Source organism: Streptomyces violaceusniger Tu 4113 (assembly GCF_000147815.2).
GTDB classification, from domain to species: Bacteria; Actinomycetota; Actinomycetes; order Streptomycetales; family Streptomycetaceae; genus Streptomyces; species Streptomyces violaceusniger_A.
The window spans coordinates 3,316,653-3,374,323 of record NC_015957.1 but is presented as its reverse complement, the minus strand read 5'-3'; the positions used below and the strand labels follow the sequence as shown (position 1 = coordinate 3,374,323).

The 57,671-nt window shown below is 70.8% G+C and carries 51 protein-coding genes and 1 pseudogene (2 of these 52 cut by a window edge); 27 read left to right on the top strand and 25 right to left on the bottom strand.

Going from position 1 to position 57,671, the window contains the following annotated elements; genetic code table 11:
- Both STRVI_RS14515 and STRVI_RS14510 read left to right on the top strand, forming a co-directional pair.
- A protein-coding gene (locus tag STRVI_RS14515) for a daunorubicin resistance protein DrrA family ABC transporter ATP-binding protein (RefSeq protein WP_014056405.1) crosses the window boundary here: on the top strand, window positions 1–462 show its 3' portion. Its footprint begins 507 nt before the window's first position; the window shows 462 of its 969 coding nt (coding positions 508–969); its start codon lies beyond the left edge, outside the window; the stop codon is at window positions 460–462.
- 3 nt (window positions 463–465) lie between these two features.
- Window positions 466–1,326: an ABC transporter permease gene (locus STRVI_RS14510; protein WP_014056404.1), complete on the top strand. Its 861-nt coding sequence runs from the start codon at window positions 466–468 to the stop codon at window positions 1,324–1,326.
- 229 nt (window positions 1,327–1,555) lie between these two features.
- Here the strand turns inward: STRVI_RS14510 and STRVI_RS14505 are convergent, their stop codons facing one another.
- A complete protein-coding gene (locus STRVI_RS14505) occupies window positions 1,556–3,346 on the bottom strand; it encodes a hypothetical protein (protein ID WP_014056403.1) in 1,791 nt (596 codons plus the stop codon).
- Window positions 3,347–3,562: 216 nt separating this feature from the next.
- Here STRVI_RS14505 and STRVI_RS14500 point away from each other — a divergent pair, with 216 nt between their 5' ends.
- Complete coding sequence (locus STRVI_RS14500) at window positions 3,563–4,330, top strand: transposase (RefSeq protein ID WP_251982621.1); 768 nt, start codon at window positions 3,563–3,565, stop codon at window positions 4,328–4,330.
- A 155-nt stretch (window positions 4,331–4,485) separates the two neighbouring features.
- A complete protein-coding gene (locus tag STRVI_RS14495) occupies window positions 4,486–5,610 on the top strand; it encodes an alpha/beta fold hydrolase (protein WP_014056401.1) in 1,125 nt (374 codons plus the stop codon).
- 19 nt (window positions 5,611–5,629) lie between these two features.
- Here STRVI_RS14495 and STRVI_RS14490 read toward each other — a convergent pair whose 3' ends face one another.
- The 3 genes from STRVI_RS14490 to STRVI_RS14480 form a co-directional block, all read right to left on the bottom strand.
- On the bottom strand, window positions 5,630–6,262 hold the full coding sequence (locus tag STRVI_RS14490) for a class I SAM-dependent methyltransferase (protein WP_106685661.1): 633 nt from the start codon (window positions 6,260–6,262) through the stop codon (window positions 5,630–5,632).
- An 81-nt stretch (window positions 6,263–6,343) separates the two neighbouring features.
- Window positions 6,344–6,556, bottom strand: coding sequence for a DUF397 domain-containing protein (locus tag STRVI_RS14485; protein ID WP_014056399.1), 213 nt, complete (start codon window positions 6,554–6,556; stop codon window positions 6,344–6,346).
- 1 nt (window position 6,557) lies between these two features.
- Window positions 6,558–7,421, bottom strand: coding sequence for a helix-turn-helix domain-containing protein (locus STRVI_RS14480; RefSeq protein WP_014056398.1), 864 nt, complete (start codon window positions 7,419–7,421; stop codon window positions 6,558–6,560).
- Window positions 7,422–7,643: 222 nt separating this feature from the next.
- Between STRVI_RS14480 and STRVI_RS14475 the strand changes: the two genes are divergently transcribed.
- Both STRVI_RS14475 and STRVI_RS14470 read left to right on the top strand, forming a co-directional pair.
- Window positions 7,644–7,955: a hypothetical protein gene (locus STRVI_RS14475; RefSeq protein WP_014056397.1), complete on the top strand. Its 312-nt coding sequence runs from the start codon at window positions 7,644–7,646 to the stop codon at window positions 7,953–7,955.
- Window positions 7,956–7,962: 7 nt separating this feature from the next.
- A complete protein-coding gene (locus STRVI_RS14470; protein WP_014056396.1) occupies window positions 7,963–9,129 on the top strand; it encodes an NAD(P)-binding domain-containing protein in 1,167 nt (388 codons plus the stop codon).
- A gap of 228 nt (window positions 9,130–9,357) precedes the next feature.
- Here STRVI_RS14470 and STRVI_RS14465 read toward each other — a convergent pair whose 3' ends face one another.
- On the bottom strand, window positions 9,358–10,566 hold the full coding sequence (locus STRVI_RS14465) for an RNA-guided endonuclease InsQ/TnpB family protein (protein WP_014056395.1): 1,209 nt from the start codon (window positions 10,564–10,566) through the stop codon (window positions 9,358–9,360).
- A 160-nt stretch (window positions 10,567–10,726) separates the two neighbouring features.
- Here STRVI_RS14465 and STRVI_RS14460 point away from each other — a divergent pair, with 160 nt between their 5' ends.
- Entirely contained in the window at window positions 10,727–10,993 is a 267-nt protein-coding gene (locus tag STRVI_RS14460) for a universal stress protein (RefSeq protein WP_251982620.1), read from the top strand.
- Between the two features lie 77 nt (window positions 10,994–11,070).
- Here the strand turns inward: STRVI_RS14460 and STRVI_RS14455 are convergent, their stop codons facing one another.
- The 8 genes from STRVI_RS14455 to STRVI_RS14420 form a co-directional block, all read right to left on the bottom strand.
- Window positions 11,071–12,090 (bottom strand): LacI family DNA-binding transcriptional regulator, encoded by a 1,020-nt coding sequence (locus STRVI_RS14455; protein WP_043235913.1) that lies wholly within the window; start codon window positions 12,088–12,090, stop codon window positions 11,071–11,073.
- A 229-nt stretch (window positions 12,091–12,319) separates the two neighbouring features.
- Window positions 12,320–13,345: a LacI family DNA-binding transcriptional regulator gene (locus STRVI_RS14450; protein ID WP_014056393.1), complete on the bottom strand. Its 1,026-nt coding sequence runs from the start codon at window positions 13,343–13,345 to the stop codon at window positions 12,320–12,322.
- A 3-nt stretch (window positions 13,346–13,348) separates the two neighbouring features.
- Window positions 13,349–14,788: a BNR repeat-containing protein gene (locus tag STRVI_RS14445; protein WP_014056392.1), complete on the bottom strand. Its 1,440-nt coding sequence runs from the start codon at window positions 14,786–14,788 to the stop codon at window positions 13,349–13,351.
- 257 nt (window positions 14,789–15,045) lie between these two features.
- Entirely contained in the window at window positions 15,046–15,366 is a 321-nt protein-coding gene (locus STRVI_RS14440) for an L-rhamnose mutarotase (RefSeq protein WP_014056391.1), read from the bottom strand.
- A gap of 13 nt (window positions 15,367–15,379) precedes the next feature.
- Window positions 15,380–16,459 (bottom strand): rhamnose ABC transporter substrate-binding protein, encoded by a 1,080-nt coding sequence (gene rhaS / locus STRVI_RS14435; RefSeq protein ID WP_014056390.1) that lies wholly within the window; start codon window positions 16,457–16,459, stop codon window positions 15,380–15,382.
- Window positions 16,460–16,489: 30 nt separating this feature from the next.
- Entirely contained in the window at window positions 16,490–17,461 is a 972-nt protein-coding gene (locus STRVI_RS14430) for an ABC transporter permease (protein WP_014056389.1), read from the bottom strand.
- Entirely contained in the window at window positions 17,458–18,501 is a 1,044-nt protein-coding gene (locus tag STRVI_RS14425; protein WP_014056388.1) for an ABC transporter permease, read from the bottom strand. Before STRVI_RS14425 ends, STRVI_RS14430 begins: the two co-directional genes overlap by 4 nt.
- Window positions 18,498–20,078 carry a sugar ABC transporter ATP-binding protein gene (locus tag STRVI_RS14420; protein WP_014056387.1) on the bottom strand — a complete coding sequence of 527 codons (1,581 nt, stop codon included), beginning with the start codon at window positions 20,076–20,078 and terminating at the stop codon, window positions 18,498–18,500. The genes STRVI_RS14425 and STRVI_RS14420 overlap by 4 nt, the downstream gene beginning before the upstream one ends.
- Window positions 20,079–20,353: 275 nt before the next feature.
- Here STRVI_RS14420 and STRVI_RS14415 point away from each other — a divergent pair, with 275 nt between their 5' ends.
- From STRVI_RS14415 to STRVI_RS14380, 9 genes are all read left to right on the top strand, one after another.
- Window positions 20,354–23,557, top strand: coding sequence for an alpha-L-rhamnosidase (locus STRVI_RS14415; RefSeq protein ID WP_014056386.1), 3,204 nt, complete (start codon window positions 20,354–20,356; stop codon window positions 23,555–23,557).
- A 30-nt stretch (window positions 23,558–23,587) separates the two neighbouring features.
- The gene (gene rhaI / locus STRVI_RS14410) at window positions 23,588–24,748 is read left to right on the top strand and encodes an L-rhamnose isomerase (RefSeq protein ID WP_014056385.1); all 1,161 of its coding nucleotides are present in this window, start codon (window positions 23,588–23,590) and stop codon (window positions 24,746–24,748) included.
- Window positions 24,749–25,270: 522 nt separating this feature from the next.
- Window positions 25,271–27,310, top strand: a complete 2,040-nt coding sequence (locus STRVI_RS14405; protein WP_014056384.1) for a bifunctional rhamnulose-1-phosphate aldolase/short-chain dehydrogenase — start codon at window positions 25,271–25,273, stop codon at window positions 27,308–27,310.
- A gap of 225 nt (window positions 27,311–27,535) precedes the next feature.
- Window positions 27,536–29,128 carry a rhamnulokinase gene (locus STRVI_RS14400; RefSeq protein WP_014056383.1) on the top strand — a complete coding sequence of 531 codons (1,593 nt, stop codon included), beginning with the start codon at window positions 27,536–27,538 and terminating at the stop codon, window positions 29,126–29,128.
- Window positions 29,119–29,871, top strand: a complete 753-nt coding sequence (locus tag STRVI_RS14395) for a (Fe-S)-binding protein (RefSeq protein WP_014056382.1) — start codon at window positions 29,119–29,121, stop codon at window positions 29,869–29,871. The genes STRVI_RS14400 and STRVI_RS14395 overlap by 10 nt, the downstream gene beginning before the upstream one ends.
- Window positions 29,872–29,900: 29 nt before the next feature.
- Window positions 29,901–31,370 carry a lactate utilization protein B gene (locus STRVI_RS14390; RefSeq protein ID WP_043238765.1) on the top strand — a complete coding sequence of 490 codons (1,470 nt, stop codon included), beginning with the start codon at window positions 29,901–29,903 and terminating at the stop codon, window positions 31,368–31,370.
- A gap of 125 nt (window positions 31,371–31,495) precedes the next feature.
- Entirely contained in the window at window positions 31,496–32,155 is a 660-nt protein-coding gene (locus STRVI_RS14385; RefSeq protein WP_106685883.1) for a LutC/YkgG family protein, read from the top strand.
- A 164-nt stretch (window positions 32,156–32,319) separates the two neighbouring features.
- Window positions 32,320–32,511, top strand: coding sequence for a hypothetical protein (locus STRVI_RS47815; RefSeq protein WP_014056379.1), 192 nt, complete (start codon window positions 32,320–32,322; stop codon window positions 32,509–32,511).
- Window positions 32,512–32,560: 49 nt separating this feature from the next.
- Window positions 32,561–34,162, top strand: a complete 1,602-nt coding sequence (locus STRVI_RS14380; RefSeq protein ID WP_014056378.1) for a penicillin-binding transpeptidase domain-containing protein — start codon at window positions 32,561–32,563, stop codon at window positions 34,160–34,162.
- 9 nt (window positions 34,163–34,171) lie between these two features.
- Here STRVI_RS14380 and STRVI_RS14375 read toward each other — a convergent pair whose 3' ends face one another.
- Both STRVI_RS14375 and STRVI_RS52055 read right to left on the bottom strand, forming a co-directional pair.
- Window positions 34,172–34,435: a hypothetical protein gene (locus STRVI_RS14375; RefSeq protein ID WP_014056377.1), complete on the bottom strand. Its 264-nt coding sequence runs from the start codon at window positions 34,433–34,435 to the stop codon at window positions 34,172–34,174.
- An 11-nt stretch (window positions 34,436–34,446) separates the two neighbouring features.
- On the bottom strand, window positions 34,447–34,764 hold the full coding sequence (locus tag STRVI_RS52055) for a hypothetical protein (RefSeq protein WP_150112894.1): 318 nt from the start codon (window positions 34,762–34,764) through the stop codon (window positions 34,447–34,449).
- Window positions 34,765–34,899: 135 nt separating this feature from the next.
- Here STRVI_RS52055 and STRVI_RS14370 point away from each other — a divergent pair, with 135 nt between their 5' ends.
- The 5 genes and pseudogenes from STRVI_RS14370 (at window position 34,900) to STRVI_RS14350 (ending at window position 42,251) form a co-directional block, all read left to right on the top strand.
- Complete coding sequence (locus STRVI_RS14370; protein WP_014056375.1) at window positions 34,900–36,261, top strand: hypothetical protein; 1,362 nt, start codon at window positions 34,900–34,902, stop codon at window positions 36,259–36,261.
- Window positions 36,262–36,408: 147 nt separating this feature from the next.
- A pseudogene (locus STRVI_RS14365) lies at window positions 36,409–37,025 on the top strand (transposase); the annotation flags it as partial.
- Window positions 37,026–37,190: 165 nt separating this feature from the next.
- On the top strand, window positions 37,191–37,721 hold the full coding sequence (locus STRVI_RS14360; RefSeq protein WP_014056374.1) for a hypothetical protein: 531 nt from the start codon (window positions 37,191–37,193) through the stop codon (window positions 37,719–37,721).
- A gap of 262 nt (window positions 37,722–37,983) precedes the next feature.
- Entirely contained in the window at window positions 37,984–39,231 is a 1,248-nt protein-coding gene (locus tag STRVI_RS14355; RefSeq protein WP_014056373.1) for an ROK family transcriptional regulator, read from the top strand.
- An 89-nt stretch (window positions 39,232–39,320) separates the two neighbouring features.
- Window positions 39,321–42,251, top strand: coding sequence for a glycoside hydrolase family 2 TIM barrel-domain containing protein (locus STRVI_RS14350; protein WP_014056372.1), 2,931 nt, complete (start codon window positions 39,321–39,323; stop codon window positions 42,249–42,251).
- A gap of 286 nt (window positions 42,252–42,537) precedes the next feature.
- Here STRVI_RS14350 and STRVI_RS14345 read toward each other — a convergent pair whose 3' ends face one another.
- The 4 genes from STRVI_RS14345 to STRVI_RS14330 form a co-directional block, all read right to left on the bottom strand.
- Window positions 42,538–42,993, bottom strand: a complete 456-nt coding sequence (locus STRVI_RS14345) for a peroxiredoxin (protein WP_014056371.1) — start codon at window positions 42,991–42,993, stop codon at window positions 42,538–42,540.
- Window positions 42,994–43,054: 61 nt separating this feature from the next.
- On the bottom strand, window positions 43,055–43,363 hold the full coding sequence (locus STRVI_RS14340) for a hypothetical protein (RefSeq protein WP_014056370.1): 309 nt from the start codon (window positions 43,361–43,363) through the stop codon (window positions 43,055–43,057).
- A gap of 36 nt (window positions 43,364–43,399) precedes the next feature.
- Window positions 43,400–44,674, bottom strand: coding sequence for an amidase (locus STRVI_RS14335; RefSeq protein ID WP_106685881.1), 1,275 nt, complete (start codon window positions 44,672–44,674; stop codon window positions 43,400–43,402).
- A 29-nt stretch (window positions 44,675–44,703) separates the two neighbouring features.
- Window positions 44,704–45,786: an AraC family transcriptional regulator gene (locus tag STRVI_RS14330; protein ID WP_014056368.1), complete on the bottom strand. Its 1,083-nt coding sequence runs from the start codon at window positions 45,784–45,786 to the stop codon at window positions 44,704–44,706.
- An 80-nt stretch (window positions 45,787–45,866) separates the two neighbouring features.
- On the opposite strand from STRVI_RS14330, the gene STRVI_RS14325 reads away from it, so the two are divergent.
- A complete protein-coding gene (locus STRVI_RS14325) occupies window positions 45,867–47,096 on the top strand; it encodes an MFS transporter (protein WP_251982619.1) in 1,230 nt (409 codons plus the stop codon).
- Window positions 47,097–47,161: 65 nt separating this feature from the next.
- On the top strand, window positions 47,162–47,572 hold the full coding sequence (locus tag STRVI_RS14320) for a hypothetical protein (RefSeq protein WP_050993664.1): 411 nt from the start codon (window positions 47,162–47,164) through the stop codon (window positions 47,570–47,572).
- Window positions 47,573–47,618: 46 nt separating this feature from the next.
- On the opposite strand, the gene STRVI_RS14315 is transcribed toward STRVI_RS14320, so the two are convergent.
- From STRVI_RS14315 to STRVI_RS14300, 4 genes are all read right to left on the bottom strand, one after another.
- Window positions 47,619–48,476 (bottom strand): glycoside hydrolase family 16 protein, encoded by an 858-nt coding sequence (locus STRVI_RS14315; RefSeq protein WP_014056366.1) that lies wholly within the window; start codon window positions 48,474–48,476, stop codon window positions 47,619–47,621.
- Between the two features lie 100 nt (window positions 48,477–48,576).
- Window positions 48,577–50,004 carry an ROK family protein gene (locus STRVI_RS14310; protein ID WP_014056365.1) on the bottom strand — a complete coding sequence of 476 codons (1,428 nt, stop codon included), beginning with the start codon at window positions 50,002–50,004 and terminating at the stop codon, window positions 48,577–48,579.
- A gap of 129 nt (window positions 50,005–50,133) precedes the next feature.
- The gene (locus STRVI_RS14305; protein ID WP_014056364.1) at window positions 50,134–51,387 is read right to left on the bottom strand and encodes an ROK family transcriptional regulator; all 1,254 of its coding nucleotides are present in this window, start codon (window positions 51,385–51,387) and stop codon (window positions 50,134–50,136) included.
- A gap of 187 nt (window positions 51,388–51,574) precedes the next feature.
- Window positions 51,575–51,997: an ankyrin repeat domain-containing protein gene (locus STRVI_RS14300; RefSeq protein ID WP_014056363.1), complete on the bottom strand. Its 423-nt coding sequence runs from the start codon at window positions 51,995–51,997 to the stop codon at window positions 51,575–51,577.
- A 241-nt stretch (window positions 51,998–52,238) separates the two neighbouring features.
- Here STRVI_RS14300 and STRVI_RS14295 point away from each other — a divergent pair, with 241 nt between their 5' ends.
- Both STRVI_RS14295 and STRVI_RS14290 read left to right on the top strand, forming a co-directional pair.
- A complete protein-coding gene (locus STRVI_RS14295; RefSeq protein ID WP_014056362.1) occupies window positions 52,239–52,433 on the top strand; it encodes a hypothetical protein in 195 nt (64 codons plus the stop codon).
- Between the two features lies 1 nt (window position 52,434).
- Window positions 52,435–54,063 (top strand): membrane protein, encoded by a 1,629-nt coding sequence (locus STRVI_RS14290; protein ID WP_014056361.1) that lies wholly within the window; start codon window positions 52,435–52,437, stop codon window positions 54,061–54,063.
- Between the two features lie 80 nt (window positions 54,064–54,143).
- On the opposite strand, the gene STRVI_RS14285 is transcribed toward STRVI_RS14290, so the two are convergent.
- Complete coding sequence (locus STRVI_RS14285; protein ID WP_014056360.1) at window positions 54,144–55,667, bottom strand: PLP-dependent aminotransferase family protein; 1,524 nt, start codon at window positions 55,665–55,667, stop codon at window positions 54,144–54,146.
- 96 nt (window positions 55,668–55,763) lie between these two features.
- On the opposite strand from STRVI_RS14285, the gene STRVI_RS14280 reads away from it, so the two are divergent.
- Both STRVI_RS14280 and STRVI_RS14275 read left to right on the top strand, forming a co-directional pair.
- Window positions 55,764–56,420 (top strand): YczE/YyaS/YitT family protein, encoded by a 657-nt coding sequence (locus STRVI_RS14280; RefSeq protein ID WP_014056359.1) that lies wholly within the window; start codon window positions 55,764–55,766, stop codon window positions 56,418–56,420.
- Window positions 56,421–56,676: 256 nt separating this feature from the next.
- Entirely contained in the window at window positions 56,677–57,051 is a 375-nt protein-coding gene (locus STRVI_RS14275; protein ID WP_014056358.1) for an RNA polymerase-binding protein RbpA, read from the top strand.
- Between the two features lie 108 nt (window positions 57,052–57,159).
- On the opposite strand, the gene fxsA is transcribed toward STRVI_RS14275, so the two are convergent.
- On the bottom strand, window positions 57,160–57,671 hold the 3' portion of the coding sequence (gene fxsA / locus STRVI_RS14270; RefSeq protein WP_043235907.1) for an FxsA family membrane protein. The gene runs 94 nt beyond the window's last position; only the last 512 of its 606 coding nucleotides appear in the window; its start codon lies off the right edge, out of view; its stop codon occupies window positions 57,160–57,162.

Below are 57,671 nucleotides of genomic sequence, written 5' to 3'. Positions count from 1 at the left end.
ACGGGACTCGACCCGCAGACCAGAGCCGTGATCTGGGAACACCTCCACGCGTTGCGACAGGAGCAGGGCATCACCGTGTTCCTGACGACGCATCACCTCGAGGAGGCCGAGCACTGCGACCGGATCGCCATCATCGACGACGGGCACCTGGTGGCCGAGGGAACACCGTCCACCCTGAAGGCCGTTGTCGGGGCCGACCTGGTAGCGCTGCGCACCGGCGATGACGACACGGCCGCACGGACCATCCGTGAGCGCTTCGGAGTGGAGGCGACTCCCGGGCCCCGGGGGATCGGCCTGCGAGTGTCGGACGCGGCGGGCTTCGTGCCCCGGCTGTGCGCCGAACTCACGGTCCCGGTCCGCTCGGTGACCGTGACGCCACCCACCCTTGACGACGTCTTTCTGCACTACACCGGCCGCACCATCCGGGAAGTCGACGCCCGCGGCCGCGGAACGAAGGGATAGACCGTGGCCCCCACCGAAGCACCCTCCAAGACCACGCCGACGGCACTCCTGCCCACAGCCTCCTGGAGCGGCAACACCCACGTCCGGAACCTGCGCACGGTCCGGGTCATGTGGCAGCGCGAACTCATCCGGCTCTCCCGAAGCCCCGTCGGCCTCCTCATGAGCCTGCTCACCCCTCTGATGTTCTTGATGGTCCTGGGGACCGGACTGAACTCCGCCATGCGCACCGCGGGCAACGACGCCGACTTTCGCTCCTATTTCCTGCCCGGCATGCTCCTCATGGTCGTCCAGGCACCCGCGGTGAACACAGGAGTGTCGATCGTATGGGACCGCCAGGCCGGTTTCCTCCGCGAGATGCTTATCGCCCCGGTGCGCCGCGGCGCTCTGATCGCCGGTATCTGCCTGGGCGGCGCGACCGCCGCCACCGCATACGGCGCGCTGGTGCTCGGCATCGCCGGGGTACTCGGCATCACCTACGACCCGATTCTGCTCGCACCGGTGTTGATGGAATTGCTGGTGACCACACTCGCACTCACCGCACTGGGGGCACTGGCCGCCGTGAGCATCAAACGCATAGAAACCTTCCAGGCCGTGGTCGGAATCTCGATGATGCCTCTCCTCTTCTTGTCCGGAGCGCTCTTCCCCGTCAGCGGGCTCCCCGGGTGGCTGAACGGCGCGGTGTTGGCGAACCCCCTGACCTATGCGGTCGACGCGATGCGCCGCACGCTGTCCGACGCCGGCACCGGCGGCGGGCCGCACTGGTGGGGCTGGCAGCCACCCGTTGCGGTGGAGATGGCGTTGGTCGGCGCACTGGCGCTGGTTGCCCTGGCCACCGCGGCACGGCGCTTCTCCAGGATCGACTAAGACTTGTCCCGTATGTGTGTACGGGGGCGGCCGGTGTGCGGTCGTGTCGTGCCGGCGTGGGCCTTGGGCCGCTGGGGTGCGGGTCGGGTCTCATCCGGGGTTGCCACGGTGCGGGGTCCGGCGTTTCGCCGAGCAGAGGCCGTCCGTTGCCGGGGAAGGGTGTTCCCGGGGGGTTCGGCTGCCGCGCGGGTCCGGCCCCAGGGCGCGGACTTCGGTGCGGTTGACTCGGTCAGGGCTTCTTGCAGCCCTTGGGCGAAGAGGATCTGGGCGGTGCGGGCGTGGGTGTGGTCCGGGCGGGCGGTTGTGGGGTCGTCGGGGTCGGTGAGGGTGGTGAAGGCGGCCAGGGCGGCGGAGACCAGGTCACGGTCGCCTTCAGTCCGCAGCCGCCTTCGGCCGGGTCGCAGTGATGGGTACGTTGGCGCAGGGACTTGGGTACGCGTCGGCCGCACAGGCAATGCTGGGACAGGGCAGTGGTGAAGGTGGAGGCGCGCAGGAGGCGTCCGCCGGTGGCCGTGCACTCGGCGGCGAGTGCGGTGATCAGCCGTCCGGGTGTGGTGGCGGAGCAGGCTCGGCCCCACAGGCGGAACCAGGTGCGGATGTCGCAGTCCTCGATGGTCAGGTTCGGGCCGTGGGCGGCGACCAGAGCAGCGGCGGTCTTCTTCGCGCGGTGATGGGAGGCCTCGGCCGCGCTCGCGGCCTCGGCACTGTGGCGGGCCCGTAGATTGCGGTAGCTGGTGCTGAGCGTGTCGCGGCGGTAGGCCTGTTGGGGTTTTCCGGTCGCGGTGGTGCGCCGGGGTCCGGTCGGGACGGTGACGGCCTTGGGGGGCAGGCCTGCTGCCTGCCGGTGTTCGTCGCGGGCCTTTTGACGCCGGGAGCGCTGGTACTGCTGGGGGTTGGTGGCGCGGCGCGAGCGGTCAAGGGCGCGCTGGCGCCCCCGGGCCTTGGTGCGCCCTGTGGCCAGGGCGTGTTGCTCCTGCTCGGTCAGGGTGATCCGGTCGGAGCACACGCCGCCGTCATCGGGGTTGAGCGTGGTGGGGAGGGAGACGACGGCGAGGTTGGAGACGTTGCCGTCCACCCCGCCCACGCGCTGCCCGGTGGCGGCCTGTCGGCGCCGGGTACGGGTGGTGGGGGAGGCGTAGCCGGGGGCCAGGATCATCAGATGGGCCTCGTAGGCCCAGCCGCCTGGGGCGGCTGGATCCCGCCTGCGGACCAGGTCGATCTTGTGCCACCGGGCCGGATCGTTGAGGTAGTGCAGCAGATAGGGCCAGCGTCCGGCTCCCTGCGGCAGTCGCACGGGCAAGACGATGTCCCCGCGTCCGGTGGGCCCGCCGACGAAGACGACAGTCAGCGGTCCGGTGTGGTCGAACCAGGTCGCCGCCCTGCCGCGCGGGCGCCGGTGGGTGTCGGTGGTCCCGGTGGGGATGCCTCCCGTGGGCCGGGCGGGGGCGGGCATGCGGCGCGGCTGGGCCAGCACCCGCATGCCCGGCGGGAGCCCTGCGGCCTGGGCGGGGGTGGTGACCGATAGTGGCAGTGCGGGGTGCCGGAAGGTGTCCAAGTGTCCGGCCAGGGTGCCGTGGAGGCGGAAGGTCTCCCACTTGCGGTCGGTGGTGTGCGAGCGGGCCCGGCCCGGGATGCGGGTGTACTCCCACCAAGTCCCGGTCCTGGGACGCCCGGCCCGCCGCCCCGACGCGTCCGGGTGCAGGTGCCGGGCCACACCGGTGAAGACCTCGTCGGCCTGGTGCATCACCAACGCCTTCGACACATGATCGCTCAGCCACCCCGACCGCTCCAGATGCCGATACGCGCGCCGCTCCAGCCCGGTGCGGGACAGGCCCAACTCGGCCCGCCAGGCTTTCACATCCCTCTCACGCCGCACCTCACCGGCCCAGTAGGCGTCCACCACATCCCGCGCATCACGCTGCAGGGCGCGTTTGACGTGCCACATCCCCGAAAACAACTGCTCGACCCGGCGGCGGACACCCGCATTGGCGACCACCAGCGGCAGCCGGATCACCGACACCGGCGCATCCTTCGCCCGCCGCCACACCTCACCCCGGTTCGGCCCCCGAAACCGCCGCCCCTCCCCAGGAGCACGAGCAGGCGATGACCGACTCACCACACTCTCCCCTCCTCTCCTCTCCTCTCCCGGACCAGCGTCAGCGTCAACGTCAACGTCAACGTCAACGTCAACGTCAGGCATAACGTCATGAAGTCTGTTCGGGTTACGGTCAGTTGTATGGAACTTCGTCTCGCCACCTGCCGTTCTGCTCAGTTGAAGGCGTGGACGGAGCTGTCCGGGCCGCAGCTGCATGCCCTGATCACCCGTTTGTGGCGACGCCGCCCGGCCAGCGGGTGCGGCCGGCTCTGGTCACTCACCTTCGGCAACCGGGTGCTGCTGGTGGTCCTGGGCTACCGCACGAACCTCACCATGGAGCAGCTGGCCGGGCTGTTCGCCACCACGGACTCCACCGTGCACCGGGTCACCGCCGACCTCGCGCCACACCTCGCCGCCCTGCTCGGCCCGCCGCCCACCGACCGGCGGGAGCTATGGCTGGTGGACAGCACCCTCATTCCGGTGCACGACCAGCAGAAGACGCAGAAGTCGAAGAACTACCGGCGCAGTGTGAATGTACAGATCCCCTGCCGGGCCCGTGACCGCCGCCTCGTCGCGGTCGGCGACGCCTGGCCGGGCAACCGCAACGATGTGGTGGTCTTCCGGGAGACCGTCGGCAAGACCTTGCCCGATCACTCCCGCCTGTCCGGCGATGGTGGCTATCAAGGGATCGAGCGGATCCGCTCGCCCCGGCGCGGGCCTGACCGGAAGATCATCAAGGATCGGGCCTACCCGCGGTTCCGCAAGCGCCGCGCCGTCGCCGAGCACACCCTCACGCGCCTCAAGGACCACCAAGTCCTCCGCCAATGCCGCCGCAAGCGGGAAGAGATCAACCACGCCGTCGCCGGCATCGCCGCCCTGCACAACCTAAAACTGGAGCTCAACGGCTGACCACGGACCCGCGACTGCCCACAGCAAAACACGTCTGACCTCACATTACGGGATATCTCTTAGCTTCCCTCCGTTCGGAGTCTTCTCGATCAGAGGGGGTAGGTGCCGATCGTCCCGCCCACTGCGTCACCTCCCCCTATGACCAGGAGAGACACGTGCCCAGAACGCTCGTCACCGGTATCGCCGCCACCGCCGTCGCCACCGTCCTGCTCACCGGCTCCGGAGCCGTGAGCTCCACCGCCACGGCCACGGCGCCACGTGAGCCGCACGCCACCGATGTGCATCGGGTCCGCATCCAGGACAACTTCGACTCGCTCGGTCCCGAGGTCCGGGGGATGAAGCTGGACTCGGGGCGCACCGCCCACTACATCGACGACGGCCCCCGGGACGGAAAGCCGGTGCTCTACCTCGGCGGCACGGGCACCAGCGCGCGGGTGGCCCATATGACGGACTTCATGCGCAGCACCCGGGAGTCCCTCGGGCTGCGGCTGATATCGGTCGAACGCAACGGCTTCGGGGACACGGAGTTCGACAAGAGCCTGGGCAAGGCCGACTTCGCCAAGGACGCGCTTCAGGTGCTGGACCGCATCGGAGTGCGCAAGGTCAGTGTGATCGCCATCTCGGGCGGCGGTCCGTACGCCGCCGAGCTGGCGTCCCTGGCCCCGGACCGCATCCAGTCACTGCACCTGGCCGCCGCTCTGCCGCCGTACGGCGCGAAGCGTCCCGACTGCTCCATGTCGGACGAGGAGCTGGGCAAGTCGCTGGAGCCGCAGATCGCCGATCCCCGCGTCTGGTGGGCGCTGCCGGACGACAGCCCGACCAAGCGCATCCCCGGCTTCGCCGACACCGCCTTCGAGGACGGCGCCCGCACCTACAACCAGCGCGGGCAGAAGTCCGACCCCGCACCTCAGGTGCACGAACAGAAGCTCTACTGCCAGCGGCCCGGCCCCGATCTGTCAAAGCTGACGGCCCCCGTCACCATCTACAGCGGGAAGAAGGACACGACCGTGCCGCCCAGCACGATCGACACCTGGAAGCAGCACCTGCCCGGCCAGCCGGCCGTGCGCAGCTATGCCGACACGGGACACGATGTGCAGTACCGGCACTGGGACCAGATCCTCGTCGACCTCGCCGGGCACACGGACCGCACGGTGATCTGCTACCGGGGCCACAGCTCCATGCCACCGGCCCGGATCGCCGACCCGCTGGTCGAGAAGGGCCGCGCCACCCTCGGCAGCTGCGCCTGGCAGAAGCCCGGCGGAGACAGCCCCACCGGCTGACCCGAGCCCCCGCCGCTCATCACTCCCCCGCGACCGGCCGCCGCGCCCAGAACAGGGCGTGGCCGCTGTCGCCTTCGGGGACGAACTCCTCTCCCTCGACGGTCAGTCCGGCCCGGGTGAGCCAGTCCCGGTAGGTCGCGGCGTCGGCGTGGCTCCACCACATCGTGGCGCCACCGCCGAGCCAGTTGTCGTCGGTGCCGGTCCAGGCGCTGTGTCCGGTGGTGCCCAGGAACCAGCCGCCGGGACGGAGCCAGGTGGCGATCCTGGCGAGGAGGGGAGGTTGTTCCGCCAGCGGGATGTGGATCAGGGCGTAGAGGGAGACCACGGCGTCGAAGGAGGCGGCCGGGAACTCCACGGCCGTGGCATCGGCCTGGCGGAACTCGGCCTCCGGCACCAGCTCCCGCGCCCGGCGGATCTGCTCCCCGCTGATGTCGACACCGGTCACACGGTGCCCTGCGGACGCCAGCACGCGGGCGACCGGGATGCCGCAACCGCACCCCAGGTCCAGCACGGTGGCGGCGGGCGGAATGCGCTGCTGGAGCGCCCCGAGCAAGGGCTGGTACTTGGTTTCGGTGGCATAGGACTGCTCGTAGTGGCGGGATAGCGCGTCATACCCGCGCCTGACCACGTCCTTGGGATCGTCGATATCCACGGCCACGCACGGTAGTTGGGGGTGGGTGCGTGCCGCGAATGGTTTTCGGGCGCGAGACCATGCCCGCGCCCGGCAGCGCCGTCAGACCTTGCGCACTGCGGCGACGAACTCCGCCCAGGCCCCGGCCGGGACGACCAGGGCGGGACCGCCCTTGTCCTTGGAGTCGCGGATGCCGACCTGGGTGGTGCGGGGCAGGTGGGCGATCTCGACGCAAGCGGTCCCGTTGTTCTCGCTGTAGGACGACTTGAACCAGGCACCTTCGGGTGCGACATCAGAAGCTATGCGGTGTGTCATGTCAGATCTCCCGTACTAGTCGTTGCAGGAAAGCGGGTGTCTCGCCAGGCGCGAGAGCGCCTGCCCGCAGGGCCTCGAACCTGCGGGAGAAACTCCAGATGGTGGTGTCCTTGTCGCTGATCTCCGACCCGTCGGCGGCATCGCTTTGCACCACCGTCGGAAGCGGGCTGCCGAACTCCAGCAGGGTGAAGTTGGCACCTGTCCGGTAGGTGGCCGTGGTCATCGGGAGGATCTGGACGGTCACGTGGTCGAGCTGCGTGAAGGCAAGGATCGCCTCATACTGCTCGCGCATCACGTCCGGGCCGCCCACCACCCGCCGCAGTGTCGCTTCCTCCTGGATGACCCAAAGCTCCACCGGGCTGTCTCTGCGCGTCAGAGCCTTCTTGCGTTCCATACGAATCTGAATGTGGCGCTCGACGAACTCCGTCGTCGTCTCCTCAACCGGCTTGGCGGTCTGGAACATCTCCCGGGCGTATCGCTCGGTCTGCAACAACCCGAGGACCACATTCGGTTGCCAAGCCCGGATGCTCCGAGCACCGCTCTCCAGCCCGATGTACATCCCCATGCCGGACGGCAGGACGCTGCGATAGAGCGACCACCAGCCCCGGTTGAGCGAGTCCCGGTGGATCTCGACCAGGAAATCCACGTCGTCCTCTTCCTCGACTCCGTAGCGGTCCAGCAGAGTTCGCAGCTCCGCAGTGGTCTTGAGGCCGGTCAGCCCGTTCTCCACGCGATGGAGCTTCGAGGGGGAGAACGTCAACCCGTCCACCGCCTCCGCCAGGGTGAATCCGGCCTTGTCCCTCAACCGCTTGAGCTCCCAGCCGAGTTGCATGCGGCGGACCGTGGGTCCTGTTGGTGCTGCCACGAGTATGCCTCCCGGTGGGTTGAGCCTGCCATGCCGTGGTGCGAGTTCCGAGTCTGGCACCGGAAACCTGCTTTGTTCTGACAACAGCCCACTCGGTCACATATGCCATCTCAAGCGAGAAATTCAATCGCTCTTGCACAGCAACTCTTACGGCCGTGAAGCTGTTTCCGCCACCGCCTCATCACTCGCGGTAGCCGAACCTCGGAACGCCATGGAGCCCTCATGCCTTCATCACGCCCCCGTCTGCTGCCCTGGCCCGGACTGAACGGGCAGCCCTGCTTCCTCGTCACCGACGACACCGGCACCAGCTACCTCTCGCGGCTGGCCGACGAGATGGAGACCGTACAGCTACGGACCGGGGCCGACCTTCTCGGGCATGCGCGGCCGCTGCTCCGGGACCACCGTGCGAACGCCCGCGAGCTGCGCTTCGTGGGGCATCGGCTGGCCGAGGCGCTGCATGACGCGCTGCGGGTGGCGGAGAGCCGGGGGCAGCGGCTGGAGGACGGGGAAGAGACCACGCCCGAGCAGAGTTAGTAGAAACATGAACAACAGCGTGGACGTCGTGGTCATCGGTGCCGGGCAGGCCGGGTTGTCCAGTGCCTATCACCTCCGGCGGGCCGGGTACGAGCCCGGGACGGGCTTCGTGGTGCTCGACCACGCGCCCGCGCCCGGCGGGGCGTGGCAGTTCCGGTGGCCGTCGCTGACGTACGGCAAGGTGCACGGGATGTACGACCTGCCCGGCATGCGGCTGACCAGCGACGACGCGGATCCCGAGCGGCCCTCGTCCGAGGTGATCCCGGCGTACTTCGCACGGTACGAGCGCGCCTTCGAGCTGCGGGTCGTCCGGCCGGTGCACGTCGCCGCCGTACGGGACGGGGACGACGGCCGGCTGCTGGTGGAGACCTCGGCCGGGACCTGGTCCGCCCGCGCGCTGATCAACGCGACCGGTACCTGGGACCGGCCCTTCTGGCCGCGCTACCCCGGGCAGGAGACCTTCCGGGGGCGGCAACTGCACACCGCGCGGTACCCCGGGCCCGAGGCGTTCGCCGGGCAGCGGGTGATCGTCGTCGGGGGCGGTACGTCCGGGGTGCAGCATCTGCTGGAGATCGCCGAGGTGGCGGCGGAGACGACCTGGGTCACCCGCCGCCCGCCGGTGTTCCACACCGGGCCGTTCGGCGAGGACCAGGGGCGTGCCGCCGTCGCGCTGGTGGAGGAGCGGGTCCGGCGGGGGCTGCCACCGCAGAGCGTGGTGTCGGTGACCGGGCTGCCCATGACGGAGGCGATGCAGCGGGCCCGCGCCAAGGGCGTGCTGGAGCGGCTGCCCATGTTCGACCGGATCACCCCGTCCGGGGTGGCCTGGGCGGATGGGCGCCACGTCGACGCGGACGTGATCCTCTGGGCCACCGGTTTCCGCGCCGCCATCGACCACCTCGCCCCGCTGCGGCTGCGCGAGTCGGGCGGCGGAATCACCGTCGAGGGCACCCGGGCGGTCCGGGATCCGCGGGTGCATCTGGTCGGCTACGGGCCCTCGGCCAGCACGGTGGGGGCAAACCGGGCGGGCCGGGCCGCCGTACGGGAGATCCAGGAACTGCTGGCTGCCGCCCGGGACCCGGCGCCGGCTCCCCGTCGGGCCACCACGCATCAGGGCCAGTGGTCGCAGGACGCCCCGCGTTCAGGTGTTGACATAGGTCTCACTGCCCTCTCATAGTACGTAGCGCTGCACTGCAAGTTGTACTGACAAAAGGACAAAGCCTCTTCGCAGCCGCATGATCGCGGCTGGGCGGCCATGAGACCGCGCGGCAGGTGACCCCTGCTGGGACGGCTGCGCCGTCACACCGGGCCCAAGTACGCCCCCCACTCAGTCGACATCGGGAAACAACCGCATCTGTCGGGGCGCCACCACGACCTCCGCTGCCTCCTTGACTTCCTCCCCCGCCTAAAGGCGGGGGATTCCAGCGGTCGCCCGCTGGGGTTCCTGCTTCACCGACGACCGCCCCGTCCGGGAGGACTCCCGTTGAGGTCTCACACCGTCTCCACAGGCAGACACCGCCAGCCCGGCGGCCAGGATATTGCGCGCCGCGTTCACATCGCGGTCATGCACGGTGCCGCAGACACACGTCCACTCACGGACGTTCAGCGGCAGCTTCCCGCGGACCGTGCCGCAGTTACCGCACAGCTTGCTGGACGGGAACCAGCGGTCGACCGTCACGAGTTCACGCCCGTACCAGGCGCACTTGTACTCCAGCATCATGCGCAGATCCGTCCACGCCGCATCCGAGATGGCGCGCGCGAGGCGGCCGTTCTTCAGCAGGTTACGGACGGTGAGGTCCTCGATCACGACCGTTTGGTTCTCACGGACGAGCCGAGTCGACAGCTTGTGCAGGAAGTCCCGGCGCCGGTCAGCGATCCGCGCGTGCACGCGGGCGACCTTCCGGCGGGCCTTCTCCCGGTTCGCGGACCCCTTCGCCTTGCGGGACAGCTCCCGCTGCGCCTTCGCGAGCCGCTTACGGTCGCGGCGCTCATGCCGGGGGTTGGCGATCTTCTCCCCGGTGGACAGGGTCACCAGGGAGGTGACCCCGGCGTCGATACCCACCGCCGCGCTCGTGGCGGGGGCCGGGGCGATGGTGTCCTCGACGAGCAGGGAGACGAACCAGCGCCCGGCGGCGTCGCGGGACACCGTCGCAGTCGTGGGCTCCGCATCCTCCGGGAGGGGACGGGACCAGCGGATGTCCAGCGGCTCGGCCGTCTTCGCCAGCGTCAGGCGCCCCTCGCGCCACGTGAAGGCACTGCGGGTGTACTCGGCCGACGCCCGCGACGTCTTCCGCGACGTGTACCGCGGGTACTTGGCCCGCTGGGCGAAGAAGTTCCCGAACGCCGTCTGAAGATGGCGCAGCGCCTGCTGGAGGGGGACGGAGGACACCTCCGCCAGGAAGGCCAGTTCCCCGGTCTTCTTCCACTCCGTCAGCGCGGCGGAGGACTGCACGTAGGAGATGCGGCGCTGCTCGCCGTACCAGGCCCGCGTGCGCTCCTCCAACGCCTTGTTGTACACGAGGCGGACGCAGCCGAACGTGCGGGACAGCTCAGCCGCCTGCTCGTCCGTGGGGTAAAAGCGGTACTTGAACGCCCGCTTGACCTGCTGCGCCATGCCTCACACTCTATCAGCTCCCGTGTGAGGGGCGGGTGTCGGCCGGTGACCGCAGACGCCGAATCACCCTGGCGGCGATTCGCCTTTCCCTGCCCTGCTCCGCAGGAGCTTCGTTTCCTCCCCGGCCTGAAGGCCGGAGGATCCACGAAACACCGATCTGGTGCTGGTCAACCTGCGCCTGTCAGTGCTGGACCGCTCCGGCCTGCCCGAGGACCTGAAGATCACGATCGTCGAGCGCAGCGGTCCCGGTGACCGCGACCCCGTCGACGCCGTTCTGGACGAAATCGAGGCCCGGCCCGACGTCGACCGGCTGGTCGTCGGCATCCGCCGGCGCTCGCCGGTGGGCAAGGCCCTGCTGGGCAGCGTGAGCCAGCGGCTGCTGCTGGAGAGCCCCGTCCCCGTCGTCGCGGTCAAGCCCCCGGTCTGACCGGGCCTCGGCGCCGGGAAGGGCCCCGTCCCGTGCCGGGGCCCTTCCCGATGCCGAGGAGTCCGGCGAACCCGAGGTCACGCCCCCGGCCGCGCCGCGAACGTCGAGTCCCTGACCACCAGTTCGGGTTGCAGAACGATCCGCCGGTGCTGGTGGTCCTCCGCCTCCTCACCGGTCTCCTCGATGAGCAGCTCCGCCGCCGTCCGCCCCATCCGGAAGGCCGGCTGGCGCACCGACGTCAGCGGCACCGCGGCCGCCGCCGCGAACTCGATGTCGTCGTACCCCACCAGCGCCACCTCCCCCGGCACCGACACCCCGGCCGCGAAAAGGGCCTGCAGCACTCCGAGCGCGAGAAGGTCGTTGGCGCAGAACACCGCCGTCGGGCGCGGTGAGATGCCCAGCAGTCGCGCGCCCGCGTCCCGGCCCGAGGCCACGTCCAGCCGCTCGGCCTCGATATGCACCATCGCCTCCGTCGCCAGCCCCTCCTCCGTGAACGCGCTGAGCAGCCCGGCGCGCCGGTCCTGGCACTGCGGGAGCAGCATCGGACCGCTGACGTAGACCACGGAGCGGTGTCCCTGGGCGATGAGGTGGCGGCCGGCGAGCGCCCCGCCCTCGATGTCGTCGACCGACACCGAGCAGCCGTCGGCGCTGGGCACCTCGCGGTCCACGAAGACGAACGGGATGTCGTGGCGCCGGAAGCCCTCCAGATTGGCCCCGGTGACATCGGCCGGGGTGACCAACACCCCGCGCACCCGGTGCTCGGCGAAGAGCCCGAGGTAGTCGGCCTCCTCCTCGGGGCTCTGGGCGCTGTTGCACACCATCACCCCCAGCCCCGCCTCCCGGGCCGCACGCTCCGCACCGCTCGCCACGTCCACGAAGAACGGATTCGCCATGTCCAGCACCAGCAGCGCGATGATGCGGCTGCGCCCCGCGCGCAGTTGACGCGCGGACTCCTGGCGTACATAGCCCAGGCGCTCGATCACGCCCTGCACCCGGTCGCGCGTGGCCTCGGCGACCATCTCGGGCCGGTTGATCACGTTCGAGACGGTTCCGACGGACACTCCCGCCTGCCGCGCGACGTCCTTGATCCCCACCATGCGTCCCACGACCCGGAGCCTCCGTCTTCCCGCGACCTACCGCGGTCGCGGGAACATGGTAGTGCTCTGTTCGACCGGTCGGGCAGGACCGGGCCGCCGCCGCGGGCCGCTCGGCACGGCTCCGGGGCCGCTCCGGAGCCGATCCGGGCCGATCCGGGCCGATCCGGAGCCGATCCTGGGCCGATCCGGGACGGTTCGGGGGCCGCTCCGGGCCACCGCGGGCCCCGTCTCAGCCGCGGGAGCGGACCAGGCTCGACCCGCGGACGACGAGTTCGGGCTGGAGGACGATCCGCTGGTGGCAGTGGTCCGCCGCCCGCTCCCCCGTCTCCTCGATCAGCAGCTCGGCCGCCATACGCCCCATCCTGAAGGCCGGCTGGCGCACCGACGTCAGCGGCACCGCGGCCGCCGCCGCGAACTCGATGTCGTCGTACCCCACCAGCGCCACCTCCCCCGGCACCGACACCCCCGCCCCGTACAGCGCCTGCAGCACCCCCAGCGCCAGCAGGTCATTGGCGCAGAACACCGCCGTCGGACGCGGTGACATGCCCAGCAGCCGGGCCCCCGCGTCCCGGCCGGACGTCACATCCAGCCGCTCCACCTCGACATGGCGCAGCGCGGACTCGCCGAGCCCCTGCTCGCGCAGGGCGCGCAGCGCGCCCTCGCGGCGGTCGCGGCACTGGGCCAGCCGCATCGGCCCGCTCACATAGGCGAGGGTGCGATGGCCGAGGCCCAGCAGATGGCGGACGGCGAGTTCGCCGCCGGTGACATCGTCGACCGACACCGAACATCCCTCGGCGCTGGGCAGCACCCGGTCGACGAGGACGAACGGGATGGGCTGCCGCCGGAAGGAGGCGAGGTTGCGCCCGGTCATGTCTGCCGGGGTCATCAGCACCCCGCGCACCCGCTGTTCGGCGAAGAGCCCGAGGTAATCGGCCTCCTCGTCGGGGCTCTGGGCGCTGTTGCACACCATCACCCCCAGCCCCGCCTCCCGCGCCGCACGCTCCGCACCACTCGCCACGTCCACGAAGAACGGGTTCGCCATGTCCAGCACCAGCAACGCGATGATGCGGCTGTGGCCGGCCCGCAGTTGGCGCGCGGACTCCTGGCGTACGTAGCCCAGGCGCTCGATCGTGGACAGCACGCGGGCCCGGGTCTCCTCGGACACCGACTCCGGGCGGTTGATGACGTTGGAGACCGTGCCGACCGAGACCCCGGCCTCGCGCGCCACCTCTTTGATGCCCACCCCGGATGCCATCCCTCAGGAGGGGAGCGTGAAGTCGATGACACGGAGAGCGGAGGGTGTGCTGCCGCTGGACCTCCGCTGATACAGATACGACAGGACGCCGTCCTGCGCGAGCCGGGTGTCGTCCACGACGACCTCGCCGAAGGCGCTGAGACCGCTGCCGTCGAAGAGGGTCTTCCAGTCCGTCCAGCCCGAGGACTTGGACGCGGCCACGATCCGGCCGTACGGCATCACGGCGTAGGCGTTGTCGTAACGGTCGAAGACGAGGTGGCTGCGCTGGGTGGAGCCCGGCGGCACCGGGATCTCGGTCTTCTTCCAGCTGCCGGCCGCGTCCTTGAAGAGGTGGAAGGTGCGGCCGTTGGCCTTCCGGTCGGCCGCGTAGTCGGTGGTGCACTGCCCGAAGCGGCCGGGGACATAGCTGATCAGGGCGTGCGGCAGTCCGGCGGAGTCGGTGGCCTGGCTCTCCTGGTTCATCAGCGAGTGGTCGGGGCCCAGCGGGTCGACGACGGTTCCGGTGTCGCCGACCGCCACCGTGTCGGCGCCACCGGTGGTGCCGACGACCGTGCCCGCCGCGGTGCGCCAGGTGCGTCCGCGGTCGGAGCTGTGGACATAGCCGGTGTCGTGGTTGGTGAGACCGCCGCTCGCGCACATCACCGCGTTGTTCTGCTCGCGCCAGGTGTAGAAGGCGTGCAGCCGGCCGTCGGGCCCGTAGTCGATGCCGTGCAGATACATGTTGCGGGCGGTGCTGGAGCCGTGCTCGCTGGTGTAGGTGCCGGTGGCGGAGGACCATGCGCCGAGCGCCGTCCACTTGCTTCCGTCGTACTCGGCGAGCGCGTTGCGGCCGTTGCCGGAGACGCCGGAGCGGTAGCTGAGCTGGAGCCGGCCCTCGGGGGTGGCGATGAACTGGGGATAGGTGAACTGGGAGGTGAGCGGCAAGCCGTCGAGGGTGGTCTGGACGGCGCCGAACTGGCCGGTGGTCCAGGGGTGTCCGGCGGGGTCGTCCACCAGCCCGGCCACCGACTTCACATAGAAGAAGCCGCTGCTGTGGGAGTCCATGTTCAGATGCAGCCGGCCGTCGATCCGCGAGATCCCCATGGAGATGACGTTGTGGGAGTCGTCGCTGGTGAGCCGGTGCGGCAGGGTGACGGTCTGCCAGCTCTGCTGGGCCAGCGCGCGGCGGCCGATGACCGCGCTGCGGTCGCCGGTGTACCAGACGGCGTACTGATAGCCCTGGTAGGTGAGCAGCCCGTTCTTCTGGAAGGCGTTGTTGTTGACCAGGCCGTCGTACGACTCGAAGTAGACGGCCCTGGCGTCGAGTTGGGTGTCGGCGAGCTTGCGGACGGCCGGGCCCGGGGCTGCCGGCTGCCCTCGCGTTGCGGCGTCGGCGTTGCCACCGGGGAGGGAGGCGGCGCCGAGCAGAGCGGTGGCCAGGACGGCGATGGCCAGTGGTCTCATGTCCGTTCCTTTCCTGGTGCGCTTGTGGGGGGGGCGGAGCGGGCTTCTGTCCCCACCCCGCCCCTTCCCACAGCATCGATATGCGGCTCCGCCGCGTGGAGGGGCTCCGCCCCTGGACCCCGTGCATTCCGGGGGCACCCCCGGCCCCCCGGGGCCGGGACGAGGCCGGAGGCCGAAGCCCGCCCCGCGGCCCTGCGGGACGGGGACCCGGGGCCCGGCCTCCGGCCGGGGGCCGCCCGCTCCGCCGCGTCCCGCGGCTACGCGAGGTGGAAGACCTCCGTCAGCGGCTTCATCGCCTCGTCCGGCCGCGCGCCGTCGAGCGCTTCGAAGAAGGGCGCCATCTCGGCCTGCCAGCGGGCGTTGACCTCGGTGGCGGCCATTGCGGCCTGGGCCGCCTCGAAGTCCTCGGTCTCCAGATAGCCCACCAGCAGCCCGTCCTCGCGCAGGAAGAGCGAGTAGTTGTGCCAGCCGGTCTCCGCTAGCGCCGCCCGCATCTCGGGCCATACGGCTTCGTGGCGCTCGCGGTACTCCTCGATCCGGTCCTGGCGGACCTTCAGCAGAAAACACACCCGCCGCATCGCCGGACCGCCCTCAGAAGTCGAACTTGTCGATGTTGGACTTGTCGAAGACGGTGGGCGGGCCGAGGATGATCTCGCCGTTCTTGCCGACCGTGTACTCGCCCAGCTTCCCGGCCTTGAACTTCTCCCCCTCGGCCCCGGTGATCTGCCCGGAGGCGAGCGCGGCCGCGGCGTACGAGCCGAGGTAGCCGAGCTTCTTGGGGTCCCAGAGCGAGAACTGCTCGACGGTGCCGTCCTTGACGTACTTGCGCATCTGGTTGGGCGTGCCGAGTCCGTTCAGCACGACCTTGCCCTCGTACGAGGAGCCGCTGATGTAACGGGCGGCCGCGGCGATGCCGACCGTGGTGGGCGCGATGATGCCCTTGAGCTTCGGATACGCCTTGAGCAGGCCCTGGGTCTCCTGGAAGGACTTCTGGTCGTCGTCGTCCCCGTACACCGTCTTGACCAGCTTCATGTTCTTGTAGGCGGGCTTGTTCAGCTCGTCCTTCATGAAGCGGATCCAGGTGTTCTGGTTGGTGGCGTTCTGGGTGGCGGAGAGGATCGCGATCTCGCCCTTGTAGTCGAGCTGCTTGGCGAGGTGCTGGACCTGGCTGCGGCCGATCTCCTCGGAGCCGGCCTGGTTGATGAAGAGCTGACGGCAGGCCGGGGCGGTGTCGGAGTCGTACGCCACCACCTTGATGTTCTTCTTCATGGCCTGCTTGAGCGGGCCGCAGACCGCGTTGGGGTCGTTGGCCGCGATCAGGATGGCGTCCTGGCGCTGCTGGACCAGGGTGTTGATGTACGACACCTGGGAAGAGGCGCTGGCGTCGGACGGGCCGACCTCCTTGCCCTTGCCGCCGAACTCCCCGGCCGCCGTGATCCCCGCCCGGTCGATGAGCTTCTCGTACGGGTTGTTGATCTGCTTGGGCAGAAAGGCCAGCTCGAGGCCCTTCTTCAGGGGCGCGCCGGGGTCGGCCTTGGCGTCGGTCTTGGCGGGGCCGCTGTTGTCGTTGTCCTTCTTGGTGGTACCGCCGCAGCCGGCCAGGGCCACGGCCAGGGCACAGACCGCGGCGGCGGTGGCGGCGGCGCGGCGGCGCGTGGGAGAGCTCTTCATCGGGGAGACCTTTCGCGGTGCGTGGGTGGATCAGCTGGTCGAGGCGGCGGCGCGCCGGTGACGCCAGGCGCTCACGGTGGTGATCAGGCGGGGGGTGAGGACGGAGGCCACCAGCAGCAGCCCGGTGACGATCACCTGGACCTCGTTGGCCACGTCGTTGAGGGTCAGCAGGTTCTTCAGGACGCCGATGAGCAGCACCCCGGCGACGGCACCGAACAGCGTGCCCTTCCCGCCGTCGAAGTCGACGCCGCCCAGCAGGACGGAGGCGATGACGAGCATTTCGAAGCCCTGGCCGTTGTCGGCCCGCGCGCTGCCGTACCGCAGGGTGAACACGACCCCGGCGAAGGCCGAGATCAGCCCGCTGACGACGAACAGCAGCAGCTTGACACGCTTGACGCGGATGCCCGCGAAGTAGGCGGCGTCCTCCTGGGCGCCGATGGCGAACAGCGACCGGCCCAGGCCCGTGGCGTGCAGCACCACGGCGGCGATGGCGGCCAGCACGATGAACAGCACCACCGGATAGGTGAGGAAGGTGCCGGGCACGGTGGTGGTGTCCACGGCCCACTTGGCGTACGTCTCGGGGAAGTCGGTGATGGCTCCCGTGCCGAGCACCACCGAGGCCAGCCCTCGGTAGAGGGCGAGTGTCCCGATGGTGACGGCGAGCGAGGGCAGCCCGACCCGGGTGACCAGCCAGCCGTTGATCAGCCCCCCGACCACCCCGACCAGCAGCACGACCGGCACGATGGTCTCGAACGCCCAGCCCGCGTCCCACAGTTGGCCGGTGAGCGCGCTGCCCAGGCCGAGCATCGAGGCCACCGACAGATCCACCTGCCCGGCCACCACCAGCAGTGTCATCGGCAGCGCCATCAGCGCGACCTCGGCGATGTCGTTGAAGGCGAAGGCGAGGTTGTCGCGGCTCGCGAAGCCGTCCGTGGTGCCGAGGCCGGTGAGGAAGACGGCCACCAGCAGCACCCCGACGGCGGTGTCCCACCTGAGCTTCATCGTGCGCTCCTCTTCCTCAGCGCACGGGTCATGCGCACCCTCACGATCCGGTCCACGCTGATGGCCGCCAGCAGCAGCGCACCCGCGATGGCGTCCTGCCAGAAGGAGTCGACCTTCAGCACGGCCAGGGCGCTGCCGATGGTGGTGAGCAGCAGCGCGCCCAGCGCCGCGCCCCACACCGTGCCGGTGCCGCCGACGATGGCGACGCCACCGACCACCACCGCGCTGACCACGGTCAGTTCCCAGCCGTGGGCGTTGTCGGCGACGACGGTGCCGAAGCGGGCCAGCCACAGCGCGCCCGCGAAGCCCGAGACGGCGCCGGAGAACAGATACGCGCCCAGCACCCGCCGCCGGATCGGCACCCCGGCCAGCCGGGCGGCCTCCGGGCTGGAGCCGATGGCGTACAGCTCACGGCCTGCGCGGTAGGTACGCAGGACGTACGCGGTCGCGGCGAGCACCGCGAAGGCGATCAGCGGGAGATACGGGATGCCCAGCACACTGCCGTTGCCGAGGTCCAGCACGGACTGCGGCACATCGGCCGCGTTGATCTGCTCGCCCTGCGCCCACCAGTAGTCGACGCCCTGGATGATGTAGAGCATCCCGAGGGTCACCACCAGCGCGGGCACCCGCCCGAAGCTCACCAGCACACCGCTGACGACGCCGCAGCCCGCGCCGACGAGGAGGCCGAGCAGCAGGACCGTCAGCACTCCGTGGTCGGTGCCGGAGACGAACTTCCCGCAGGCGAAGGCGGACAGGCCCACCACGGAGCCGACCGACAGATCGATATTGCGGGTGATGACCACCACCGACTGCCCGACCGCGAGCAGCACCAGGATCGCGGCGTTGAGCAACAGGTCCTTGATGCCCTGGCCGCCCAGAAAACGCGGCTCGGCGATCCAGGTGAACAGCACCAGCAGCAGGAGGGCGCCGGCGATGCTGATCTCCCGCGCGCGGAAGACGGCGTCGACGAGCGAGCGCGCCGAACGCGCCGTCTCCGGCGCGGCGGCGGGCTTCCCGGGTTTCTCGACGGTCACGCTCACGTCCGTGTCCTTTCGCCGGTGAGGCCCGTGACGCCGGTGTCGCTGGTGTCCCCGGTGTCGCCGGTGTCGCCGGTGAGCCCTGTCGCGGCGGCCATGACGGACTCCTCGGTGGCCTCGGCGCGCGGGATCTCGGCGACCAGCCGGCCCTCGTGCATCACCAGGACCCGGTCGGCCATGCCCAGCACCTCGGGCAGATCGGAGGAGATCATCAGCACCGCGAGGCCGTCGGCGGCCAGCGACGACAGCAGCCGGTGCACCTCGGCCTTGGTGCCGACGTCGATCCCGCGTGTGGGCTCGTCGACGATGAGCACCGTGGGCTCGGTCGCCAGCCACTTGGCGAGCACGACCTTCTGCTGATTGCCGCCGGAGAGCACCCCGACGTGATCGGCGAGACTGCCGTACTTGAGCTGCAGCCGGACCGCCCAGTCGGCCGCCCGGCCGCGCTCCAGCGCCCGCTGCACCAGTCCCGCGCGGCCCAGTTGGTCGAGGCCGGTCAGCCCGATGTTCCGTTCGATGGACATCTCCATCACCAGGCCCCGCTGGCGCCGGTCCTCGGGGACGAGCGCGAGCCCGGCGTCCATGGCGGCGGTCGGCGAACCGGGCCGCAGTACCGTCCCGTCGACCCGCACCTCGCCCGCGTCCGCCCGGTCCACGCCGAAGACGGCCTGGGCGACCTCGGTGCGCCCGGCGCCGACCAGCCCGGCGAGCGCGACGATCTCACCGCGCCGCACCTCGAAGGAGACGTCCCGGAAGACGCCCTCACGGGTCAGCCGCCGCACCGACAGCGCGGTTTCGCCGACCCGGCTGTCCTGCTTGGGGTAGAGCTCGGCCAGATCCCGGCCCACCATGCGACGGACCAGATCGTCCTGGGTCAGCCCCGTCAGCGGCTCGGAGGCCACCCACCGGCCGTCCCGCAGGATGGTGACCCGCTGGCAGAGCTCGAAGATCTCCTCCAGGCGGTGCGAGATGAACAGCACGGCGGCGCCCTCGGCGCGCAGCGTCTCGACGACCGAGAAGAGCCGGGCGGTCTCGCTTCCGGTCAGCGCCGCCGTCGGCTCGTCCATGATCAGCACCCGGGCGTCGAAGGAGAGCGCCTTGGCGATCTCGACGATCTGCTGATCGGCGATGGACAGGCCCCGGGCGGGCCGGTCCGGGTCGAGATCGACGCCGAGCCGCGCCATCAGGGCGGCGGTGGAGGTCCGTACGGCCTTGTGGTCGATCCGGCCGAGGGCCCGGCGGGGCTGACGGCCCATGAAGATGTTCTCGGCGATGGACAGATCGGGGAAGAGCGTGGGCTCCTGGTAGATGACGGCGATGCCGACGTCGCGCGCGTCGGCGGGGCCGTGGAAGACCACCGGCTCGCCGTCCAGCAGCACCCGGCCGGAGTCGGGCCGGTGCACCCCGGCGAGGGCTTTGATCAGCGTCGACTTGCCCGCCCCGTTCTCACCGGCCAGGGCATGGGCCTCACCGGCGAAGAGCTCGAGCGAGACATCGCGAAGGGCCCGTACGGCGCCGAAGGATTTGTTCACCCCCTCGAGGGCGAGGACCGGCACACCGGTCGAAGCAGGCTGGCTCACGGAGTCTCCTGACGCATACCCAGGGCGGGAAATGAAATGTTTCAATGCTGGATTCCGGGAAGCTAGCCGTGCACTTTGCGGCCGTCAAGGGGGTGTGCACGGGATATACCCACATCGATTCAGCCCCCTTGACGCACCCTGAACTCCGGCCCTACGGTCCAGGCGCCTTGGGTTGAATCGTTTTCATCCCATCGTTGCCGCCCGTCGCTCCTGTCAGTCGTTCCAGTCAGTCGCTCCTGCCCGTCGTTCCTGCCAGCCGTTCCTGGAGGAAGACCGTGATCAGCAGACGTCACCTGCTCGCCACCACCGCTGCCACCGGTACGGCCCTCACGGGTCTGCCCGCTCTCACCCCGTCCGCCACCGCCGAGGACCGCCCCGCCGCCGGGCTGCTGGTCCGGAGCACGACGGTGGAGTACGCGCCCCATCCGCTCGGCCTCGACACCCCCCGCCCCCGCCTGAGCTGGATCCTCGACTCGGACGCCCGCGACCAGTCGCAGAGCGCATACCACATCCGGGTCGCCACCTCCCCCGACCGGCTCGGCGACCCCGACGTCTGGGACAGCGGCAAGCAGACCTCACGCCAATCGGTCCTGGTCCCCTACGACGGTCCGGCCCTGCGTCCGCGCACCCGGTACCACTGGTCGGTGCGGGTCTGGGACGACCACGGCCGCCCCTCCCCGTGGTCCGCCCCCGCCTGGTGGGAGACGGGGCTGCTGGGCGACGGGCAGTGGCAGGCGCGCTGGATCACCGCGCCCGCCGCGCTGACCACGCCCCCGGCCCTGGACGGCGCCTCCTGGATCTGGTTCCCCGAAGGGGATCCGGCCACCGAGGCCCCGGCGGCCACCCGGTGGTTCCGCGCCGCGGTTCGGGCCACGGGCACGGTCCGGCGCGCCCGGCTGGTGGTGGCCGCCGACGACGGCTTCACCGCCCATGTGAACGGCACGGAGGTCGCTGCCCGCGAGGCCCTGGGCGTGCTCAAGGCGTGGAGCCACCCGGCCACCGTCGACGTCACCGAGTTCCTCCACCAGGGCGCCGCCGCCCTCGCCATCTCGGCCACCAACGCCGAGAAGGGCCCGGCGGGGCTGCTCGCCACCCTGGAGCTCACCACCGAGGACGGCACCACCACCCACCACCACACGGACGCCACTTGGCGCACGACCGACACGAAACCCCCCGCCGCCTGGCCGGACCCGGACTTCGACGACAGCGGCTGGGCCGCCGCCAAGAAGCTGGCCACCTGGGGCAGTGGGCCCTGGGGCAGGGTGCTGCCCCTCCAGTCCCCCGCCCAACTGCGCCGCACCTTCCGGCTCACCAAGCCCGTCGCGCGCGCCCGGCTCTACGCCACGGCGCTGGGCCTGTACGAAGCGCAGCTCAACGGCGTCCGCGTCGGCCGCGACCAACTGGCGCCCGGCTGGACGGACTACCGCAAGCGGGTGGCGTACCAGACCTACGACATCACCGACGCCCTCCACCCCGGGGCCAACGCCCTCGGTGTGACCCTCGCCCCCGGCTGGTACGCCGGGAACATCGCCTGGCTCGGCCAGGCCCAGTACGGCGACCACCCCGCCCTGCTCGCCCAGTTGGAGGTCGTGTACACCGACGGCAGCACCGAGCGCATCACCACCGACCAGCAGTGGCGCGCGGCCACCGGCCCGCTGCTGACCGCCGACGTGCTGATGGGCGAGGAGTACGACGCCCGTAAGGAGACCCCGGGCTGGAGCTCACCGGGCTTCGACGACACCGGCTGGCAGCCCGCCGTCACGGCCGCGGACATCACCGCCGAGGTCGTGGCCCAGACCGACGCCCCGACCCGCGTGGAACGCGAGATCAAGCCCCTCAAGGTCACCGAACCCGCCCCCGGCGTCCACCTCTTCGACCTGGGCCAGAACATGGTCGGCAGCGTCCGCCTCACCGTCTCGGGCCCGGCCGGCCGGAAGATCCGGATCCGCCACGCCGAGGTGCTCAACCCCGATGGCACCGCCTACACGGCCAACCTGCGCACCGCCCGCCCCGTCGACACGTACACCCTCAAGGGCGGCGGCCCCGAGACCTACGAGCCGCGCTTCACCTTCCACGGCTTCCGCTACGTCGAGGTCACCGGCTACCCCGGAAAGCCCGCCCTCGACGCGGTCACGGGCCGGGTCATGCACACCGCCGCGCCGTTCACCATGTCCTTCCACACCGACTCGGCGATGCTCAACCAGCTCCACTCCAACATCACCTGGGGCCTGCGCGGCAACTTCCTGTCCATCCCCACCGACACCCCCGCGCGGGACGAACGGCTCGGCTGGACCGGCGACATCAACGTGTTCTCCAGCACCGCCGCCTACGCCATGGAGTCCGCCCGCTTCCTCACCAAGTGGCTCCAGGACATGCGCGACGGCCAGACCGACGACGGCTCCTTCCCCAATGTGGCACCCAACCTCGGCGACGTCGGCGACGGCGTGGCGGGCTGGGGCGACGCCGGGGTGACCGTGCCCTGGAACCTCTACCAGGCCTACGGCGACACCCAGGTGCTGCGCGAGAACTGGCCGGCCATGCGCCGCTGGATCACCTTTCTGGAGCAGCACAGCACCGGCCTGCTGCGGCCCGCCGAGGGCTACGGCGACTGGCTCAGCGTCGAGGCGGAGACCCCCAAGGACGTCATCGCCACGGCCTACTTCGCCCACGCCACCGACCTCGTCGCCCGCACCGCACACGTCCTGGACGAGGACCCGGCCCCGTACGAAGACCTCCTGGCCCGCATCAAGGCGGCCTTCAACCGCGCCTACGTCTCCGCCGACGGCAGGATCAAGGGCGACACTCAGACCGCGTACGTCCTGGCGCTCTCCATGGACCTGCTCCCCGCCGCCCTCCGCAAGCCCGCCGCCGACCGGCTCGTGGCCCTCATCCAGGACCGCGACTGGCATCTGTCCACCGGCTTCCTCGGCACCCCGCGGCTGCTCCCGACCCTCACCGAGACCGGTCACACCGACGTCGCCTACCGCCTGCTCCACCAGCGCACATTCCCCTCCTGGGGGTACCAGATCGACCGGGGCGCCACCACGATGTGGGAGCGCTGGGACTCCATCAAGCCGGACGGGAGCTTCCAGGACGTCGGAATGAACTCGTTCAACCACTACGCCTACGGCTCGGTCGGCGAGTGGATGTACCAGAACATCACCGGGATCGCCCCCGCCGCCCCCGGCTTCCGCGAGATCCTCATCCGGCCCCGCCCCGGCGGCGAAGTGCGCTCCGCCGAGGGCCGCTACGACTCCCTCTTCGGCCCGGTCACCACCCGGTGGTCCCAGGGCGAGGACTTCACGCTCACGGTGTCCATCCCCGTCAACACCACCGCACAGATCTGGGTCCCCGCACGCCGCGCACCGGACGTGACCCGCCGCGGCGGCCGCCTCCTGCGGATGGCGGACGGTTGCGCGGTGTTCGCCGTGGGCTCGGGGACCCACCACTTCTTGACGCGTGGCCGACCGCGCGGCTAGGTTTCTTGAATCGTTTCATGAAGGAGATTCATGTCTGACGTTCCAGCCGTGAAGGCGGCCCTCAAGAGCCAGGCGGTCGAGACGCCGTCATGGGCGTACGGCAACTCCGGAACCCGGTTCAAGGTCTTCGCCCAGCCCGGTGTGCCGCGCTCCCCCCAGGAGAAGCTGGACGACGCCGCCCAGGTGCACGCCTTCACCAAAGTGGCGCCCACCGTGGCCCTCCACATCCCCTGGGACCGGGTCGAGGACTACGGGGCGCTCGCCAAGTACGCGGAGGAACGCGGCCTGAAACTCGGCGCCATCAACTCCAACGTGTTCCAGGACGACGACTACAAGCTGGGCTCGGTCACCCACCCCGACCCGGCGGTCCGCCGCAAGGCCCTGGGCCACCTCCTGGAGTGCGTCGACATCATGGACGCCACGGGCTCCCGCGACCTCAAGCTCTGGTTCTCCGACGGCACGAACTACCCCGGCCAGGACGACATCGCGGCCCGCCAGGACCGCCTCGCCGAGGCCCTGACCGCCGTCTACGACCGCCTCGGCGACGACCAGCGCATGCTGCTGGAGTACAAGTTCTTCGAGCCCGCCTTCTACACCACGGACGTCCCGGACTGGGGCACCGCCTACGCCCACTGCCTGAAGCTCGGCCCCAAGGCCCAGGTGTGCGTCGACACCGGCCACCACGCCCCCGGCACCAACATCGAGTTCATCGTCGCCCTCCTCCTGCGCGAGAAGAAGCTCGGCGCCTTCGACTTCAACTCCCGCTTCTACGCGGACGACGACCTCATGGTGGGCGCCGCCGACCCCTTCCAGCTCTTCCGGATCATGTACGAGGTGGTCCGCGGCGGCGGGCTGACCTCGGGGGTCGCCTTCATGCTCGACCAGTGCCACAACATCGAGCCCAAGATCCCGGCGATCATCCGTTCCGTCATGAACGTCCAGGAAGCCACGGCCAAGGCCCTCCTGGTCGACGGTGACGCGCTGGCCGCCGCCCAGCGCACGGGCGATGTGCTCGGGGCCAACGCGGTTCTGATGGACGCCTACAACACCGATGTGCGGCCGCTGCTCGCCGAAGTCCGCGAGGAACTGGGCATCGGCGCCGACCCGATGGCCGCGTACCGGGGGTCGGGGTGGGCGGAGCGGATCGTTTCGGAGCGGGTGGGTGGGCAGCAGGCGGGGTGGGGGGCGTAGCGCGGGGCGTAGCGCCTGCGGCGGGCCTTCCCCCACCCCGCCCCTTCCCGAACCCGGGGGCAAGCCCCCGGGCCCCAGGGGGCCCGGGGCTGCGCCCCACACCCCCTGGGGGCTGCGCCCCACACCCCCTGGGGGCTCCGCCCCGCGCCCCCCGGGGCGCTGCCCCAGACCCCAGGGACTCCGACGCGGGCCCAGGGCTTCGCCCCGAACTCCCGGGGCGGTGTCCCAAACCTCAGGGACTCCGACCCGAACCCGACGGGCCGTGCCCGAACACCCCAAGAAGCCATCCCAAACACGCGCGGCTCCGACCCACTTCGCCCCAAGCCCCAGGAGTTCTGCACCGAACTCGCCGGGGCCCCGCCCGAACACCCCAGAACGCCGCCCCAAACACGCGGGGCTTCGCCCCGAACTCCTTGGCACCGCCCTCGACCACTACTGCCCCCAGCGCACCCGTGCGGGACACGTCTCCCGCCGCCGAGACCCACCCGCTGAGACCGGCCTGGCCCACACAAAAAGGACGACATGACCGCAGAACCCCACCCCGAGGCGGCCACGCTCCTGGAGCGATCGCACCGGCTCGGCGCCGACCCCCGCAATACCAACTACGCGGGCGGAAACACCTCCGCCAAGGGCACCGCGACCGACCCCGTCACGGGGCAGGACGTCGAGCTGATGTGGGTCAAGGGCTCCGGTGGCGATCTGGGCACCCTCGCCCACTCCGGGCTCGCCGCGCTCCGGCTGGATCGGCTTCGCGCGCTCACCGAGGTCTACCCGGGGGTGGAGCGCGAGGACGAGATGGTCGCGGCGTTCGACTACTGCCTGCATGGCAAGGGCGGGGCCGCGCCGTCCATCGATACCGCCATGCACGGCCTGGTCGACGCCGCCCACGTGGACCACCTCCACCCCGACTCCGGCATCGCCCTCGCCTGCGCGGCCGACGGCGAGGCGCTCACCAAGGAGTGTTTCGGCAACCACGTCGTGTGGGTGCCCTGGCGGCGCCCCGGCTTCCAACTGGGCCTGGACATCGCCGCCATCAAAAAGGCCAACCCGCAGGCCATCGGCTGCATCCTCGGTGGCCACGGCATCACCGCCTGGGGCGACACCTCCGCCGAGTGTGAGGCGAACTCCCTCCGCATCATCCGCACCGCCGAGGAGTTCCTCACCGCACGCGGCAAGACGGACCCGTTCGGCCCCGTCGTCCACCCCGCCCTCCCCGAGGCCGAGCGCCGCGCCCGCGCGGCCGCCCTGGCCCCGGTGCTCCGCGGTCTGGCCTCCACGGACCGCCCCCAGGTGGGCCACTTCACGGACAACGACACCGTCCTGGACTTCGTCTCCCGCGCCGAACACCCACGCCTGTCGGCCCTCGGCACCTCCTGCCCGGACCACTTCCTCCGTACGAAGGTCCGCCCCCTGGTCCTGGACCTCCCGCCCGACGCCCCCCTCGACGAGACGATCACCCGCCTCAAGGAACTCCACACCACCTACCGCACCGACTACGCGGCCTACTACAACAACCACGCCACCCCGGACTCCCCTCCCATGCGCGGCGCGGATCCTGCCATCGTGCTGATCCCCGGCGTCGGGATGTTCAGCTACGGCAAGGACAAGCAAACCGCCCGCGTGGCAGGCGAGTTCTACGTCAACGCGATCAACGTCATGCGCGGCGCGGAAGCGGTGTCGACCTACTCCCCCATCGAGGAGTCGGAGAAGTTCCGCATCGAGTACTGGGCGCTGGAAGAGGCCAAGCTCCAGCGCATGCCGAAGCCCAAGCCCCTCGCGACCCGTATCGCCCTGGTGACCGGCGCCGGCTCAGGCATCGGCAAGGCGATCGCCCACCGCCTGGTGGCCGAGGGCGCATGCGTAGTAGTGGCGGATATCAACGCCGACTCGGCCGCAGCCGTCGCACAGGAGCTGGGCGGCCCGGACAAGGCCACCGCCGTAACCGCCGACGTCACCTCGGAAGAGCAGATCAAGGCGGCGTTCGCCCAGGCAGCCCTGGACTTCGGCGGAGTGGACATCCTGGTCAACAACGCCGGGATCAGCATCTCCAAGCCCCTCCTCGAAACAACCACCCAGGACTGGGACCTCCAGCACACCATCATGGCCCGAGGCAGCTTCCTGGCCTCCCGCGAGGCGGCACGGACCTTCATCGCCCAGAACATGGGCGGCGACATCGTGTACATCACCTCCAAGAACGCCGTGTTCGCGGGCCCGAACAACATCGCGTACTCCGCGACCAAGGCCGACCAGGCCCACCAAGTCCGCCTGCTCGCAGCCGAGTTGGGCGAGCACGGCATCCGGGTCAACGGCGTGAACCCCGACGGCGTAGTCCAAGGCTCCGGCATCTTCGCAAGCGGCTGGGGGGCGCAACGCGCCGCCGTGTACGGCGTTCCCGAGGAGAAGCTGGGCGAGTTCTACGCCCAACGCACCCTGCTCAAGCGCGAGGTACTCCCGACCCACGTGGCGAACGCGGTCTTCACGCTCGTGGGCGGCGACCTGACCCACACCACGGGTCTGCACATCCCCGTCGACGCCGGGGTCGCGGCGGCGTTCCTGCGCTGACACGCGCGTGAGGGGGACGGGGTCGGAGGGGTGGGGTCCTGGACGCTCGGGGTTCCCCATGCCGAAGGCCAGGGGCGTATTTGTGGCGCCGATCTCCGGCCCACAGCACGCCCCCGGCCAATGGCGCCGTAAATATACGGTCCAGGGCCACGCCCCGGAGGCCCCGGCCCCCGCCCCGTACGAAAGACACCAACCACCACGCACCCCACCCACCACGAGGTCCACGTGTCCACCAAAGAGCACCGCTTCGCCGCCGTAGACCTCGGTGCGTCCAGCGGCCGCGTCATCGTCGGTGAGGTCGCCCCCGAACGGCTGACCCTCCACGAGGCGCACCGCTTCCCCAACCAGCCCACCCGCGTCCTGGGCACCCTGCACTGGAACATCATGTCGCTCTACCAGGGCGTCCTGAACGGCCTGAAGGCGGCAGCGAACCGCACCCCACACCCCCTGACCAGCATCGGCATCGACACCTGGGCGGTCGACTACGGCCTGCTGGCCGCCGATGGCACCCTCCTCGCCAACCCCGTGCACTACCGCGACCCCCGCACCACCAACGCACCCGAAAAGGTCGCGAAAGCGCTCTCGCCCCAGGCCCTCTACGCCGCCACCGGCATCCAGCACCTCCCCTTCAACACCGTCTACCAGCTCGTCTCGGCCCAGGGCACCCCCGCCCTCGCCGCCGCCCACCGCCTCCTCCTCATCCCCGACCTCATCTCGTACTGGCTGACCGGCGAGCCCGGCACCGAGCTGACGAACGCCTCCACCACCCAGCTCATCGACCCCCGCACCCGCGACTGGGCCACCCCCGTGGCGCAGGCCCTGGGCATCGATCTGACGCTCTTCCCGCCCCTCCGCCACCCGGGCGACGCCGCCGGAACCCTGCGCCAAGAGGTCCTCACCGAGACGGGCCTCACCACCCCCCTCCCCGTGACCGCCGTCGGCTCGCACGACACCGCCTCCGCCGTCGTCGGCGTCCCGGCCACCACACCCGACTTCGCGTACATCGCCACCGGCACCTGGTCCCTCGCCGGGCTGGAGCTGGACGCGCCGGTGCTCACGGAGGCGAGCCGCGCGGCCAACTTCACCAATGAGCTGGGCGTGGACGGCACGGTCCGCTATCTGCGCAACATCATGGGGCTGTGGATGCTCCAGGAGTGCGTCCGCGCCTGGGAAACCGAGGGCGCCCGCACGGGCAGTACGGGCAGTACGGGCGGTACAGGCAGTACAGGCAGTACGGGCAGTACGGGCAGTACGAACCTCACCGCACTCCTCCAAGCGGCAGCCCAAGCCACCCCCCTCCGCTCCGTGGTCGACGCCGGCGACCCCGCCTTCATCGCCCCGCACCACATGCCCGACCGCATCGCCGACGCCTGCCGCCGCACCGGCCAGCCCGTCCCCCGTACCCCGGCCGAGACCACCCGCTGCGTCCTGGACTCCCTCGCCCTGGCCCACCGCCGCGCGATCGACGACGCCGCGCGGTTGTCCGGCCGTACGGTCCGCACCGTGCACATCGTCGGCGGCGGTGTGCACAACACCCTGTTGTGCCAGCTCACCGCCGACGCCTGCGGGCTCCCCGTCATCGCGGGCCCGGCCGAGGCGGCGGCCCTCGGAAACGTCCTGGTCCAGGCCCGGGCGGCCGGAGCGATCACCGGTGGTTTGCCAGAATTGCGCTCGCTGCTTCACAGCACCCAGCCACTGAGGCAGTATGAGCCCACAGGTGATCATTCGGCGTGGGACCGGGCAGCCGCCCGGCTGGGGGCCGCACAGGTCACAAGGGCCGCCACCGGCCCGGGCGACGAGGAGGAACCGTGCGCGTAGCGCTCTTCATCACCTGCGTCAACGACACCCTCTATCCACACACCGGCCAGGCCGTGGTCACGCTGCTCGAACGGCTCGGCGTGGAGGTCGGCTTCCCGGAGGGGCAGAGCTGCTGCGGCCAGCCGCAGTTCAACACCGGCTACCGCCACGAGACCGAACCGCTGGTGCGCCGCTACGCAGCCGCGTTCCGCGACTACGACTACGTGGTGGCGCCCTCGGGTTCGTGTGCGGCGATGGTGCGGGACAACTACCCCCGGATCGGCGCCAAGGCCGCCGCCGAGGGTCGTGGCCAGGAGCTCGCGGACGCGGCGGCCGACGCCGTCCCCAAGACGTACGAGCTGACCGAATTCCTCACCGACGTCCTGAAGGTCACCGACGTCGGCGCGTACTACCCGCACACCGTGACCTACCACCCCACCTGCCACGGGCTGCGGATGCTGGGGCTCGGCGACCGCCCGCGTTCGCTCCTCGCCGCCGTGAAGGGGCTGAACCTGGTGGAGCTGCCGGGCGCCGACGAGTGCTGCGGCTTCGGCGGTACGTTCGCCGTCAAGAACGCGGCCGTCTCGGCGGCCATGGGGGCGGACAAGGCGCGCAACATCACGGCGACCGGCGCCGAGGCCGTGTGCACGGTCGACAACTCCTGCCAGATGCACATCGGCGGCACACTCGCCCGCCAGGGCTCCACGGTCCGCCCCGTCCACATCGCCGAGATCCTGGCCAGCACGGAAGGAAACGTCTGGTGAGCGGAACCCACCAAGCCACCTACCTGGGGATGCCCGCTTTCCCGGCGGCGGCCGACGCCTCGACCCGGAACACCCAGCTACGCGCCAACCTCCGCCACGCCACCCACACGATCCGCGCCAAGCGCGCCACGGCGGTGGCCGAGCTCGACGACTGGTCGCCGCTGCGCGCCGCGGGCGCGGCCATCAAGGACCGTACGCTGCGCCATCTCGGCCACTATCTGGAGCAGTTGGAGAGCGCGGTCACGGCGGCCGGCGGCCACGTCCACTGGGCGGCGGACGCGGACGAGGCGAACCGGATCGTCACCGAGCTGGTGCAGGCGACGGGCGAGCGCGAGGTCGTCAAGGTCAAGTCGATGGCCACGCAGGAGATCGGCCTGAACGGCGCCCTCGCCACCGCGGGGATCACGGCGTACGAGACCGATCTCGCCGAGCTGATCGTGCAGCTCGGCGACGACCTCCCGTCGCACATCCTGGTCCCGGCGATCCACCGCAACCGCGGCGAGATCCGCGACATCTTCGCGGAGAAGATGGCCGAGTGGGGCCGCCCGGCCCCGGAGGGGCTGACCGACGCGCCCGCCGATCTGGCGGAGGCCGCGCGGCTGCACCTCCGTGAGAAGTTCCTGAACGCCAAGGTGGGGATCTCCGGCGCCAACTTCATGGTCGCGGAGACCGGCACGCTCGTGGTCGTGGAGTCCGAGGGCAACGGCCGGATGTGCCTGACCCTCCCCGAGACGCTGATCTCCGTCGTCGGCATCGAGAAGGTCATCCCCACCTTCCAGGACCTGGAGGTCTTCCTTCAGCTCCTGCCCCGCTCCTCGACCGCCGAGCGGATGAACCCGTACACCTCCACCTGGACCGGCACCACGGACGCGGACGGGCCCCGCACCTTCCACCTCGTCCTCCTGGACAACGGCCGTACCGACACCCTCGCCGACACCGTGGGCCGCCAGGCGCTGCGCTGCATCCGCTGCTCGGCGTGTCTCAATGTGTGCCCGGTGTACGAGCGGGCGGGCGGCCATGCCTACGGATCGGCGTATCCGGGGCCGATCGGCGCGATCCTGACCCCCCAACTGCGCGGCACCCAGAGCGAACTGGACGCCTCCCTCCCGTACGCGTCGTCCCTGTGCGGGGCGTGCTACGAGGTGTGCCCGGTCGCCATCGACATCCCGGAGATCCTGGTCCACCTCCGTGAGCGCGTGGTCGAGGGCGGCCCCGTCTCCATCCGTGGCACCCGCACCGTCATCAAGCCCGCCAAGGGCCACGCCGCCGAGCGCGCCGCGATGCGCGCCGCCCGCTGGGCCCTGGACCACCCGCGGGTGCTGCGCACCGGCCAGCGTCTGGCCTCCCGTACCCGCCGCTTCCATCCGAGCCGGCTGCCCGGTCCGGGGCGGGCGTGGAGCGATACGCGGGAGCTGCCGAAGGTGCCGGAGGAGTCGTTCCGCGACTGGTGGCAACGCACCCGGGGCGGGAGCGGCACGGAGGGAAGGAAGACCACATGACCCCGCAAGACCCCGGCTCCGGGAACCCCGGCGCGCACCACCCCGGCATCCAAAGCACCCAGAACCCCGGCGCCCACAGCACCGAGGCCCCCGACACCCAGAGCCCCGGCTCCCGCGCCCTGGTCATGGCCCGCATCCGCCGCGCCCTGGCCGATGTGCCGCGCGCCGAGACGCCCGACGCGGTGCCGGTCGAGCGCACCTACCACCGCGTCCACGGCGACCGCACCCCCACCGAGACCGTGGACCTCCTCGCCGAGCACCTGGCCGACTACCGCGCGATCGTCCACCGCGTCGACGCCCCCTCCCTCCCCGCCCTGATCGCCCGTCTCCTCACCGACCGCGGCGCGACGAGCGTGGCCGTACCCCCCGGCCTGCCCGACTCCTGGCTGTCCGCCGTCCCCGACGCGGTGCGCCGCGTCCCGGACACGGCGGAGCTGACCCCGCACGACCTGGACGCGGTCTCCAGCGTGGTGACGGCCTGCTCGGTGGCCATCGCCGAGACCGGCACGGTGGTCCTGGACGCCGCCCCCGACCAGGGCCGCCGCCGCATCACCCTGGTTCCCGACCACCACATCTGTGTCATCCGGGTGCCCGACCAGGTCGTGGACTCCGTCCCCGAGGGCCTCGAACGCCTCGACCCCACCCGTCCGTTGACCTGGATCTCGGGCCCGTCCGCGACAAGTGACATCGAACTCGATCGCGTCGAAGGCGTCCACGGCCCCCGCACCCTCGAAGTGATCCTCACAGCGCCGCCGGCCGGGCCGGAAACCGCTGGTCAGAGCTGATAAGCGCGGGAGGCATACCCCGGCCACGGCGGGGCATATGCCATAGGGGCAGGCGAAGGAACACCCGTGCAGGCGATGCGGTCTTCCTCACATACCGCCGGTAACACCGCAGTTGGGCGGTTTACGCCGATGCCGTTGTCGGTAGGGGCCTCTACTCTTATGGCATGCGTCCGACTCCTACTCATCAACCTGCCTTACTGACCACCTCCTCCACCGACCAGGCCAACGAGGCGATTCGCGTCTTTCTGCGGGCCCGGGCAGGCCGGGCACTGCGGCCTTCGGAGCGGGCCGAGTACAGCCGGTTGCTGAAGGTCTACACACGGGCGCTGCGCGGCGAGGTGGAGAAGGCCGCCTGAGCGGCACGAGCGGCACGAGCCGACCACATCTGAAAACCGGGGGGACGCCATGGGGGCTGTGGGCAAGGTCGTCTTCGGAGCGGTGGCGGCGGGGCTTCTGGGCGTCGCCGGGTACGGCGGATACAACCTCTACACGGGCGTGACCAGCGGCGATACCACCGCGCCCCATGACGGTCCGGTGACCGCGGACGAGACCCGGCGGACCGCCCGGGAATTCCTGGACGCATGGGCGGACGGCAATGACATGCTGGCCGCCGGGCTGACCAATGACGCCGAGGCGGCCATCGGCGCGCTGAGCGGCTATCGCGACGACGGCCATGTGCAGAGGGTGACAGTCACCCCGGGCACGGCGCGGGGCACCATGGTGCCGTTCACCGTCAAGGCCGAAGTGCTCTTCGACAAGACCCGTTCGAGCTGGACGTACGAGTCACGGCTGACCGTGGTGCGCGGCCGGACGACCAAGAAGCCGCTGGTCGACTGGAGACCCTCGGTCCTCCATCCCAAGCTCGCGGCCGATGAGTCCGTACGGACGGATCTGGCGGACAATCCGCCGGTGCGGGTGCTGGACCGCGACGGCGAGGAGCTGCGGCAGGGCCGTTATCCCTCGCTCGACCCGGTACTGATCGCACTGCGGGCGAGATACGGAGCGGACGCCGGGGGCACGGCGCGAGTGGAGGTGTCGGCGGTCGAGGCCGACGGGACCGCCGGAGCGACGCTTCATGTGGTGAAGAAGGGCACGCCGGGCACGCTGCGCACCACCCTCGACCCCGGGGTGCAGAAGCGCGCGGAGAAGGCGGTGGCCACCCGCGACGGCGCCTCGGTGGTGGCCCTCAAGCCCAGCACCGGGGAGATCCTGGCGGTGGCCAACTCCGACCAGGCCGAGTTCAACGCCGCGCTGCAGGGGCAGACCGCGCCGGGGTCGACGTTCAAGATAGTCACCGCGGCCACCCTGCTGGAGGCGGGCAAGGTCAGCCCGGGCCACCTGGTGCCATGCCCGAAGACGGCGGCGTACGCACAGGGCATGACGTTCCACAACGTCGAGGACAGCGAGAACCCCGGCGCCACCTTCGCGCAGGACTTCGCGGCGTCCTGCAACACCGCGTTCGTCTCGCTCGCCGGAGCCGTGCCCGATGGCGCGGTGGCCCAGGAGGCGCGGTCCGTGTTCGGCCTCGGCCTGAACTGGCGGGTGGGCGTCACCACCTTCGACGGCGAGGTGCCGGGCGGAAGCGGCGACGACAAGGCCGCCGCCATGATCGGCCAGGGCACGGTCCAGATGAACCCGCTCACCATCGCCTCCGTCGCGGCCACCGCCCAGACCGGCACCTTCAAGCAGCCCGTCATCGTGCCGCGCTCGGTCGACCACCGGGAGATCGCCACCAGCGACCGCAGCCTCGGCCCGGCCACCAGGTCGCAGCTCAGGGCGATGATGCGGCTGACCGCGACGAGCGGCACCGCCGCCCGGGCGATGTCCGGGCTCACCGGCGACATCGGGGCCAAGACGGGTTCGGCCGAGATCGACGGCCAGCCCAAGACCAACGCCTGGTTCACCGCCTACCGGAACGATGTGGCGGCAGCCGCCGTGGTCATCGGCGGTGGCCACGGCGGAGATGCCGCCGGGCCCGTCGTCCGCGCGGTACTCAAAACCGGCTGAGCCTTCGCCTCAGCTCGCCCTCAGCTCTTCAGCCTGTTCGAGCCGTCGCTTGCGGGCCTGCGCGACCCTGATCATGTTGTCCAGCTCGAACTGAAGGAGAACGATCACGGCCCGGGCATCCTCCAGAGAGGTGGTCGGGCTCGCCAGGTAGAGCGAGGCCGCCTGGATGGCGGCTCGCCCCATCTCCTCGTAGGACGCCGTGCCGTCAGAAGTCCGCTCAAGGGCGGGCCGGCGCCGCTCCAGGTAGGCTCCGATGCCGCTTGCGGACTGCATGCGCTCGCCTCTCATGACTCGTCGTGCCGGACAACCGTCACGCCGGGCACCACTTCGTGGCCACGTCCGCGTACACGTCCCATGACGACGTCACGCCGGCTCGGTTGAGCGTCAAGGGACCGTTTTCCGAGATAGGCGTGTGTGATCTCTTCCCGGGTTGCGATGCGCAGGTCTTCCGGCTTCGCAGTCCACGCCCGCGCCCCATGAGTGGGGCCCCGCAGATCGATGCCGGTCTCCCGGACATCAATCACGATGCCCACTCGCCCCGTGGTGGTGTCCATCCTGATCCGTCCAATTGCGTGTTCTGCGGCCCCGCTGTCGTCCGTCACATCTCGCTCCCCGGCTGATCGGCTTGGGCACCGGGTGGTACCTGGCGCACTACGTAACTACGCCGCGTAAGCCAGCGGTACCGTGTGAGTAGTCCCGAAGCTTGCACGGCTTGCATTTCAGGGAGCGGGGTGCCTATGACGCAGCGTCAACGCAATGACGGGCTGGCCGGATTGCTGGACGAAGCACGCTGGGAGACCAACCGTCAGTTTGCCGCAGCCGTGAACCGGGTGGGTGCAGAAATGGGTCTGACACTGCACTATGACGGGTCCGCCGTGACGCACTGGCTGAGCGGGATGATGCCCCACAAGAAGGCACGCCCCGCAATCATCGAAGCACTCTCGCGGCGCCTTGGCCGACCGGTCACCAGCGCGGAGACCGGATTCGGCGCTCCGCTCCTGGTCGGTCCCGAGGCGCCCTCTTACTCGGGTACCGACCCCATCGAGGGGTTGATCGACACCGGAAGGGCAGATATGGATCCCTCCCGCCGCACGGTGCTGGCGACATCTCTGTATGCCGCCGCCCTCCCTGTTCCGATCTTTGCCGAGCTGACGAAGCGCGAGCGGTACCAGACCTCTGCGGGGCCCACTACCCGAATCGGAACCGGGGAGGTGGCCACGGTGCGCACCATGACAGAGCGCATCGCCGGCATCCTTGACGAGCTGGGAGGCGCACATGCCCGCCCCATGGCGGCGGCCTTCCTCGTCAACACCGTTACTCCATGGCTCAAGGCGGGGGCTTCCGACGCCGTCAGGTCGGGCATGCTTGCCGCGGCTTCTGATCTGACGTACTTGCTCGGCTGGATGGCCATGTATGAGAAGGCTCATGGGCTGGGCCAGCGGTACTACGTCAAGGCGCTGGAGCTGGCCGCAGTTGCTGAGGATCACGTCACGTACTGCCGCACCCTGCGCGGAATGGCCCTTCAGGCAGCGAACCTCAAGCACGCGAAGAAGGCACTGGAGCTGGCCGACTCGGCCGCAGAGGCCGCCCCGGCCGCGGGCCCTCGTCTGCGCGCGTTCCTCACCGGGCAGCAAGCCCACGGTGCCGCGCTTGTGGGGGATCGTCGGCAGGCCTTCGTGCGTCTCGCGGAGACAGAGAGCGCGCTCTCGAAAGCAGACAACCGCCGCGACGCCATCGGCGGGTACGACCGAGCCGCCTACTGCTTCCACGTCTCCAGCGTCCTCTACGCGCTCGGGGACGTGCCGGGGTCCGTCAAGGCCATGCAGGACTCAAACCGCGCACGCCCCGCCGTGGAGCGGCAGGGCCGAGCGCACGCCAATGGGCTGCTGGCCCAACGCCAGCTTGAGATGGGCCACCTTGAAGCGGCCTGCGCCACCTGGAACGCGTTCCTGAACGATTACGAACGTCTGTCGTCCGCCCGCGCCGACGAGCATTTCACGACGATGCGGCGCCGCCTCCGGCCGCACCGTGCCAACAGGCATGTCCGAGATCTCACCGGCCGGGCCCAAGAGATCATCCGACAGAAGGCTGTGGTCTGAGTGTCACGCACTCAACTTGTCATTTATGGCCCGGTGTCGAACGCGGCTCGAACTTGGTCGGCGTTTTCGCAGTTCAGTGGATGTGAAGGCGGCCTTCGGCTGATCCTGGGCTCCGTCACTGAGTGGATCAACGCGAAGGCCGTGGTCGTGCATCTGGTGGATCAGGGCGTCCTGCGGGATGCGTTCGCGGAGGTATCACACTTCCGGTCGGAGCTGTACGCGTGTCTGACCGCGCGGGGCGATGCGTTGTTCGAGTTATGCGATGCGCTGTTGTGTACGGACGGGCCGGTGCGGACGCTGGTTGATCTCGCGCTCGCGCCGGAACACCGTCGTGGTCACGGGGCTCTGTACGGCCGCGCTCAATCAGGGCCGGATCGATGTCGCACGGCTACGACGTGCCCTGGTCGGGGTGCCATTGCCGAAGGCGGCGGACGGCCGGCTCGTGCTGGCTGTAGACGTCTCGCCGTGGCTGCGCCCGGACGCCAACACATGTGCTGACCCAGCCTTTTGTCACACGTTCGGCCGGGGTGAGGGCAAACACCAGATGGTGCCCGGCTGGCCGTACTCGGTAGTGGCCGCGCTGGAAACCGGCCGCACGTCCTGGACGGCGGTGCTGGACGCGATCCGCCTGGAGCCCGGCGCCGATGTCGCCGCGGTGGCCACCGTACAGATCCGCGAGGCTGGTCGCCGCCGGCCAGTGGCGGCCGGGTGACCCGGAGGGCCTGGTTGTGCTGGGCGCGGGCCGCCGGGCTCGAAGAACCGCCGCCCGGCCACCCGCCGTGACGTGGGCAGAGTCCTTGCCACCGGCGAGACGTACAGCCGCCCCGCCCATCACAAGAGGGGCACCAAACCCCGGCGCACCGAGGAGCGGCAAACTTGACGGGCTGGGCCATGTGCAGCGGGCACGAGGCCGAAGGAGTTCACGGAGTGTGTTGGTGGATCTCAGCTCAGTGATCATCGCGGTGGCAGGCGTCGCAGGAACCCTAGTTGGATCACTACTCACCCAACGCGGCTCCGAACAAGCGAAGCGTCGGGAAATAGAGCTCGTTCGTGATCATGATGAGATCCGCGAAAACCGTTCACTCCGACGCACCTGCTATGTGGAACTCAACCGAGATGCCCGGCAGTTCACCACAGCACTCAACCGCCACCTGCACGTCATGAGGGAACGCGGCGTGGAGGACGCCGACAGCGACGCACTCGACGAAGCGAAGGACGCGCACCGGGATCGATACTCCGAAGCACAGATGATCGCCCCCGAAGAAGTACTCATACGAGCGAGCGTCGTCAACCAAGCCCTCAACAAGGTCTACGGCCAGGTCAAGCGCCTCGAACGCGGTGCCCCCGAACCAGGCGAAACGATGGAGACCGCAGCCCAGGCCCAGTACGAGGTCTGGGACATGCTTCGAACCATGAGAACCACTATGCGTCACGACCTCGGTGTGTCGCATGACGATTGAGAGCCGGCGCTCAGCTCCGTGCGGTCTCTTTTCCCTGCCTCGACCAGCCAAAAAAGCCGACCGAGGCAGAGGTTAAAACGCAAGCTCAAGACCACGACCCTATGCCCTCCCCCGCTCCCCCGCCGCTTCGTACAAGGGTTGGGCTAAGGGGTTGTCCATGGTCTGGCCCACGCTCTAGCCTGGCGCGGCAGCCACACAGCACGGCACGGCACGGCACCGCACGGCACGGCACCGCACCGGCCCGCGCAGAGGGGATTCGGGCGTGAAGCGCACATCCCGCGATATACGCACCGCCAACCGCTACGGGGTGCTGCGCCATATCGTCGCCCAATCCCCCGTCTCCCGGCAGGAGGTGGCCGCCGCGACGGAGCTGAGCCTGGCCACCGTGGCGAATCTCGTCGGTGAGCTGCTCGACCTCGGGATGCTGGTCGAGGTCGGCTACGAGGACTCCGACGGCGGGCGGCCGCGCGGTCTCATCGCGGTCAACTCCTCGGGCGCCGCGCTGATCGGCGTGGATGTGGCGGAGACGTATATCCATGTCGAGCTGTTCGATCTGGCGCTGACCGTCCTGGCCCGCGCGGACGAGGAGTTGCGCCCGGAGGAGAACGACCCGGGCAAGGTGGTGGCGCGTATCGCGGACGCCGTGTCCTCGGTGGTCGGGCAGGCGGGCGTGGCCGCGGACCGGGTGCTGGGTGTCGGCGTGAGCATGCCGGGGCAGGTGGACCGCGAGGGCGGGGTCTCGGTCTTCGCGGCCAACTGGGACTGGCATGACGTCCCGCTGCTGCGGCTGCTGGCCGAGCACATCCCCTACCCGCTCCACCTCGACAATCCGCTGCGCGCCTGCACCGTGGCCGAGCAGTGGTTCGGGGCGGCGCGCGGGCGGAACGACGCCGTGGTGGTCAACCTCGGTACGGGCGTGGGGGCCGGGCTGGCGCTCGGCGGCACCCTGCACCGCGGGGTCAGCAACAGCGCCGGGGAATGGGGGCACACCACCCTCGTCCTGGACGGACGGCAGTGCCACTGCGGCAACCAGGGATGTGTGGAGACCTATGTCGGCGCCCCCGGCATCATGCGGAATCTGCGCGAGCTGAGCCCGGACAGCCCGCTGCTGCACCCGGACGACCAGACGGCCACCATCGAGGCGCTCGGCCGGGGCCTTACGGCAGGCGATCCGGTGGCCGTGAAGGTCGTGCACACCACCGCGCGCTATCTCGGCGCCGCCCTCGCCGATCTGATCAATCTGCTCAATCCGGAAGTGATCGTGCTCAGCAGTTGGGTCGCGGCCGCCCTCGGGGAGCCGCTGCTCGCCGAGGTGCGCGCGGCGGTGGCGGTACGCGCGCTGCGCCGCCCGCTGGCGAACACCGAGATCGTGCTGTGCCCGATCCCGTCCAACCCCGTGAGCCTCGGCGCGGCGACCTTCGCCTTGGAGGGCTCGCTCGCGTCAGTGGGACTGAAGAACCGCCGCACCACACCGAGGATCCGCGCCACAAACCGCTCCACACCCTCGTGACAACGGAGTCGCACACGGCCGTTCAGGTCGCGCTGTCCTCCCCTATGACCGCACAGAAGACCAGTATCAAGGGCTGACCGAGGAGAACGATGAGCTCCACGCAGCACACGCCACTGCCCTACTACGAGGACGTCTCCCCCGGCACGGGAGCGCTGCCGCCGCGCCCCTGGACCCCATCCTCCGACGCCGCGCGGCTGAGCCTGAACGGGACGTGGTCCTTCCGGCTGTCGCCGACCGCCACCGCCGGGGACGACTCCTTCGCCCGTCCCGGCTACGACGCCCGCGGCTGGGACGAGCTCCCGGTGCCCGGCCACTGGGTGCTGCACGGCCACGGGGCGCCGATCTACACCAATGTGCTCTATCCCTTCCCGGTGGACCCGCCGCATGTCCCCGCCGAGAACCCGACCGGCGACCATCTGCGCGTCTTCGACCTGCCCGGCGACTGGCCGGAGGGCGGGGATGCGGTGCTGCGCTTCGAGGGCGTCGAGTCATGCGCCCGGGTCTGGCTCAACGGCGAGGAGCTCGGCACCTTCAAGGGCAGCCGGCTGCCGCATGAGTTCGAGGTCGGGAGCCTGCTCGAGCCGTCGGGGAACGTGCTGGCCGTCCGCGTCCACCAGTGGTCCTCCGGAAGCTATCTGGAGGACCAGGACCAGTGGTGGCTGCCCGGTATCTTCCGTGAGGTGACGCTGGAGCACCGCCCCGAGGGCGCGCTCGCCGACTACTTCGTCCACGCCTCGTACGACCACACCACCGGCGAGGGCACGCTGCGGATCGACTCCGACCCCGGTGGCCGGGTCACCGTCCCCGAGCTGGGTCTTGACCTGGCCACCGGGGAGAGCGCCACCGTCCCCGTCGAGCCGTGGACGGCGGAGACACCGCGGCTGTACGAGGCGCGGCTGACCACCGTGGGCGAGAGCGTCTCGCTGCACGTGGGCTTCCGCACCGTCGTGGTCGAGGACGGGCTGCTCAAGGTCAACGGGCGGCGGGTGCTCTTCCGCGGCGTCAACCGGCATGAGTTCCACCCTTCGAGCGGGCGAACGGTGGACCTCGCGACCATGCGCCGCGATCTGGTGCTGATGAAGCAGCACAACATCAACGCCGTGCGCACCAGCCACTATCCGCCGCATCCGGCCTTCCTCGGGCTCTGCGACGAGCTGGGGCTGTGGGTGATCGACGAATGCGATCTGGAAACCCATGGCTTCGGCGTCCTGGACTGGCGGAACAACCCGGTGGACGACGACCGCTGGACCCCGGCGCTGCTCGACCGCGCCGAGCGCATGGTCGAGCGCGACAAGAACCACCCGTCCATCGTGATGTGGTCGCTGGGCAACGAGTGCGGCACCGGACGCGGGCTGTCCGCCATGGCCGACTGGATCCGGGAGCGCGACCCGTCCCGGGTGATCCACTACGAGGGCGATCTGTCCTGCGCCGACACGGACGTCTACTCGCGGATGTACGCGCCGCACGAGGAGGTCGACCAGATCGGCCGGCGCACCGAGGCGCCGTGGGGCGATCCGGAGCTGGACGCGAAGCGCCGGGCGCTGCCGTTCATCCAGTGCGAGTACGCGCACGCCATGGGCAACGGGCCGGGCGGACTGGCCGAGTACCAGCGGCTGTTCGAGGCGCATGAGCGCTGCCAGGGCGGTTTCGTCTGGGAGTGGATCGACCACGGCTTCACCCGGCGCGCCCCCGATGGCCGCTTCTACCACGTGTACGGCGGGGACTTCGGCGAGGAGTTGCACGACGGGAACTTCGTCTGCGACGGGCTGGTCTTCCCCGACCGCACCCCCTCCCCGGGGCTGATCGAGTACAAGAAGGTCATCGAGCCGGTGCGGATCGAGGGCGACGGGGCGCAGGGCACGGTCCGGATCACCAACGGCCATGACTTCGCCGATCTGTCCCATCTCGTCTTCTCCTGGAGCTATGAGGCGGAGGGCGAGGCGATCGGCTCGGGTGAGCTGGCGGTGCCGCCGCTGCCCCCGGGCGAGTCCGCCGATCTGAAGCTCCCGGCACCGCCCGCCGCCGAGGCGGGGGCGGAGACCCGGTGGACCGTCGAGGCGCGGCTCGCGGCGGCGACGGCGTGGGCCGAGGCGGGCCATACGGTGGCCTGGGCCCAGCTCCCCGCCACCGCCCCCGGCACCGGCCGGGCACGCGCCCTCGCCTCGGGGGAGGCGGCGCGCCGCGACGACGACCGGATCGTGCTCGGCCCCGGTGTCTTCGACGCGGCCACCGGCGCCCTGACGGAGCTCGGCGGGCTGCCCGTCACCGAACCGCCCCGGCTGGACATCTGGCGCGCGCCCACCGACAACGACAACGGCGCGTCCTGGCAGCCGGACGAGCGCTGGGGCCTGATCTGGCGCCGGTTCGGGCTGCATCGGGTACGGCACCGGACCGACGCGGTGGAGACGACGCCGGACGGTGCGCTGACCGTCCGTACCCGCGTCGCGCCCGCCGCCGTCGACTTCGCTCTGGAGACGGTCTACCGCTGGACCGCCGATGAGGACGGACGGCTGAGCCTGGCGGTCTCCGTCACCCCGCTCGGCGAGTGGACCTGCCCGCTGCCGCGTCTGGGCCTGCGGCTCGGGCTCCCGGCCGCGCTGGGCGAGGCGGAGTGGTTCGGCGGCGGCCCCGGCGAGGCGTACCCGGACACGCGTGCCGCCGCACGGGTGGGGCGGTGGGCGCTGTCGGTCGACGAGCTCCAGACGCCGTACGTCCGCCCGCAGGAGAACGGCGCCCGGATCGACGTCCGCTGGGTGCGGCTGACCGCGCCCGACGGATCCGGGGTGCGGATCGAGGGCGAGCCGGCCTTCTGGTTCACCGCGCGCCGCTGGACCACCGAGCAGCTCGACGCGGCCGAGCACACCCCGGATCTCGACGCGTCGAACGAGACGGTGTGGGTGAACCTGGACCACGGGCAGCAGGGCATCGGCACCCAGTCCTGCGGCCCGGGGGTGCTGGACGAGCACCGCCTGGACGTGGCGCCGGCCGAGTTCTCGTTCACGTTCTCGCGGCTGAGCTGACGGTCGCGTACGGTCGGGGCGGGCCACGGCGACCGGCCCCGACCGTACGCGCCTACACCACCCGCACCGCGCCCGCTGGTCAGAAGAGTGCGGGGGCGGTCCAAGGGGCTGCCCCCGCCGGGGTTCGGGGGCGGAGCCCCCGGAACGGGGTCTGGTGCGTAGCCCAGCGGGGGCCGGGGCAGCGCCCCGGTCCGGGAAGGGGCGGGGTGGGGGAAGACCCCCCGCGCCTCCGCCGACACCCCCATCACGTGTTTTCGGTTTGCGGCACGCGGCCGCGCAGGCGGCCTTACGCGCTCCTGCCGCGCAGAGCCTCCAGCGCGCGGTCGGCGTGCACGCTCATCCGGAACTCACTCTTGACGATCTCCAGCACCTTGCGGTCGGTATCAATCACAAAGGTGACCCGCTTGGTCGGCACCGCCGCGATCCCGCGCTTCACCCCGAACCGCTCCCGTACGGTCCCCTCCGGATCCGACAGCAGCGGATAGCCGAAGGAGTACGCATGGGCGAACTCCGCCTGCTTCTCGACCGAATCGGCGCTGACTCCGACCGGCTGGGCGCCGAGCTCCTTGAACTCCGCCGCGATGTCCCGGAAGTGGCACGCCTGTTTGGTGCAGCCGGGGGTGAAGGCCGCCGGATAGAAGAACAGCACCACCGGACCGTCCGCCAGCAGCCCACTGAGGGAACGGACGGCGCCGTTCTCGTCCGGCAGCTCGAAGTCCTCGACCACATCACCGATGTCCATGGGTGCACGCTACCCGCCACCCGCCGGACCGGCGGGGGAAACGGACGTGCTCAGCGGCGGGTCAGCAGCGCAGCCGGGCGGTATGGCCGTCGATGCGCAGGATACATTCGGTGAACAGCGTCATCGAGGGGCTGTCGTCGGTGGGGACCAGCCGCAGCCCGAGGTCCATGATGGACCGGATGACGTGGGCGGTACGGCTTCCGTCGGGGTCCGGTCCGCGCAGCGCGGACCATGCCTCGAAATGCGCCCGGACGGCTTCCCAGGCCGGTCCCGGCGTGAAGTGGCACAGAAAAACCGGCTGGTCGACCCCGTACTGGCGTAACTCGCCGACTGCGGCCTCACCTTGCATAAGCCACCATGTGGCACCCATCTCGTCCCCAACTCCGTACATGGGAGTGGATACCCATCATACGGGTGCGGAGGACCCGCCGAGGGTCGGCTCCAGATCGACGGCCCATGCCAGCAGTCGCTCGTCCGCCCCCGGCCGTGCCACGCACTGCACGCCCAGCGGAAGGGAGCCCGCCGACCGCCCCGCGGGCAGGGCGAGGGCAGGGACTCCCGCGTAGCTCCAGGGGAGGCTCATCACGGAGTCGCCGGTGCTCCGCAGGCCGTACGGCGCGGGGCCCGTGGCGGCCGGGGTGATCCACAGGTCTATGCCGTCCCGGTCCATGGCGGCCACCAGCCGGTCCCGGAAGGCGGCACGTTCGCGCAGGGCCGCGGCGTACGCGTCGTCGCCGATCCGCTGCCCCTGCCGGATCGCCTCGGCGGTCTGCTCGCGGTACCGCTCCGCGTGGCGCGGAAACCATACGGCGTGGGTCCGCGCCAGTTCGTAACGGCCGATCACCACCCGTTCCGCCACGACCCGGTCGAAGTCATCCGGGAAGGGCATGCGGCGGACCGTGAATCCGGCCGCCTCCAGGCGCCCCGCCCGCTCCTCGAAGATGCTCCTGGCCTCGGCGTCGGCGCGGTCGAGGTACGGACCGAGCGGCACGCCGAGCACCGGCCGCCGCCCCGTCGCCGCCCCGCCGTCGTCGGACGGCCGCCATCCGTCGCACAGTACGGCCGCCGCCGGGGCGAGGGTCGCCACGTCGGGGGCGAAGAGGCCCACGGTGTCGAAGGTCGGGGCGTTGGCGATCACGCCGTCGGAGGGGATGCGGCCGTGGGTCGGCTTGAAGCCGACGACCCCGCAGTAGGCGGCCGGGCGGATCATCGAGCCGATCGTCTGGGTCCCGACCGCCAGCGGCACCATCCCCGCCGCGACGGCCGCTGCCGAACCGCTGCTGGAGCCGCCCGGGGTGTGGCCGAGATGGTGCGGATTACGGGTGGGACCGGGAGCGGTCACGGCGAACTCGGCGGTGACGGTCTTGCCCGCCACCAGCGCACCCGCCGCCCGCAGCCGATCGACGAGCGACGCCTGCGGCCCGGCCAGCGCCTCGGCGGGGACGTCCGAACCGGCCCGCGTGGGCAATCCGTCGACGTGCACGATGTCCTTGACGCCCACCGGCACGCCGAACAACGCCGGCCGCCCGCCCGGACCGTCCCACCGCTCATCGGCCATCCGCGCCTCACGCAACAGCCGCTCGCGGCGGCCGGGTTCGGGGACGAAGGCCCGAATCTCCCCGTCGGCAGCCTCGATCCGGTCACAGACCCGCGCGGCCGCGGTGGCACAGGAGGTGTCCATGACGCCCGAGGCTACGCCGCCCACCCGCGTCAGCCCACCTCCTCAGCAGCCCTTGACCGCGGGGTGTCCCTGCTGGCGCCGGGCGGGCGGCCGGTGACGCGTTTGAAGGCACGGCTGAAAGCGGCCTGCGAGGTGTAGCCGAGGCGTTGCGCCACGGACTGGATCGGCACGGTGTCCTGGGCCAGCCACTGCCCGGCGAGGAGCATCCGCAGCTCCGTGGCGTAGCGGAGGGGCGGCATGCCGATCGTGGTGTGGAAGCGGTCCGCGAAGACGGAGCGGGAGACATTGCATTCCGCCGCCAGCTCGGCCACGGTCCAGTGATGCCCGGGCTGCCGGTGCAGGGCCAGGATGGCGCAGGCCAGGCGCGGGTCGCGCAACGCGGCCACGAGGCCGGAGGTGTTGTCGCATCCGCATTCGACCCAGCCCCGCACGATCATGGCCGCCGCCACTTCGGCCAGACGGGCGAGGATCCCGGCGAAGCCCACGCGTCCGGCGCAGACTTCGCGCCTCATGGACGTGAGGATCGGCATGAGCCCGGGGTAACGCTTCCCCTCGGCATCGACCAGCATGACATCGGGCATCAGCCGGCTGAGGCCCTGCATTCCGCCGAGGTCGAAATCCATGTAGCCGTTGAAGAAGATGGCGCTGGGGTTCGGGTTGGTGCTCGGGCAGGCATCAACGTCACACACCGCATTGCTGAGCGGGACGGCATCGAAACTGTCTATGCCGCGGACCGGTATATCCGGACCGGAGAGTAGCTGATGGGACTCGCCGTGGGGCAAGAATACGGCATTTCCGGCCGAGAGCTCATGGACACTTCCGTCCTCGGTACGCAGGACGGCGGAGCCGACGGCGAGGAAGTGGAAATAGGCGCGTCCGGGCTTGGCATCGAAATTGAGGCCGAACCGCGGGCCAGCGTGGACACGACGATACCGGACACCGCGCAGCCGCATGCTGGTCAGCAGTTCGCTGATGAGGTCGGACGACAGGGCGAACTGCCCCGCAGGCCCCCCACCCGCAGCCGCCCCGTCCGCAGGCGCCCCGTCCGCAGGCGCCCCGCCCGGAGTCCCCGCACCCGGACTCTCGGTCAAATATTGCAGACGTTCTGTCATAGCTCATCCTGAAGTTCGTGCCTAGCCTTGACTCGAAGCTCTCATGCGATTCAGGGAGAAGCAAACAGTTGAGTAGTGATGTGCGCACCACCGTGCCCGATGCCAACCCTGGCGAAGCGGCCGATGGGGAATTGATACCGCCCGAACCGGTCGCACCGTCCTGGGCGGCGGTGTTCTCGCTGGCGATGGGTGTATTCGGATTGCTCACGGCGGAATATCTGCCGACCAGCTTGTTGACTCCGATGGCCGCCGACCTGGGAGTATCGGAAGCTCTGGCGGGGCAGGCGGTGACGGTAACGGCGGCGGCCGCGATGATTTCCGGATTGCTGACGGCCAGCCTGACCCGGAGAATCGACCGACGGATGGTGTTGCTCGGCTTCACCGTCCTATTGATCATATCCAATCTGCTGGTGGCCGTGGCCACCAATATGGCAGTGCTGATGCTGATGCGGATCCTGCTGGGTGTCGCACTCGGTGGCTTCTGGAGCATGGCCGCGGCGGTGGCGATGCGTCTGGTGCCCGCGGCTCTGGTTCCGCGGGCGGTATCGATCATCTTCAGCGGCATCGCGGTGGCGACCATCGTGGCGGTGCCGCTCGGCAGCTACCTCGGCGACCTGGCCGGCTGGCGCAGCACCTTCCTGGCGGCGGCCGGACTCGGGGTCGTGACGTTGGTGTTCCAACTGTTCACGCTGCCCCGGATGACGCCCCATGGCACGGCACGGCTGGGCACCTTGTGGGAGGTGCTGCGCCGCCCGGGCTTCGGGGTGGGCATCGTAGGAATGCTGCTGGTTCACATTGGGCACTACGCGCTGTTCACCTATATCCGGCCCGCTCTGGAAACCGTGGTGAAAGTCGACGTCGACGCATTGGCGCTGCTGTTGTTCGTCTTCGGAGTGGCGAACCTCGTGGGCACGCTGGTGTCCGGATGGCTCCTGGAGATCAGCCTGCGGCTGACGTTGACACTGACGCCGGCGCTGATGGGCGTCGCGGCACTGGGCGTGGCGCTCCTTCCCGCCGGGCAGGCCGGTTACGTATTTCTGGTGGTCCTCTGGGGCCTGGCCTTTGGCGGCGTGTCGGTGGCATGGTCGAACTGGGCGACTCGTATGGTGCCCGACCAGGCAGAAAGTGCCGGCGGACTCGTGGTGGTGGGCGTGCAGTCCGCCATCGCCGGCGGGGCCGCCGCAGGCGGTCTGATATTCGGTATCGGCGGCGTCGTCACCGTATTCACCGTCTCCGGCGTCGTGTTGCTCGCCTCCGCGTTGCTGATCCTCCTGCGGGTCAAAGCGCCCCGGCGCCTGGCAGGAAACTGACATCGAGCAGGGGAGCGAGCGGTTGACGGGGGACGGCATTGTCCCGTGAGGGAAACGCCTGGACGATGGCCCGGCGAGTGATGCCTGGGCGGGGGTCGACCCCGCCGCGCTGGAAAGGGCCGTGCGGCGCCCACTGGGGCGGCGGGCTGTGGATCAGCGCGCTCGACCTGGCCCGCGTCGGCCGACTCTGCCTGGAGGACGGGGAGTGGGCCGGGCGGCGGGTCGTGTCCCGGCGCTGGATCGCGGAACTGTGGACGCCGTGTTCCGTCAAGCCGGAGTACGGGCTGTCCTGGTGGCTCAACGACGGCCGCGTGGTGTGGCCACAGGCCCCGTCGACCGGGCGCTGTGCCCGGGGCAACGGCGGCAATCATCTCTTGTGGGTGGACCCGGCCCGTGACCTCACGCTCGTCTCACGCTGGGGAGCCGATGTGGAAGCCCTGATCGTGGCGGTCTCGGAGGCGGTCCGCCCCGGATGACGGCCTGAGGCCACCGCTCAACGGGCTTCCACATCGGCTGTCCCCGTCAGCTTCCGCCCGTCACCTTGACGTAGTCGACGACGAGCTGCTGCGGGAAGGAGGTGTTGCCGTCCGGGTCGCCGGGCCAGTAGCCGCCGACGGCCAGGTTGAGAATGATGTAGAAGGGGTGGTCGAAGACCCAGCGGTTGCCGTTCAGGTCGGCGGGGGTGCGGGTCTGGTAGACGTTGCCGTCGACGGACCAGGTGATCTTGTTGGGCGACCAGTCGATGGCGAAGGTGTGGAAGGCGTCGGAGAACTTGCCGCCGCCCGGCAGGGTGTAGCCGGCGCCGATGCCGCCCGAGCCGGAGTAGCCGGGGCCGTGGAGAGTGCCGTGGACGGTGCTGGGCTCGAAGCCCACGTTCTCCATGATGTCTATCTCGCCGCAGTTGGGCCAGCCGGCGCTGCCGATGTCGTTGCCGAGCATCCAGAAGGCGGGCCACATGCCCTGGCCCTGCGGCAGCTTCATCCGGGCCTCGACATGGCCGGAGGCGGTGGTGAACTTCTGCGAGGTGTTGAGGCGGGCGGAGGTGTACTCGCACCGGCCGTACCAGCAGTTGTAGTTGGCCGGGTTCTCCTTGCGGGCGGTGATGACGAGGTTGCCGTTGCCGTCGAGCGCCGCGTTCTTGTTGCCGTCGGTGTAGTACTGGCGCTCGTGGTTGTTGACGTTGTCGCCGGTCTCCACGCCCCATTTGGAGCCGTCGACCCCGCTGCCCGCCGCACCGTCGAAGTTGTCGGTGAACTCGGCGGCGGCGGCCTTGTTGGTGGCCTGGGGGGTGGCCGTGGCCGGGGCGGTGAGCCAGGGGGTGGCGACGAGTGCGGTCGCGGAGAGCAGACCGATCACGGTGTTGCGCACAGTTTTTCTCATGGAGCGGTGGTGCCTTCCTGTGTGGGGGATGGGACCGGTGGGTGCCGGTCCGGTGGGGGGAAGGTGTGCGTCCGGCGGCTGGCGGCCGGGACCCGCGGCGCTATGGCACGGGCGTACGGGTGGGAGGGGTGCCCATCAGCGCTCGTCGGGGAGTGGTGGTCGGGGAACGGTCGGGAGGGGGGCCCGTCAGCGCGCGTTGGGGGGTGGTGGCGGGGCGACGGGCGGGCCGGTGCGCGTCCTCGGTGAGGAAGCGGCCGACGGGGACGGTGGCGGCGCCGAGTGTCACGGCGTGGGGGCCGAGCCGGCACAGCCCGATGGTGGTCTGGGCGTACGGCCGGCGCAGCGCCTGCGCGGCGACCGTCTCGCGGATCCGGGGCAGCATACGGGCGCCGAACAGCAGCCCGGCCCAGCCGCCGAGGATGATCCGCTGCGGGTTGAAGAGGTTGACCAGGTTGGCGATTCCGGCGCCCAGATACACCGCCGCCTCCTCCAGCACGCGCTGTGCGGCGGGCGAGGTGTCGGCGGCCGCGAGCAGCCCGGCGAACGTGGACTCCTTGTCGACGCCGGGGATGGCACGGCCGCGCCGGGCCTGCCGGAAGCGCTCCAGGACCGCCTCGGCGCCGACGTACGCCTCCAGGCAGCCGCGCGCGCCGCACCGGCAGCGGCGGCCCCCGGCCTGGACGGTGGTGTGGCCCCACTCGCCCGCGCTGTTGGTGGAGCCCCGGTAGGGGGCGCCGTGGGTGATGACGCTCGCGCTGACGCCGGAGCCGATGACCGCGACGACGGCGTGCTGGACGCCGCGTCCTGCGCCGAACCACATCTCGGCCCGGCCCATGGCCTCGGCGCCGTTGTCGATGTGCAGGGGCAGTGCGGTGCCGGTGCTCAGCAGCCGCTCCAGGGGGAGGGCGTTCCAGCCGGTGGCCGATACGCCGATACCGACGCCGAGGATGTGCCCCTGAGGGATTGCGGCTTCCTCGATGACGGCGTCGAGACCGGTCAGGATGTGGCCGACGACGGTTTTGGCGTCGCGCTCCTCGGAGCGTAACGGGTAGACGACACCGGTCCGTTGGGTGAGGGCGAGGTCGAACAGCCCGACGCGGACCCGGGTGTCGGCGACCTCGACGCCGATGACGTACCGGTGCTCGGGGACCAGCCGCAGCCGGGCGCCGGCCCGGCGGCCCACCGCGACGAGGGCCGATTCCGCCTCGGTGACGACGCCTTCGGTGACGATGCCATTGGCGACGGCGTCTTTGGTGGCGGCGTCTTTGACGACGGTGCCGCTGGTGACGGCGTCCTGGGTGATGAGGCTTTTGGTGACGGCGCCTTCGGTGACGACGCCTTCGGCGATCAGTTTGCCGATGACCGTGCGTACGGTGGTGGCGCTGAGCCCCGTACGGCGGACGAGCTCCTGCCGGGTGAGCGGGGCATGGAAGTACAGCGTCCACAGCAGTGAGGCGCGGCTGTCGTGCCGCGGATCGCGCACGGTGGTGCGCAGCGAGGGCTGGGCTGCCTGCGCCTGGGCCGTCATCGGTCACCTCCGGGGAGACACAATGTCCAGCCCTGTTCGAGTCATGTCAATAGGTCTGGACCTTCTTGTCTCAAAGAATTTGAGGCGGGCCCTGACCCAACTCCCCCTGAACCGACAGAAGTCGAACCCTCAGCGCGCTCCGCCGGTGGCGAGGAAGTGCGCCAGCGGAAGGGTGGCCGCGCCCAACGCCACGGCGTCGGGCCCCAGTTCGGCCAGCCCGATCTCGGTCTGCGCGTACGGCCGGTGCAGCGCGTAGGAGGCGGTGGCGGCCCGGATCCTGGGGAGGACCCGGCCGCCGAGCAGCAGTCCGGCCCAGCCGCCGAGGATGATCCGCTCGGGGTTGAAGAGGTTGATCAGATCGGCGATACCGGCGCCGAGGTAGGCGGCGGTCTCCTCCAGCACCTCGCGCGCCCGTGTCTCGGTTCCGGCGGCCCCTACGATCGCGGCGAACGCGGCCTGCTGGTCCTCACCGGCACCGTCCGCGCCACCCTCACCGGCACCGTCCGCGCCGCCCTCCCCCGCGCGGTCGCCGCGCGCCGCGCGCCCGTAGCGGTCGAGCACCGCCTGCGCCCCGACGTACGCCTCCAGGCAGCCGACCGCACCGCACCGGCAGGCGCGCCCGCCGACCTGGACGACGGTGTGCCCCCACTCCCCCGCGCTGCTGGTCGCGCCCCGGTACGGCGCCCCGGCGGTCACGATGGCCGCGCCGACGCCGGAGCCGATCAGGGCGATCACCGCGTTGTCCGCGCCGCGGCCCGCCCCGAACCACATCTCGGCCTGGCCCTGCGCGGTGGCGCCGTTGTCGATGAACAGCGGCAGATCGGTGCCGGTGCGCAGCAGCCGCTCCAGCGGCACCGCGTCCCGGCCGGCGGTCGGGCCGTGGACGAGGACCTCGTCGCCCTGTTCTACGACGCCGGGGACGCCGACCCCGACGCCGATGACCGCCTCCGGCTCCGTGCCGCTCTTGGCGACGACCGCTTCGAGGCCGGTCAGGATGTGGCCGACGACCGGCTCGGGGTCCCTCTCCAGCCCGCCGGGCGTCAGCGGATGCTCCCACCGGGCCAGTTCGGTCAGCATGAGGTCGAACAGCTCCACGCGCACATGGGTCTCGCCGACGTCGACCCCGATGAGATGGCCGCTGCCCGGCGCGACCCGCAGCAGCGTACGGGGGCGGCCGCCGTCGGACTCGACGGACCCGGCCTCCTCCACCAGCGCGTCGGCGAGCAGTTCGCCGACGACGTTGCTGACCGAACCGGAGCTGAGCCCGGTGAGCGTCCCCAGTTCCTGACGGCTCACCGGGCCCTGGAAGTACAACTGGCGCAGCAGCGTCGAGCGGTTGCCGCGCCGCAGGTCGCGGACGGTCCGTCGGTTCATCTGACCCATCGGGCTCCTTCCCCCCTGCCCGAACCTACCTGACGCGGCCGCTCTTGACGCCGACTGGTTTCATCGCTTAACTCACGGTCTGAATGAAGTCTCGCGCTTCACCTTTTGAACGGTCAATGGCGTCCGACCGTCAAGGGCAACCGACGGGCCGACGGAAGCCGCCCCTGGCCGCCGCCGCGCGGCCCCGCTACTCCGCGCCCGACGCCTGGAAGAGCGCGAGCAGATCCTCCCGCCCGAACATCCGCGCCGTCTCGACAGCCGAGGGCGATCCGGAGCGCGGGTCGGCGCCCTTGGCCAGCAGCACCCTCAGCACCTCCTCCTCGCCCTTGAACGCGGCCCCGGCGATGGGCGTCTGGCCCCGTTCGTTCACCCGATTGGGGTCGGCGCCGCGCTCCAGCAGGGCCGACACCGTCGCGGGGTGGCCGTAGTAGGCCGCGAGCATGAGCAGGGAATCACCCTTGTCGTTGGTGAGGTTGGCCGGGACGCCCGCGTCCACGTAGGCGGCGAGCGTATCGGTGTCACCCTGCCGGGCCAGGTCGAAGACCTTGGCCGCCAGTTGCAGCACCTCCGGGTCGTGGGCGGGCTCGCTCTCGGGGTTCGATTGGGTCATGGCCTGTCGCCTCCGGCTTCGCTGCCTCGGTATGTGATCACCCACCCTAAGGACGGCGACCGAGTCGTCCGAGGAGGTGGCCACCCCCACGGGAGGCGGCGGTCCGCTCGGAGCGCCACGCCTCCATGGTGATGATTACACCGATAATCCACCCAATTGCACCTTTCGCCCGACGGATACATGCTGTGATCCTGGAACCACTCATGGTGACTGATCGTCCCCCATCAGCCAGGAGACCGTGATGATCCTGTCCATTTCCGGCGTCGTACTGCTCGGCATCGTCGTCTTCATCTTTTTCCGCAAGGACGGGCTGAAGGGGTCGCACGCCATCATCTGCGCGCTCTTCGGCTTCTATCTCGCTTCCACCGCGATCGCGCCGAGCATCAAGGCAGGCGGTGCGAGCCTCGCCAACCTCCTGGGCGGGATCAAGATCTGACGTGGCACGGAGACCGCTCCCCCGCCTCCGCCTCGGCGGCGCCGAAGGCACCCCGCTCATCCCGTTCCTCCGTGGCCGCGCGTTCGCCCGCACCGCGGCCGACGGCGTCGCCGACGTCCTCCACCCCCTGGTCGCGCTCTCCCGGGGGATGCGCCTGCTGGCCGCCACCGGACGGCGCAAGTGGCTGGACCTGCCGGGCGACCGCCGTGGCCCGGTGTTCGTCCTCGTGGTCGCCTGTGGCTTCGTCCTCTTCCTGCTGCCGTACGGGCCACTGACGGCGGCGATCAGCCTGCTCGGCGCGGCGGGCTGGGCCGGGCGGGGGCGCGCCCCCGCCGCATCGGGGACGCCCGGCACGGACGGGGCCGAGCGGCTGCGCACGCTCTACGAGGCCCTGGTGCCGTACTTCTCCGCCTCCGAGGACCCGAGCCCGCTCTACAGCCACGGCGGCGACTGGTCCGCGGTGTTCGACTCCTTCGCCTTCGACGAGGACGGACGGCTCACCCGACTGCGGCTCCGCTACCCCGCCTACTTCACCGACGGCGAGCCCGCGGCCCGCACCCGGATCGAGCAACTGCTGTACGCGAAGTCGGGACGCGGCCGTGAATATCTGTTCGAGTGGGACGAGGAGGCCAACGGCCTCAGCCTGACCGTACTGCCCGCCCTGTCCACCGCGATCCACGCCCAGCGCTTCGTCACCGCGCCCGGCGAGACGGTGCTGGGCTTCACCGACCCGTCGTCGGTGCAGCGGACGCTGCCGGTGCTGGCGGAGCCGGAGCGCTGCGAGGAGAGCGCGGTGGACGCGGCGGGCACGGGGGTCGAGCGGGCGACGGGGGACGGACCGGAGACCCATGACGTGCCGCCGGTGGTCTGGCGCACCGGCCCCCGGTCGACCGAACCGCATCTGCTCGCGCTCGGCCAGCCCGGAAGCGGCACCACGACCCTGCTGCGCTCCATCGCGCTGCAGGCGCTGCCCCATGGCGAGGTGCTGGTGGTGGACGGCGGCGGCACCGGCGAGTACGCGTGTCTGGGCGGGCGGACGGGAGTGCTGGCGGTGGAGTCGGGGCTGGCCGGGATGCTGGCCACGCTGGAGTGGGCGGGCCATGAGACCGAGCGCCGGCTGATCGGCGCCAACCGCGCCCGCCAGTTGGGGCATCCGCCGCCGGACGACATCCAGCGCCCGCTGTGGATCCTGCTGGACCGGCCGTCGGCGATGAGCCATCTCGCGGCGGCCGACGGCCGCACCGACCCGCAGGAGCTGCTGGCCGTGCCGCTGCGGCACGGACGGGCGGCGAACGTACGGGTCGTGGTGGCCGATCAACTGGATGCCGCGGAGGGGCTGAGCGACGCCGTGCGGCGCCACACCCGGGCCCGGGTGGTACTGGGCCCGGTCTCTTCCGAGCAGGTCACGGCCGTCCTCGGGACGCCGCCGCACACCACGCCGACGCCCGAGGTGCCTCCGGGCCGGGGCTATGCGCGCCTCGGCGCGGGCCCGGTGCACCGCCTCCAGGTGCCGGCCACGCCCGATCCGTACGACGAGGCGGTGAGCGAGGCCGAGCGGCAGGCGGTGCTCCGACTGCTCCCCGCCCCGGATCCCGCGGCGCCCACGGCCCCGGCACCCGTCGGCAGATGACCCGCCGGAGTGGCCCGACGGGGTGACCCGCCGAAGCACGTCCCGCCGAAGCACATCCGGCCGGGGCACGTCCCGGCACGTCAGGCCACGTACGTACGGGGCGACTCGGCCTCGATCGTGGCGCCCGAGGCCACCAGGTCGGCGGCCGCGGCCAGCCGGGTGGCGGCCTTCTCGGCGACCGCTCCCCCGACGGTGAACGGAAGCCGTACGTACCCCTCGAACGCGCCGTCCACCCCGAAGCGGGGCCCCGACGGCACCCGGACCCCCAGCCGGGCGCCCGCCTCCGCGATGCGCGAGCCGGAGAGGCCGCCGGTACGGGCCCAGAGGGTGAGCCCGCCGTGCGGGACGGTGAACTCCCAGTCGGGCAGATGGCGTCGGACGGCGTCGACGAGCGCGTCACGGTTGCCGCGGGCGAGCGCCCGGCGCACCTCGATGGCCTCCTCCCAGCCGCCGGTGTTCAGCAGCCAGGCGACGGCGAGCTGTTCGATGACGGGGGTGCCCAGGTCCGCGTAGGCGCGGGCGGCGACCAGGCTGCGGATGACATCGGGCGCGGCGCGCACCCAGCCGATGCGCAACCCCGCCCAGAACGACTTGCTCGCCGAGCCGACGGTGATCACGGTGCTGCCCCCGGGGTCGAAGGCGCAGACCGGGCGGGGCAGCGTCACCTCGTCGTCCAGGCGCAGCTCGGTCATGGTCTCGTCGGCGATCAGGATCGTTCCGGCGGCGCGGGCGGCGTCGACGAGCTGCCGGCGCTGCTCCTCGGTGGCGAGGGCGCCGGTGGGGTTGTGGAAGTCGGCGATGACATAGGCCAGCCGGGGCGCGGCGGCGCTGAGGACCTGGCGCCAGGCCGGGATGTCCCAGCCCCCGAGCTGGTCGGCCACGGCCACGGGCACCAGCCGGGCGCCCGCCTCCCGCATCAACTGGAGGATGTTGGCGTAGCTGGGTGATTCGACGGCGACCCGCTCCCCGGGCCGGACCATCAGCCGGCAGGCGGCGGCGACCGCCCCCATGGCGCCGGTGGTGACCATGATCTGCTCGGGCATGGTCGGTATGCCGTTCGCGGTGTAGCGGTCGGCGAGCGCCTGGCGCAGGGCGGGCAGCCCGGCGGGGTAGTCGCCGTGGGTGCGGGCGTAGGGCGGCAGTTCGTCCAGCGCGCCGTGCATGGCGCGGGTGAGCCACGGTTCGGGGGCGGGCAGCGCGGCACAGCCGAGGTCGATGACGGAGGCCGCGGCCTCGGGCGGGAGCGGATCGAGCCCCCGGGTGGGCAGCGGGCTTCCGGCGGGCATGGCGGTCCAGCTCCCGGCGCCGCGCCGGGACTCCAGGAACCCCTCGCCGCGCAGCGCCTCGTAGGCGGCGGCGACGGTGGTACGGCTGACCGCGAGCGCCGTGGCGAGCTCGCGCTCGGCGGGGAGGCGTGCCGCGACCGGAACCCGGCCCTCCAGGATGAGCAGCCGTACGCCGTCGGCGAGGGAGCGGTAGGCGGGGAGGCGGCGGCCTCCGGTCAGTGAGGCCGCGGCCCCGGCGGCCACGCCGTCACGGGTGTGCTGCGACCCGAGCAGCCGGGCCAGTTGGGGTGCGCCGACCGCGGACGTCCATGGACTCATCGAAAGCGGTCCACCTTTCGGAAATTGGCCGTAGAACTGGACTGGTTCCAGGCCACAGAGTGACACGCCACAGGCCACTCACACCAGGAGCCCGCCTTGTCCGATCACCTTCCACGCCGCCTTGTCCAGCTCTACGTGGGGCTCGTCCTGTACGGCGCGTCCATGGGGCTGCAGTTGCGCGCCGCCGTCGGTCTCGACCCCTGGGACGCCTTCCACCAGGGCGTCGCGAAACACACCTCGCTGTCGATCGGCACGGTGACGGTCGTCGTCGGCCTCGCCGCGCTGCTGCTGTGGATCCCGCTGCGCGAGCGGCCGGGACTGGGCACCGTGTCGAACGTGATGGTGATCGGGCCGATGGTGGACGCCACCTTGTGGCTGATACCGGAGCAGGAGGCGCTGGCGGTGCGGATCCCGATGCTGCTCTTCGCGATCGTGCTGTGCGGCGTGGCCACCGGGCTCTACATCTCGGCGCGGTTCGGGGCGGGCCCGCGGGACGGGCTGATGACCGGACTGCACCGGCGCACCGGATGGTCGCTCCGGCTGGTGCGGACCGGGCTCGAGCTCGCGGTGCTGGCCACCGGCTTCGCCCTGGGCGGGTCGGTGGGGCTGGGTACAGTGCTGTTCGCGCTGACCATCGGGCCGCTGTCGCAGTTCTTCCTGCGTGTCTTCGCGATCCCCGCGCCCGCCGGGGCGCCGGGCCCCGGGATCGTGGCGCGCGGCGGTGCCGAGCCCCAGGTCCGGGACCTGATTTAGGGCTGACGCGATCGGGGCGGTAGTGTACGCCCTTGGCCTACCAGGCGGACCGTTACTGCGCGCTAAAGTACCAGAAACGCTGGGTGACATCTGCTGGCAGATGTGACAAACCGGGCGCCTGTGGGTAGAACAACGGGGCGGCACGACGGGCGACGCATGTCCCAATACGGGAATCTTCACCGCCGACCGGACGTTGACCGGATGACGACGACAGCGACACCTGTCCTGTGGGCGACAAGCCCGGGAGGCACGATTCATGAGTGAGCGAGCTCTCCGCGGCACGCGACTCGTGGTGACCAGCTACGAGACCGACCGCGGCATCGATCTGGCCCCGCGCCAGGCGGTGGAGTACGCATGCCAGAACGGCCATCGATTTGAGATGCCGTTCTCGGTAGAGGCGGAGATCCCGCCGGAGTGGGAGTGCAAGGCGTGCGGCGCCATGGCACTCCTGGTGGACGGCGACGGACCTGAGGAGAAGAAGGGCAAGCCTGCGCGCACGCACTGGGACATGCTCATGGAGCGGCGCACCCGCGAGGAGCTCGAGGAGGTGCTGGCCGAGCGGCTGGCGGTCCTGCGCTCCGGCGCCATGAACATCGCCGTGCATCCGCGGGACACCCGTAAGTCTGCCTGAATCCAAGCGGCAGCACTGAGATAGATAACAAGGGCCGGGGCCACTGCTCAGCAGTGGCCCCGGCCCTTGTTCGCGTTGGTACGACCCCGGTAGCTCAGCCCCGGTGGCTCAGCCCCGGTCGCGTGGCCGCAGCCCGGGGCCCGGCTCTCCATCGCCGTCCCGGTCCCGGTCGTCCCCGTCCTTGATCACCTCGCCCTGGATGACCGTGCCCTGCTCCGCGCGCGCCTGCCCGCCCCGGCGCTCCCACTCCTCACGGGCCTGAACGAAGGGGTCGGACGGGGATCCGGGGACGAAGCCCATCCGGCGCGACAGCGCGCTCTCCGCACGGCGCCGCAGCAGCGCCCGGGTCAGCGGGAACAGACACACCAGCGCGGCCACGTCCGATATCAGCCCCGGCACCATGAGCAGCAGCCCGCCGAGCATGGTGAAGGAGCTTCCGGGCCGCACCGAGGGCTCCTCGGCACCGCCCGGCCGCATCGACCCGGCCAGGCTCTGCCACGCCCGGCGACCACCGCGCTTGACCACGGCCCCGCCCACCACCACGCCCGCGACCAGCAGCAGGAAGACGGTCAGCCCACCGGCCAGATCCGCCACCAGGGTCAGCAGCCAGATCTCCAGAA

Excerpts from the sequence above, each read along its gene's own strand:
- STRVI_RS14500 (WP_251982621.1), top strand. The coding sequence starts at position 3,563 with ATGGAACTTCGTCTCGCCACCTGCCGTTCTGCTCAGTTGAAGGCGTGG.
- STRVI_RS14485 (WP_014056399.1), bottom strand. The coding sequence starts at position 6,556 with ATGACACACCGCATAGCTTCTGATGTCGCACCCGAAGGTGCCTGGTTC.
- STRVI_RS14475 (WP_014056397.1), top strand. The coding sequence starts at position 7,644 with ATGCCTTCATCACGCCCCCGTCTGCTGCCCTGGCCCGGACTGAACGGG.
- STRVI_RS14470 (WP_014056396.1), top strand. The coding sequence starts at position 7,963 with ATGAACAACAGCGTGGACGTCGTGGTCATCGGTGCCGGGCAGGCCGGG.
- STRVI_RS14465 (WP_014056395.1), bottom strand. The coding sequence starts at position 10,566 with ATGGCGCAGCAGGTCAAGCGGGCGTTCAAGTACCGCTTTTACCCCACG.
- STRVI_RS14455 (WP_043235913.1), bottom strand. The coding sequence starts at position 12,090 with ATGGTGGGGATCAAGGACGTCGCGCGGCAGGCGGGAGTGTCCGTCGGA.
- STRVI_RS14450 (WP_014056393.1), bottom strand. The coding sequence starts at position 13,345 with ATGGCATCCGGGGTGGGCATCAAAGAGGTGGCGCGCGAGGCCGGGGTC.
- STRVI_RS14445 (WP_014056392.1), bottom strand. The coding sequence starts at position 14,788 with ATGAGACCACTGGCCATCGCCGTCCTGGCCACCGCTCTGCTCGGCGCC.
- STRVI_RS14440 (WP_014056391.1), bottom strand. The coding sequence starts at position 15,366 with ATGCGGCGGGTGTGTTTTCTGCTGAAGGTCCGCCAGGACCGGATCGAG.
- rhaS (WP_014056390.1), bottom strand. The coding sequence starts at position 16,459 with ATGAAGAGCTCTCCCACGCGCCGCCGCGCCGCCGCCACCGCCGCCGCG.
- STRVI_RS14430 (WP_014056389.1), bottom strand. The coding sequence starts at position 17,461 with ATGAAGCTCAGGTGGGACACCGCCGTCGGGGTGCTGCTGGTGGCCGTC.
- rhaI (WP_014056385.1), top strand. The coding sequence starts at position 23,588 with ATGTCTGACGTTCCAGCCGTGAAGGCGGCCCTCAAGAGCCAGGCGGTC.
- STRVI_RS14405 (WP_014056384.1), top strand. The coding sequence starts at position 25,271 with ATGACCGCAGAACCCCACCCCGAGGCGGCCACGCTCCTGGAGCGATCG.
- STRVI_RS14390 (WP_043238765.1), top strand. The coding sequence starts at position 29,901 with ATGCCCGCTTTCCCGGCGGCGGCCGACGCCTCGACCCGGAACACCCAG.
- STRVI_RS14385 (WP_106685883.1), top strand. The coding sequence starts at position 31,496 with ATGGCCCGCATCCGCCGCGCCCTGGCCGATGTGCCGCGCGCCGAGACG.
- STRVI_RS47815 (WP_014056379.1), top strand. The coding sequence starts at position 32,320 with ATGCGTCCGACTCCTACTCATCAACCTGCCTTACTGACCACCTCCTCC.
- STRVI_RS14380 (WP_014056378.1), top strand. The coding sequence starts at position 32,561 with ATGGGGGCTGTGGGCAAGGTCGTCTTCGGAGCGGTGGCGGCGGGGCTT.
- STRVI_RS14375 (WP_014056377.1), bottom strand. The coding sequence starts at position 34,435 with ATGCAGTCCGCAAGCGGCATCGGAGCCTACCTGGAGCGGCGCCGGCCC.
- STRVI_RS14370 (WP_014056375.1), top strand. The coding sequence starts at position 34,900 with ATGACGCAGCGTCAACGCAATGACGGGCTGGCCGGATTGCTGGACGAA.
- STRVI_RS14350 (WP_014056372.1), top strand. The coding sequence starts at position 39,321 with ATGAGCTCCACGCAGCACACGCCACTGCCCTACTACGAGGACGTCTCC.
- STRVI_RS14345 (WP_014056371.1), bottom strand. The coding sequence starts at position 42,993 with ATGGACATCGGTGATGTGGTCGAGGACTTCGAGCTGCCGGACGAGAAC.
- STRVI_RS14340 (WP_014056370.1), bottom strand. The coding sequence starts at position 43,363 with ATGGGTGCCACATGGTGGCTTATGCAAGGTGAGGCCGCAGTCGGCGAG.
- STRVI_RS14335 (WP_106685881.1), bottom strand. The coding sequence starts at position 44,674 with ATGGACACCTCCTGTGCCACCGCGGCCGCGCGGGTCTGTGACCGGATC.
- STRVI_RS14330 (WP_014056368.1), bottom strand. The coding sequence starts at position 45,786 with ATGACAGAACGTCTGCAATATTTGACCGAGAGTCCGGGTGCGGGGACT.
- STRVI_RS14320 (WP_050993664.1), top strand. The coding sequence starts at position 47,162 with ATGGCCCGGCGAGTGATGCCTGGGCGGGGGTCGACCCCGCCGCGCTGG.
- STRVI_RS14315 (WP_014056366.1), bottom strand. The coding sequence starts at position 48,476 with ATGAGAAAAACTGTGCGCAACACCGTGATCGGTCTGCTCTCCGCGACC.
- STRVI_RS14310 (WP_014056365.1), bottom strand. The coding sequence starts at position 50,004 with ATGACGGCCCAGGCGCAGGCAGCCCAGCCCTCGCTGCGCACCACCGTG.
- STRVI_RS14305 (WP_014056364.1), bottom strand. The coding sequence starts at position 51,387 with ATGGGTCAGATGAACCGACGGACCGTCCGCGACCTGCGGCGCGGCAAC.
- STRVI_RS14300 (WP_014056363.1), bottom strand. The coding sequence starts at position 51,997 with ATGACCCAATCGAACCCCGAGAGCGAGCCCGCCCACGACCCGGAGGTG.
- STRVI_RS14295 (WP_014056362.1), top strand. The coding sequence starts at position 52,239 with ATGATCCTGTCCATTTCCGGCGTCGTACTGCTCGGCATCGTCGTCTTC.
- STRVI_RS14285 (WP_014056360.1), bottom strand. The coding sequence starts at position 55,667 with ATGAGTCCATGGACGTCCGCGGTCGGCGCACCCCAACTGGCCCGGCTG.
- STRVI_RS14275 (WP_014056358.1), top strand. The coding sequence starts at position 56,677 with ATGAGTGAGCGAGCTCTCCGCGGCACGCGACTCGTGGTGACCAGCTAC.